General features: G+C 41.5%; 45 protein-coding genes, 1 pseudogene and 1 other annotated feature. Of the genes and pseudogenes, 41 read left to right on the top strand and 5 right to left on the bottom strand.

The genetic code is table 11. From position 1 onward, the window contains the following. Positions 1-135: 135 nt before the first annotated feature. The 14 genes from ilvC to PBF_RS21120 all read left to right on the top strand — a co-directional run bounded on the left by ilvC (position 136) and on the right by PBF_RS21120 (position 18158). Positions 136-1158 carry a ketol-acid reductoisomerase gene (gene ilvC / locus PBF_RS21185; protein WP_035332639.1) on the top strand — a complete coding sequence of 341 codons (1023 nt, stop codon included), beginning with the start codon at positions 136-138 and terminating at the stop codon, positions 1156-1158. Further along, entirely contained in the window at positions 1145-2683 is a 1539-nt protein-coding gene (locus PBF_RS21180; protein ID WP_035332638.1) for a 2-isopropylmalate synthase, read from the top strand. Before ilvC ends, PBF_RS21180 begins: the two co-directional genes overlap by 14 nt. A gap of 130 nt (positions 2684-2813) precedes the next feature. Next, a complete protein-coding gene (gene leuB / locus PBF_RS21175) occupies positions 2814-3926 on the top strand; it encodes a 3-isopropylmalate dehydrogenase (protein WP_035332637.1) in 1113 nt (370 codons plus the stop codon). 97 nt (positions 3927-4023) lie between these two features. Then, a complete protein-coding gene (leuC, locus tag PBF_RS21170; RefSeq protein WP_035332636.1) occupies positions 4024-5439 on the top strand; it encodes a 3-isopropylmalate dehydratase large subunit in 1416 nt (471 codons plus the stop codon). A 17-nt stretch (positions 5440-5456) separates the two neighbouring features. Beyond that, positions 5457-6050: a 3-isopropylmalate dehydratase small subunit gene (gene leuD, locus PBF_RS21165; RefSeq protein WP_035332635.1), complete on the top strand. Its 594-nt coding sequence runs from the start codon at positions 5457-5459 to the stop codon at positions 6048-6050. A 101-nt stretch (positions 6051-6151) separates the two neighbouring features. Continuing rightward, positions 6152-7180 carry a tetratricopeptide repeat protein gene (locus PBF_RS21160; RefSeq protein WP_035332634.1) on the top strand — a complete coding sequence of 343 codons (1029 nt, stop codon included), beginning with the start codon at positions 6152-6154 and terminating at the stop codon, positions 7178-7180. A gap of 162 nt (positions 7181-7342) precedes the next feature. After that, positions 7343-8629 carry a trigger factor gene (gene tig, locus PBF_RS21155; RefSeq protein ID WP_035332633.1) on the top strand — a complete coding sequence of 429 codons (1287 nt, stop codon included), beginning with the start codon at positions 7343-7345 and terminating at the stop codon, positions 8627-8629. A gap of 671 nt (positions 8630-9300) precedes the next feature. Further along, a complete protein-coding gene (gene clpX, locus PBF_RS21150) occupies positions 9301-10566 on the top strand; it encodes an ATP-dependent protease ATP-binding subunit ClpX (RefSeq protein WP_035332632.1) in 1266 nt (421 codons plus the stop codon). Between the two features lie 157 nt (positions 10567-10723). Beyond that, complete coding sequence (gene lonB, locus PBF_RS21145) at positions 10724-12391, top strand: ATP-dependent protease LonB (RefSeq protein WP_035332631.1); 1668 nt, start codon at positions 10724-10726, stop codon at positions 12389-12391. A gap of 268 nt (positions 12392-12659) precedes the next feature. After that, positions 12660-14987: an endopeptidase La gene (lon, locus tag PBF_RS21140; protein ID WP_035332630.1), complete on the top strand. Its 2328-nt coding sequence runs from the start codon at positions 12660-12662 to the stop codon at positions 14985-14987. Beyond that, positions 14984-15565, top strand: a complete 582-nt coding sequence (gene yihA, locus PBF_RS21135; protein ID WP_035332629.1) for a ribosome biogenesis GTP-binding protein YihA/YsxC — start codon at positions 14984-14986, stop codon at positions 15563-15565. Before lon ends, yihA begins: the two co-directional genes overlap by 4 nt. A gap of 328 nt (positions 15566-15893) precedes the next feature. Beyond that, the gene (locus PBF_RS21130) at positions 15894-16676 is read left to right on the top strand and encodes a transporter substrate-binding domain-containing protein (protein ID WP_035332628.1); all 783 of its coding nucleotides are present in this window, start codon (positions 15894-15896) and stop codon (positions 16674-16676) included. An 82-nt stretch (positions 16677-16758) separates the two neighbouring features. Then, complete coding sequence (locus tag PBF_RS21125; protein WP_035332627.1) at positions 16759-17406, top strand: amino acid ABC transporter permease; 648 nt, start codon at positions 16759-16761, stop codon at positions 17404-17406. A 14-nt stretch (positions 17407-17420) separates the two neighbouring features. After that, positions 17421-18158 (top strand): amino acid ABC transporter ATP-binding protein, encoded by a 738-nt coding sequence (locus PBF_RS21120; RefSeq protein WP_009333161.1) that lies wholly within the window; start codon positions 17421-17423, stop codon positions 18156-18158. 294 nt (positions 18159-18452) lie between these two features. On the opposite strand, the gene PBF_RS21115 is transcribed toward PBF_RS21120, so the two are convergent. Next, on the bottom strand, positions 18453-18938 hold the full coding sequence (locus tag PBF_RS21115) for a LiaI-LiaF-like domain-containing protein (protein WP_035332626.1): 486 nt from the start codon (positions 18936-18938) through the stop codon (positions 18453-18455). A 227-nt stretch (positions 18939-19165) separates the two neighbouring features. Between PBF_RS21115 and hemA the strand changes: the two genes are divergently transcribed. From hemA to ysxE, 8 genes are all read left to right on the top strand, one after another. Further along, positions 19166-20515: a glutamyl-tRNA reductase gene (hemA, locus tag PBF_RS21110; protein ID WP_035332625.1), complete on the top strand. Its 1350-nt coding sequence runs from the start codon at positions 19166-19168 to the stop codon at positions 20513-20515. A 14-nt stretch (positions 20516-20529) separates the two neighbouring features. After that, positions 20530-21363, top strand: a complete 834-nt coding sequence (locus tag PBF_RS21105; protein ID WP_035332624.1) for a cytochrome c biogenesis protein — start codon at positions 20530-20532, stop codon at positions 21361-21363. Positions 21364-21534: 171 nt separating this feature from the next. Continuing rightward, positions 21535-22470, top strand: a complete 936-nt coding sequence (gene hemC, locus PBF_RS21100; RefSeq protein WP_035332623.1) for a hydroxymethylbilane synthase — start codon at positions 21535-21537, stop codon at positions 22468-22470. Next, entirely contained in the window at positions 22467-23261 is a 795-nt protein-coding gene (locus PBF_RS21095; RefSeq protein WP_035332622.1) for a uroporphyrinogen-III synthase, read from the top strand. Before hemC ends, PBF_RS21095 begins: the two co-directional genes overlap by 4 nt. After that, positions 23245-24225 carry a porphobilinogen synthase gene (gene hemB / locus PBF_RS21090; RefSeq protein WP_035332621.1) on the top strand — a complete coding sequence of 327 codons (981 nt, stop codon included), beginning with the start codon at positions 23245-23247 and terminating at the stop codon, positions 24223-24225. Before PBF_RS21095 ends, hemB begins: the two co-directional genes overlap by 17 nt. Positions 24226-24280: 55 nt before the next feature. Continuing rightward, positions 24281-25567 (top strand): glutamate-1-semialdehyde 2,1-aminomutase, encoded by a 1287-nt coding sequence (gene hemL, locus PBF_RS21085; RefSeq protein ID WP_035332620.1) that lies wholly within the window; start codon positions 24281-24283, stop codon positions 25565-25567. A 337-nt stretch (positions 25568-25904) separates the two neighbouring features. After that, a complete protein-coding gene (gene spoVID, locus PBF_RS21080) occupies positions 25905-27170 on the top strand; it encodes a stage VI sporulation protein D (protein WP_035332619.1) in 1266 nt (421 codons plus the stop codon). A gap of 94 nt (positions 27171-27264) precedes the next feature. Then, positions 27265-28323 (top strand): spore coat protein YsxE, encoded by a 1059-nt coding sequence (gene ysxE / locus PBF_RS21075; protein ID WP_035332618.1) that lies wholly within the window; start codon positions 27265-27267, stop codon positions 28321-28323. Positions 28324-28336: 13 nt separating this feature from the next. On the opposite strand, the gene PBF_RS21070 is transcribed toward ysxE, so the two are convergent. After that, a complete protein-coding gene (locus PBF_RS21070) occupies positions 28337-28528 on the bottom strand; it encodes a hypothetical protein (RefSeq protein WP_019380294.1) in 192 nt (63 codons plus the stop codon). A 227-nt stretch (positions 28529-28755) separates the two neighbouring features. Continuing rightward, positions 28756-29012, top strand: a binding site (T-box leader). A 56-nt stretch (positions 29013-29068) separates the two neighbouring features. Here PBF_RS21070 and PBF_RS21065 point away from each other — a divergent pair. From PBF_RS21065 to PBF_RS21050, 4 genes are all read left to right on the top strand, one after another. Next, the gene (locus PBF_RS21065; RefSeq protein ID WP_035332615.1) at positions 29069-31714 is read left to right on the top strand and encodes a valine--tRNA ligase; all 2646 of its coding nucleotides are present in this window, start codon (positions 29069-29071) and stop codon (positions 31712-31714) included. Between the two features lie 70 nt (positions 31715-31784). Next, positions 31785-33098, top strand: coding sequence for a bifunctional folylpolyglutamate synthase/dihydrofolate synthase (locus PBF_RS21060; RefSeq protein WP_035332613.1), 1314 nt, complete (start codon positions 31785-31787; stop codon positions 33096-33098). A gap of 150 nt (positions 33099-33248) precedes the next feature. Continuing rightward, complete coding sequence (locus PBF_RS21055; protein ID WP_035332612.1) at positions 33249-34898, top strand: sensor domain-containing diguanylate cyclase; 1650 nt, start codon at positions 33249-33251, stop codon at positions 34896-34898. Positions 34899-35030: 132 nt separating this feature from the next. Further along, positions 35031-37898: a VWA domain-containing protein gene (locus PBF_RS21050; RefSeq protein WP_051488969.1), complete on the top strand. Its 2868-nt coding sequence runs from the start codon at positions 35031-35033 to the stop codon at positions 37896-37898. 27 nt (positions 37899-37925) lie between these two features. Here the strand turns inward: PBF_RS21050 and PBF_RS21045 are convergent, their stop codons facing one another. From PBF_RS21045 to PBF_RS21035, 3 genes are read right to left on the bottom strand one after another with little or no spacing between them, the layout of a single operon-like run. Continuing rightward, positions 37926-39917: a hypothetical protein gene (locus tag PBF_RS21045; RefSeq protein ID WP_035332609.1), complete on the bottom strand. Its 1992-nt coding sequence runs from the start codon at positions 39915-39917 to the stop codon at positions 37926-37928. Positions 39918-39928: 11 nt separating this feature from the next. Beyond that, the gene (locus PBF_RS21040) at positions 39929-40507 is read right to left on the bottom strand and encodes a hypothetical protein (protein WP_035332608.1); all 579 of its coding nucleotides are present in this window, start codon (positions 40505-40507) and stop codon (positions 39929-39931) included. Continuing rightward, a complete protein-coding gene (locus PBF_RS21035) occupies positions 40491-41015 on the bottom strand; it encodes a type IV pilus modification PilV family protein (protein ID WP_035332605.1) in 525 nt (174 codons plus the stop codon). Before PBF_RS21035 ends, PBF_RS21040 begins: the two co-directional genes overlap by 17 nt. Before the next feature lie 131 nt (positions 41016-41146). Here PBF_RS21035 and PBF_RS21030 point away from each other — a divergent pair, with 131 nt between their 5' ends. From PBF_RS21030 to radC, 15 genes and pseudogenes are all read left to right on the top strand, one after another. After that, complete coding sequence (locus PBF_RS21030; RefSeq protein ID WP_035332603.1) at positions 41147-42430, top strand: hypothetical protein; 1284 nt, start codon at positions 41147-41149, stop codon at positions 42428-42430. 12 nt (positions 42431-42442) lie between these two features. Next, entirely contained in the window at positions 42443-43177 is a 735-nt protein-coding gene (locus PBF_RS21025; RefSeq protein WP_035332601.1) for a PRC-barrel domain-containing protein, read from the top strand. A 19-nt stretch (positions 43178-43196) separates the two neighbouring features. Next, entirely contained in the window at positions 43197-44576 is a 1380-nt protein-coding gene (locus PBF_RS21020) for a VanW family protein (RefSeq protein ID WP_035332599.1), read from the top strand. Positions 44577-44597: 21 nt separating this feature from the next. Continuing rightward, positions 44598-46259, top strand: a complete 1662-nt coding sequence (locus PBF_RS21015) for a GspE/PulE family protein (RefSeq protein WP_035332597.1) — start codon at positions 44598-44600, stop codon at positions 46257-46259. Positions 46260-46268: 9 nt separating this feature from the next. After that, positions 46269-47324 carry a type IV pilus twitching motility protein PilT gene (locus tag PBF_RS21010; protein ID WP_035332596.1) on the top strand — a complete coding sequence of 352 codons (1056 nt, stop codon included), beginning with the start codon at positions 46269-46271 and terminating at the stop codon, positions 47322-47324. Beyond that, positions 47311-48516 carry a type II secretion system F family protein gene (locus PBF_RS21005; RefSeq protein WP_035332594.1) on the top strand — a complete coding sequence of 402 codons (1206 nt, stop codon included), beginning with the start codon at positions 47311-47313 and terminating at the stop codon, positions 48514-48516. Before PBF_RS21010 ends, PBF_RS21005 begins: the two co-directional genes overlap by 14 nt. Before the next feature lie 104 nt (positions 48517-48620). After that, a complete protein-coding gene (locus PBF_RS21000) occupies positions 48621-49031 on the top strand; it encodes a type II secretion system protein (protein ID WP_035332592.1) in 411 nt (136 codons plus the stop codon). 9 nt (positions 49032-49040) lie between these two features. Further along, the gene (locus tag PBF_RS20995) at positions 49041-49793 is read left to right on the top strand and encodes a prepilin peptidase (protein WP_035332590.1); all 753 of its coding nucleotides are present in this window, start codon (positions 49041-49043) and stop codon (positions 49791-49793) included. A gap of 88 nt (positions 49794-49881) precedes the next feature. Continuing rightward, positions 49882-50877 (top strand): type IV pilus biogenesis protein PilM, encoded by a 996-nt coding sequence (gene pilM, locus PBF_RS20990; protein WP_035332589.1) that lies wholly within the window; start codon positions 49882-49884, stop codon positions 50875-50877. A gap of 3 nt (positions 50878-50880) precedes the next feature. Next, entirely contained in the window at positions 50881-51540 is a 660-nt protein-coding gene (locus PBF_RS20985; RefSeq protein WP_035332587.1) for a PilN domain-containing protein, read from the top strand. Beyond that, positions 51537-52328: a hypothetical protein gene (locus PBF_RS20980; protein WP_035332585.1), complete on the top strand. Its 792-nt coding sequence runs from the start codon at positions 51537-51539 to the stop codon at positions 52326-52328. Before PBF_RS20985 ends, PBF_RS20980 begins: the two co-directional genes overlap by 4 nt. 26 nt (positions 52329-52354) lie before the next feature. Then, complete coding sequence (locus PBF_RS20975; protein WP_035332583.1) at positions 52355-52801, top strand: type II secretion system protein; 447 nt, start codon at positions 52355-52357, stop codon at positions 52799-52801. A gap of 128 nt (positions 52802-52929) precedes the next feature. Beyond that, a complete protein-coding gene (locus PBF_RS20970; protein ID WP_035332581.1) occupies positions 52930-54009 on the top strand; it encodes a hypothetical protein in 1080 nt (359 codons plus the stop codon). A gap of 484 nt (positions 54010-54493) precedes the next feature. Next, entirely contained in the window at positions 54494-55066 is a 573-nt protein-coding gene (locus tag PBF_RS20965; protein ID WP_035332579.1) for a Maf family protein, read from the top strand. Positions 55067-55118: 52 nt separating this feature from the next. Next, positions 55119-55670: pseudogene (gene radC / locus PBF_RS20960) on the top strand (RadC family protein); the annotation flags it as partial. Positions 55671-55698: the final 28 nt, after the last annotated feature.

Below are 55698 nucleotides of genomic sequence, written 5' to 3'. Positions count from 1 at the left end.
GCCCCGCGGAAAGCGAGCAGCCTGGAGCGGAAATCAACGGACAGCATTGATAGACGAAACACTACGATATATACGAATAGAGCCAAAAATTAATTATAAAAAATAATAAATTTTAATCGGAGAGGGAGATAAAACATGGCGAAAATGTATTATAACGGAGATGCAAATGCAGCGTATTTAAACGGGAAGAAGGTAGCTGTCATCGGATATGGTTCCCAGGGGCATGCACATGCGTTAAACATGAGGGACAGCGGGGTTGAAGTCGTAATCGGCCTTCGCAAAGGGAAGTCCTGGGAAAAAGCAGAAGAAGACGGTTTCCAGGTATACTCAGTCGGTGAGGCAGCAGCACAGTCAGATGTAGTGATGATCCTATTGCCGGATGAACTCCAGCCAAAAGTATACAAGGAAGAAATCGAACCGAATCTATCAAGCCAGGCATTAATGTTTGCCCATGGATTTAATATTCATTTTAATCAGATCGTACCTCCAAAAGAGTGTGATGTACTGCTTGTAGCACCAAAAGGACCAGGCCATTTAGTCAGAAGAACATATGAACAGGATGCAGGTGTCCCGGCATTGTTTGCAGTCCATCAGGACGTAACGGGGGAAGCAAAGGAACTGGCTCTTGCTTATGCTAAAGCCATTGGATCTCTTCGTGCAGGTGCATTGGAAACAACCTTTAAAGAAGAAACCGAGACAGATCTGTTTGGCGAACAGGCAGTGCTGTGCGGAGGGCTGACTTCATTGGTGAAAGCAGGGTTTGAGACTCTTACAGAAGCAGGTTATCAGCCGGAACTGGCATACTTCGAATGCTTACATGAACTAAAACTCATTGTTGACCTTATGTATGAGGGCGGTCTTGAAGGAATGCGCTATTCCATCTCAGATACAGCTCAATGGGGAGATTTTGTCAGCGGCCCGCGAGTAGTGGATGCAAGAGTGAAAGAAGAAATGAAGGCAGTATTGAAAGACATCCAGGAAGGCAATTTTGCTAAAGGCTGGATTTTGGAAAACCAGGCAAATAGACCGGTGTTCAATGCCGTAAATCAGAGAGAAAATGAGCACCCGATCGAGCAGGTGGGAAGAGAACTCCGTAAAATGATGCCGTTTGTAAATAGCAGCAAGAAGAAAGAAGTGGTCGTAAGTGGCAACAATTAAGATATTTGATACAACACTAAGAGATGGCGAACAATCTGCCGGTGTAAACCTTAATTTTTCGGAAAAATTAGAAATCGCCAGGCAGCTGGAGCGTTTGAACGTTGATATTATTGAGGCAGGCTTCCCTGCAGCTTCGAAAGGGGATTTTGCATCAGTACAGAATATTGCTCAGACGATTAAAAATTGCTCGGTCACAGGATTGGCAAGAGCAGTTATCTCTGATATAGATGCTGCATGGGGAGCATTGAAGGACGGGGCTGAGCCCAGGATACATACATTCCTGGCAACTTCTCCGATTCACAGACAATATAAGTTAAAGAAAACAAAAGAAGAAGTGGTTGAAACAGCAGTTGAAACTGTAAGATATGCTGCTTCCAAATTCCCGATCGTCCAATGGTCTGCAGAGGATGCTTCCAGGACAGAACTGCCTTTCCTTGCAGAGATCATTGAAAAGGTCATCCAGGCCGGTGCGCGAATCATCAACATACCGGATACAGTTGGATACACAACTCCACAGGAGTACGGTGAAATTTTTCAATATTTAAGAAATCATGTTCCTTCTATTGATAAAGTATCCTTGTCAGCTCATTGCCATGATGATTTGGGAATGGCAATAGCCAATTCGCTGTCAGCTATAGAAAATGGAGCAACACAGATTGAGGGCACGATTAATGGAATTGGTGAAAGAGCAGGGAATGCGGCACTTGAGGAGCTGGCAGTAGCCCTATACATCCGGAATGATCATTACCAGGCTTCAACACGTCTTAATCTTCAGGAAATCAGCAGAACGAGCAGTTTGATCAGCAAGCTGACAGGTATGGTGGTGCCAGCCAACAAAGCAATTGTTGGCAGGAATGCTTTTGCACATGAATCAGGCATACATCAGGATGGGGTATTGAAGGAAAAAACAACGTATGAAATTATTTCCCCTGACCTAGTCGGATTTCAATCCAATTCCATGGTGCTTGGAAAACATTCTGGACGCCATGCCTTTAAAAATCGCCTGAGTGAACTGGGGCTTGAAGTAGCAGATGAAGAAGCAAACCGGCTGTTCACAGTTTTCAAAGATTTGGCCGACCGCAAAAAAGAGATGACAGACGACGACCTTGCAGCAATCGTACTTGAAGAGAAGCTCTCAAAGGAGCAGCGGTTCTATGATTTGATCGGAATCCAAATTCAGTATGGCACGAACTCTGTGCCGACGGCAACTGTTACCCTTTCAGGATCAAACAACGAAGTGATTCAGGAAGCAGGTACTGGAGCAGGGAGTATAGAGGCGCTTTATAACACATTGGAAAAATGCCTGAATGGAACAGCTAACCTTCTTGATTACCGCATTCAATCAGTTGGGGCAGGAAGGGACGCTTTAGCCCAGGTTTATGTAAAGCTGAACTACGAAGGAATGGAAACCAGCGGACGCGGATTGGCCCAGGATGTGCTTGAGGCTTCCTCAAAAGCTTACTTGAATGCTGTTAATAGAGTTATATATATGAGAGAAAAAGCTCAGGCGGTAGAGGCAAATTGATCGGGGAAGCGGGAGATTCCGCAGGTGAAGGCGGAAAATCTCCTGTTCCTTCCCCCGAAAAGCAAATGCGCAGCAGAAATAAAATATGAAATAAATCTATAAAACAATAAATCAGACGGAGGGATTAAAAATGAAAAAACGTATCGCAGTACTTCCAGGAGACGGGATCGGCAAAGAAGTGGTGAAGGGTGCAATTGAAGTCCTGCAGGCTGTTGGTGAACGGTTCGGACATCAATTCCAATTTTCATATGGCAAAATCGGCGGTTCTGCTATTGATGCAGCCGGAACACCGCTGCCAAATGAAACGCTTGAGCTTTGCAAAGAAAGCGATGCGGTCATGCTGGGAGCGGTTGGCGGGCCTAAATGGGACCGGCAGCCTCCCCACCTTCGTCCTGAAAAGGGTCTTTTGAAGATCCGCAAGGAATTAAATCTATATGCCAATTTGCGGCCAACTCAATATTATTCAAGCCTTTCCGATACTTCCCCATTAAAAAATGAGGTAATTGAAGGCGTGGATATGCTGATGGTCAGAGAATTAACCGGCGGACTTTATTTTGGAAAGCCAAGCGAAAGGACACAGCAAAACGGAAAAGATGCTGTCGTGGACACTTTGTTTTATCAAAAAGAAGAAATGCGCCGTGTCATTAAACTGGCATTTGAACTTGCAGGAAGCCGGCGTGGCAAGGTGACTTCAGTTGACAAGGCCAATGTCCTGGAATCCAGCCGAATGTGGAGAGAAGTTGCAGAGGACATCTCAAAGCAATATCCGGATGTCGTGCTTGAACATATGCTTGTTGACAATGCCGCTATGCAAATGATTAAAAATCCGAAGCAATTCGATGTTGTAGTAACTGAAAATATGTTTGGCGATATTCTGAGCGATGAAGCCTCTGTATTGACCGGTTCTCTAGGGATGCTTCCTTCTGCCAGCATTTCGGAAAACGGGCCTTACTTATATGAACCAATTCATGGTTCTGCACCGGATATTCAAGGGAAGAATGCAGCTAATCCTATTGCCATGATTTTATCAGCAGCCATGATGCTTCGTTTATCTTTCGGAATGGAAGAGGAAGCTGAAGCGGTTGAAAATGCTGTTAATCAAGTTCTTGAAGCCGGCTATCGTACGAGGGATATTGTTTCATTTGGAAAAAAGGTGGTTACTACTTCTGAAATGATTGAAGAGGTAAAGGCTACCCTTTTGGATAACGAGGCTATTCTTAATATTATGGGGGCTTATGCATAGCAGCTGAGAGATGACTGCTGGACACTGGTTCAGCTGATTTTAAACTTGAGACACGGCCATCAGCGGCCGTGTTTCTTTTAAAAAGGAGTGGAGCAGAATGGGAAAATCAATAATAGATAAGATTTGGGAAAAGCATGTAGTCCACAGGGAAGAGGGAAAGCCGGATTTGATGTATATAGACCTCCACTTGGTACATGAAGTTACATCCCCTCAGGCATTTTCCGGTTTAAGAATGAAAAACAGGAAAGTGAGAAGGCCTGATAAAACGTTTGCTACAGTAGACCACAATATTCCTACTGATAACCGAAAAGTCATCAATGATCCTGTTGCATTAAACCAAATGACCACTTTGGAAAAAAACTGTCTGGAATTCGGCATCCCTCTTGCCGGGCTGGATAGTCCTGAACAGGGGATAGTACATGTGATCGGGCCGGAGCTGGGGCTTACCCAGCCAGGCATGACGATTGTTTGCGGGGACAGTCATACATCCACCCATGGAGCTTTTGGATCAATAGCCTTTGGCATTGGAACAAGTGAAGTTGAGCATGTCCTGGCTACCCAGACTTTATGGCAGAGTAAGCCTAAAACATTAAAATTGGAGATAAACGGCGAGCTGAAAAAAGGTGTTACTGCTAAAGATGTCATCCTTTATATAATAGCCAAGAATGGAATTGGCTTTGGTACAGGCCATATTATTGAATATTGCGGGGAGACTATTGCAAAAATGTCAATGGAAGAAAGAATGACGATTTGCAATATGTCCATTGAAGGAGGCGCAAAAGCGGGACTGGTCAGTCCTGATGAAACAACATTTGCGTATCTGCAAGGACGGAAGTATGCACCAGATGGAGCTGAATTCGCGCATGCGGTCAAGAATTGGAAGGAGCTTGTATCCGATTCTGATGCACAATACGATAAAACCATCCAGATTGATGCCGCAGATATTGCGCCAATGGTCAGCTGGGGCACGAATCCATCTATGACTTCCAAGGTGAATGAACAAATTCCAAAACTTGATGAATGCAAAAACGAGCTTGAACAAAAATCACTATCAAGAGCTTTAGAATATATGGGATTGCAGGAAGGCCAAAAGATTGAAGACATTCAAATTCAGCATGTTTTTATCGGGTCCTGCACAAATTCCCGGCTGGAAGACCTAAAACAGGCAGCTGAAATTATTAGAGGAAAGAAGGTTCATCCTCATGTCCGTGCACTTGTTGTTCCAGGTTCACAGCAGGTCAAGAAGCAGGCAGAGGCAGATGGTCTGGACCTTATCTTTAAGCAGGCAGGGTTTGAATGGAGGGAATCAGGCTGCAGCATGTGTTTGAGCATGAATAATGATATTGTGCCAAACGGCGAGCATTGTGCGTCGACATCAAACCGTAATTTTGAAGGACGCCAGGGATCTGGGGCCAGAACACACCTTGTCAGCCCTTTAATGGCGGCAGCCGCCGCTATATACGGACACTTTGTGGACGTAGGTGCTTTACTAAGTGCAGAGACTGTCCATTAAGAAGAGGAGGAGAACGAATGAGCGGATTTAAAACACTTCAGGGAAAAGCAGCTGCAATGGATAGAGCCAATGTGGATACTGATCAGATTATCCCCAAGCAATTTCTAAAAAGAATTGAGAAAACGGGGTTTGGGCAATATCTGTTTTATGACTGGAGATTTACGAAAGAAGGACTGCCTAACCAGGAGTTTGAGCTAAATAAGGCGGAAAATCAGGGTGCTTCCATCCTCATTGCAAATGAGAATTTCGGCTGCGGATCTTCAAGGGAACATGCGCCATGGGCTTTAGGGGATTATGGCTTCAAAGTAATTATTGCACCTTCGTTTGCGGATATTTTTCATCAAAATTGCTTAAAAAATGGACTTTTACCAATCACCCTGCCGGCAGAAACAGTCGATTATTTGCTCCAGCGTGCCAAAAATCAGCCGTATGATTTGAAGGTTGATTTACAGAATGGAATAATTGAAGATGAATATAATTTTTCAGCATCATTCACAATTAATGAATACTGGAAAAAAATGCTGATTAACGGCTGGGATGAAATAGAGATTACTCTTCAATTGGAAACCAGCATTTCAAATTTTGAAGAAAAACGGTTTGCGGTACAGTAGGTACCTATGAAAGATTCATGGCATGAAACCATGAATCTTTTTGTTTTTGTGCTATTTCATGCTACACTAACTTCAAAAATACTAGTTGAGGCGGTTTTAGCATGGGTAAGCGGGAACAGAGAAAACAAAACAATAAAATCATTCTATTTCCCGGCCTTGAGAAACGGCTGCTCGAAAAGGGGCTTGAATCCTTTCAGCAGAAAAGGTATAAGGAATCGATCGGGTTCTTTGAAGAAGCACTGGAGATGGAGCCTGAGAATACGGATGTCCATATTGGGCTTGTGCTGGCATATTATGAAGCCGGATCCTTGGAAAAGGCAAAGGAACTGGCTAATAAAATGCTCCAGACAGGCATAGGGGATTACATACAAGTAATGGACCTTTATTTAATGATCCTTGTGCAGCTGCATCAATACAGTGAGATTGCAGCAACGATTGAGGTTTTGCTTGAAGAAAGGGAGATCCCGAAGGAGAAATTTGAGCATTTTAGCAGAATGCTTGAGTTCAGCAGAAAGATGGCTGCTTCACCTTCTGAAACTGAGATCGAAGCACCTGATCTGGAGGAATTTAATAGCAGGAAGCTCAATCTGTTTTCCTATCAGGATCAGCATGAACAAATGCAGATTGCTGCACAGCTGGCTGAACATAACATCAGGCCTTATGTCGAAGATATTAAAGCCTATTTGGAAGCACAGGAAGGAAATCCTTTTTTTAAAACGATGCTGTTAAATGTGCTTTCTGAGCATGGGTATGAAAAATATGTAACGATTCGGAAGTTTGATAAAGGCATTCGGGTGAATCCTGCTGAGCTGCCCCCGGTTCATCAGCAGCCGATGCTGTTAAAAATAGTCAATAAACTGGAGAATCAGCTCGAGCAGGAAGACCCGGTATTATTCGAAAATACAAAGAGCATTGCAGAAAGGCAATTTTTCCTGCTTTATCCGCTTGAAGCCCCGCCGGACAATGCTGCGTCCTGGGCAGCGGCATACCATATGCTCTCATATGAATATCATGGCTTAAACAGTTCGCTGACCGATCTTGGTGATATTTATGATGCTCCTGAAGAGGAAATAGCGGAGGCTCTTGCCTTTATAAGAAAGATAGAAGAAATTTCTTATCCCAATATTTAACCTTCAATGTTGAAAGACAGGGAGTGTATGTTATAATATAATGGTTGTATTATGTGTATATATACATTTTTATTAAATGGATATGCCTTGAAAAAACAAGAGATATTCATAACATTCTGTCATGAATGAAATGATAATAGATTTTTGGAGGGAAATGATTGTATGTCTGCTAAATTTGAAAAGTTAGAAGGGAACCGCGGGGTTCTTACAATTGAAGTAGATGCAGAGAAAGTAACCGAAGGTTTAGACGCTGCATTCAAAAAAGTAGTTAAGCAAGTAAATGTACCTGGGTTCCGTAAAGGAAAAATGCCTCGCGGAATGTTTGAAAAGCGTTTCGGAGTTGAATCTTTATACCAGGATGCAGTGGATTATCTTCTTCCAGAAGCTTATGCTAATGCAATTGATGAAACCGGTATTGAGCCTGTGGATCGCCCTGAAATCGATGTTGAGCAAATCGAAAAAGGAAAAAGCCTTATTTTCAAAGCTACAGTAACTGTTAAGCCTGAAGTAAAGCTTGGCGAATATAAAGGCCTTGAAGTAAAGCCTCTTGAAACAGATGTAACGGATGAAGATGTGAACAGCGAGCTGACTTCACTTCAGGAAAGACAAGCTGAACTTGCAGTTAAAGAAGAAGGAAAAGCTGAAAATGGCGATACAGTTGTTATGGACTTTGAAGGATTCGTTGATGGCGAAGCTTTCGAAGGCGGAAAAGCTGAGAACTACTCTTTAGAACTTGGTTCAGGACAATTCATCCCTGGATTTGAAGAGCAGCTGATTGGTACTGCTGCTGGAGAATCTAAGGATGTTGAAGTTTCTTTCCCAGAGGAATACCATGCAGCTGAGCTGGCTGGTAAGCCTGCAACATTCAAAGTAACTGTTCATGAAATCAAAACAAAACAGCTTCCTGAGCTGGATGATGAGTTTGCTAAGGATGCAGACGAAGAAGTGGAAACTTTGGATGCATTAAAAGAAAAAATCAAAACTCGCTTAGAAGAAAGCAAGAAGCATGAAGCTGAGCACCATGTCCGCGACACTGTTGTCGAAGCAGCAGCGGCTAATGCAGAAATGGAAATCCCGGCTGCAATGGTTGACACTGAAGTTAACCGCATGATGCAGGAGTTCGAACAGCGCCTTCAAATGCAAGGCATGAACCTTGAACTATACTTCCAGTTCTCCGGACAGGATGAAGCTGCACTGCGCGAGCAGATGAAAGAGGAAGCTGAAAAGCGCGTACGCGTTAACCTGACTCTTGAAGCAATTGCAAAAGCTGAAAACATCGAAGTAAGCGATGAAGAAGTTACAGAAGAACTTAACAAAATGGCAGAAATGTACAACATGTCTGCTGACCAGATCACACAAGCTCTTGGAAGCCTTGAAGGCCTAAAAGCAGATCTTCAAATTAAAAAAGCAGTAGATTTCCTTGTGGAAAATAGCAAGACTGTTGCATAATAAAAGAAAAGCGGAGCCGACTGCACTGCCCCGACAAGCATAAGACGAATTACGGAGGAGGTTGTAAAATCTCAGTAGTAATTTGGCTTATGACCTCGAGGGGCAAGGAGGCGGAGCTAGACAGTAATCCAGCTTCGAAAACATAAAATTTTCTCCCTTTTAATAGTAAACAAGGCGCGAGTTTATCGTGCCTTGTTTTATACCATCAAGACCATACATAATGAAAATCTCCCTTGTATCTTTTGCCTGGTGAAAAGTTTTACGGCATATTGCACATGGACAGGAATACAAATACATATAAATAGATAATTTAATTATCGGTCCAGGGGGCCGACTTAATTTAGCCATTTTTGGTTAAGCTTATGAAAGTACATATAATATTCAGCCTGTTTTTCTTTGCGGAATTCCATCACATGCAAGCATACATAATTGAAATGTTTTAAGAGTTATCATTTCCTGTCCACTGTAAAAATGTGTTACAATGCAATACATAACTGCTGAAGGTTTTGATTTTTACGAAAGTGTGAATGATTAAAGAGGCCTGTGCGCAAGGTCAATGACACAGTGTCCGCTTTAATTCCCAACCTTTCTATGGCTGAATAAAGAACTATTTGCATGTGATTTCGCAAGCTTTATATATCGTTTTGAAGTTTTTTCAAGGGGTGAAGGATTTGTTTAAATTTAATGACGAAAAAGGGCAATTGAAGTGTTCTTTCTGTGGCAAGACACAGGATCAGGTCCGCAAACTTGTTGCTGGCCCTGGAGTATATATATGTGATGAATGCATTGAGCTTTGCACTGAAATTGTGGAAGAAGAACTGGGAACAGAAGAAGAAGTAGAGTTCAAAGATGTGCCAAAGCCGGCTGAAATCCGCGATATTCTGGATGAATATGTAATTGGACAGGAGCAGGCGAAGAAATCGCTGTCTGTTGCTGTATATAATCACTATAAGCGCATCAATTCCAACAGCAAGATTGATGAAGTTGAACTATCAAAAAGTAATATTGCCATGATCGGTCCGACTGGAAGCGGTAAAACCTTACTGGCTCAGACATTGGCCCGTATTCTTAATGTTCCATTTGCAATTGCAGATGCAACATCATTGACTGAAGCCGGTTATGTCGGGGAAGATGTTGAAAATATCCTCCTAAAGCTTATTCAGGCAGCAGATTATGATGTGGAAAAGGCAGAAAAAGGAATCATTTATATTGATGAGATTGATAAAGTTGCGCGTAAGTCGGAAAATCCGTCCATCACCCGTGATGTATCAGGTGAAGGTGTGCAGCAGGCACTGTTGAAAATCCTTGAAGGAACAGTTGCAAGCGTACCGCCACAAGGCGGCCGCAAGCATCCTCATCAGGAATTTATCCAGATTGACACGACAAATATCCTGTTTATCTGCGGCGGTGCCTTCGATGGCATTGAGCAAATTATTAAACGCCGTTTAGGCCAAAAGGTAATTGGCTTTGGTTCTGACCAGAATCAAAAAGAAATCGAACCAAAGGATCTTCTTGCAAAAGTGCTTCCTGAAGACCTGCTGAAATTCGGATTAATTCCTGAATTTATTGGACGTCTTCCAGTTATTGCAAGCCTTTCCCAGCTTGATGAAGCGGCATTGATTGAGATTTTAACTAAACCTAAAAATGCACTTGTCAAACAATACCAGAAAATGCTTGAACTCGATGATGTTGAGCTTGAGTTTGAAGAAGGCGCACTTGAGGAAATTGCTAAAAAAGCAATTGAAAGAAAAACAGGTGCACGCGGACTGCGCTCCATTATTGAAGGAATTATGCTGGATGTAATGTTTGATCTTCCATCGCGCGAAGATATTAAAAAATGCATTATCACGAAAGAAACGGTTGTTGATAACGGTTCTCCTAAGCTTGTTTTGGAGGACGGTACTGTCGTAGAAGAAGAGCGCAAGACTTCAGCGTAAATGAAAAATGGCCAGTCCCTGTGGGGCCTGGCCATTTTTTTGCGCCTTTCTGCCCCTTTTTCTTACCGTACTTTTAAATGAATTCCTTGTTTATTCCAACTCAGTCAGGGAGATACTAGCATTATTAACGAGAACAAATAATGCAGGAGGGAACACGATGAGTTGGACGGGGATCGCTTTATTTATCCAATTGTTTTTTGGAATCGTCATTGGGCTTTACTTTTGGAATTTACTTAGGAGCCAGCGGACACAGAAAGTTTCTATCGACCGTGAATCAAGGAAGGAAATGGATGTTTTAAAAAAGATGCGTTCCATTTCATTGACTGAACCTTTATCAGAAAAAGTGCGTCCATCCAGCTTTGCTGACATTGTGGGGCAGGAAGATGGAATTAAGTCTCTGAAAGCAGCATTGTGCGGACCCAATCCTCAGCATGTAATTATTTATGGTCCACCGGGTGTGGGAAAAACGGCTGCGGCCAGATTGGTTCTGGAAGAAGCCAAGAAAAATGCAAAATCACCCTTTAAGGCAGCTTCTGTTTTTATCGAACTCGATGCCACTACTGCGAGATTTGATGAGCGGGGTATTGCGGATCCTCTAATAGGTTCTGTTCATGATCCTATCTATCAGGGAGCAGGGGCAATGGGACAGGCGGGAATTCCTCAGCCTAAACAGGGTGCAGTTACAAATGCACATGGAGGCGTGCTTTTTATTGATGAAATCGGTGAGCTTCATCCCATTCAGATGAACAAGCTTCTAAAAGTGCTTGAAGACCGGAAAGTATTTCTGGAAAGCGCCTATTATAATGAAGAAAACACTCAAATACCAACCCATATACATGATATTTTTAAAAATGGCCTGCCGGCGGACTTCCGCCTTGTCGGAGCAACTACAAGAACTCCTAATGAAATTCCGCCTGCCATTCGTTCCAGATGTATGGAGGTGTTTTTCAGGGAGTTAGCTGAAGAAGAGATAATAGCTGTAGCTGGAAAGGCTGCGGAAAAGGTCAACCTCGCTGTTAGTGAAAAAGGGCTTGGCATTCTTGCAAATTATGCGAGAAACGGACGCGAAGCGGTAAATATGATTCAAATCTCTGCGGGTTTAGCAATTACTGAGGACCGTGATTACATAAAAGATGAAGATATTGAGTGGGTTGTCCAGTCGAGTCAGCTTTCACCGAGAATGGAGAGGAAAATCAATTCCCATTCTGCTGTTGGCCTTGTCAACGGGCTGGCGGTATATGGGCCGAACACAGGTGCTCTGCTTGATATTGAAGTTACTGTGATTCCTGCAAAAGAGAAGGGCAGCATTAATATTACAGGCATAGTGGAAGAAGAAAGCATTGGAGGCCAAGGAAAGTCAATCCGGAGAAAAAGTATGGCCAGAGGTTCAATTGAAAATGTTATCACCGTTCTGAGATCGATGGGCGTCCCGGCTGACGAATATGATATTCATGTCAACTTCCCTGGAGGGGTTCCAATCGACGGTCCTTCTGCCGGCATCGCCATGGCGACAGGGATTTATTCAGCCATTTATAAACGGCCAGTTGACAATACTGTAGCAATGACCGGAGAAATCAGCATTCATGGGTATGTCAAGCCAATTGGAGGCGTATATCCAAAGGTGAAAGCCGCCAAAAAAGCAGGAGCACAGACAGTAATTATCCCAAAAGAAAATATGCAATCCATTTTAAAGGAGATAACAGGAATTAAGATCATTCCGGTATCCCATTTGAATGAGGTATTTGAGTCAGCGCTGCAAAAAGAGTATCTCAAAGAGCAGGCTATAACCGCTTCAATTGAATTAAAGAAAAAAGAAAGCATATGATGTGTGGCCCGGTTTGCAGTTGCTGAAAGCCCGCTGTATAAACGCCTCCGCTAATCGCGGTCAGAAACTTCGGTTTGCAGTTTAGGCTACAAACCGAAGTTTTATTTGCGTAAAGAAGGATAAAGTGTAATTATAAATGAATATCATTGAAATACGGCTTTCAGCTATTTCTCTTTAATAGACACTGCTATTTAAATACGATAGAATTGTACAAAGAAATTATTAGCAATAATGGGGTTAAAAAGATGCATTTTGGAGGTGCAATGGAATGGCGAAAAAGAAAGAAATCATCGTCCCCCTCCTGCCGCTTCGGGGCTTGCTTGTTTATCCGACCATGGTTCTGCATTTGGATGTAGGCCGTGAGAAATCGGTTCAGGCTCTTGAAAAAGCAATGGTAGATGACCATTTAATTTTCTTGACAACACAAAAGGATATATCTATAGATGAACCATCAGAAGATGATCTATATGGAATGGGCACGCTCACACGTGTCAAGCAGATGCTCAAGCTCCCAAACGGTACAATCCGTGTTCTTGTTGAAGGGCTTAAGAGAGCGGAAATCATTGATTTTCAGGACGAAACTGAACATTATTCCGTTAGTGTGAAGGTTTTTGAGGATCCTGAGACAAAGGACGTAGAAGATCAGGCATTGATGAGGACTATGCTTGAATATTTTGAGCAATACATAAAGGTATCGAAGAAAATATCAGCCGAAACGTACTCTTCTGTAGCAGATATAGAAGAGCCGGGGCGTATGGCGGATATCATTTCTTCCCACTTGCCTTTAAAGCTGAAGGAAAAACAGGAAATTCTTGAAACCATTGATGTAAAAGAGCGAATGAATCAGGTTATTGAAATCATCCATAATGAAAAAGAAGTTCTGAACCTTGAGAAAAAGATTGGCCAGCGTGTAAAAAAATCAATGGAACGGACGCAGAAGGAATATTATCTGCGTGAACAGATGAAGGCAATTCAAAAAGAACTTGGGGATAAGGAAGGCAAGACAGGAGAAATCGCTGAGCTGACGGAAAAGATTGAAAATGCCGGCATGCCTGAGCATGTCCAGCTTACTGCTTTAAAAGAACTGGATCGCTATGAAAAGGTTCCATCCAGTTCAGCCGAAAGCGCGGTTATCCGCAATTATATTGAGTGGCTTGTCACATTGCCATGGTCGAAGTCAACGGAAGATGACCTGGATATTCAGAGGGCTGAGAGGATCCTTAATGAAGATCATTATGGCCTGGAAAAAGTAAAAGAAAGGGTTTTGGAATACCTCGCAGTGCAAAAGCTGACTAACTCCCTTAAAGGCCCAATCCTATGCCTTGCAGGGCCTCCAGGTGTCGGTAAAACAAGTCTTGCACGTTCTATTGCAACGTCGCTAAACCGCAATTTCGTCCGTGTATCCCTCGGCGGTGTCCGGGATGAGTCTGAAATTCGCGGACATAGAAGAACTTATGTTGGTGCCATGCCTGGGCGCATCATTCAGGGCATGAAAAAGGCAGGGACGATCAACCCTGTATTCCTGCTTGATGAAATCGACAAAATGTCCTCGGATTTCCGAGGGGATCCTTCATCTGCGATGCTGGAGGTTTTAGACCCTGAGCAGAACCATAATTTTAGTGATCATTACATTGAAGAAACATATGATCTGTCAAAGGTCATGTTTATAGCCACAGCCAATAATCTTGGCACGATCCCTGGCCCGCTGCTGGACAGAATGGAAGTTATCACGATTGCAGGCTATACAGAGCAGGAGAAGATTCACATAGCTAAGGACCATCTGCTGCCTAAGCAAATTAAAGAACATGGTCTTTCCAAAGCACAGCTTCAGATTCGCGAGGATGGCCTCCAGAAGGTAGTCCGCTATTATACACGGGAAGCTGGAGTCCGCGGATTGGAGCGGCAGCTGGCTACAATCTGCAGAAAAACAGCTAAAATTATCGTATCCGGCGAAAAGAAGAAAGTGATTGTGAACTCAAAAAATGCTGAAGAGTTTCTTGGAAAGCCAAAATACCGCTACGGTCAGGCTGAGCTTGAAGACCAGGTTGGCGTTGCGACAGGGCTTGCTTATACAACAGTGGGCGGCGATACCCTTCAAATTGAAGTATCCCTTTCACCAGGAAAAGGAAAGCTCGTTCTTACAGGCAAACTGGGAGATGTCATGAAAGAGTCTGCTCAAGCGGCATTCAGTTATGTTCGTTCAAAAGCAAAAGAACTGGGCATTGATGAGAATTTCCATGAAAAGCATGACATTCATATCCATGTTCCAGAAGGTGCTGTCCCGAAAGACGGCCCATCTGCCGGAATAACAATTACAACCGCTCTGGTTTCTGCTCTGTCAGGAAAACCAATCCGTAAAGAAGTGGGAATGACAGGGGAAATTACTTTAAGAGGCCGGGTGCTTCCTATTGGCGGCTTGAAAGAAAAATCTTTGAGCGCCCATCGAGCAGGATTGACGAAGATCATCCTCCCTAAAGATAATGAGAAAGACATTGAAGATATCCCTGAAAGCATCAGGGAAGAGCTTGATTTCGTTTTGGTATCACATGTGGACGAAGTCTTGAAACATGCCCTGAATGGCGGTGCTCAAGTATGAAAGTAACCAGCTCAGAAATAGTCATCAGTGCTGTTAAGCCTGATCAATATCCTGAAAGTGAATTGCCGGAATTTGCCCTTGCCGGCCGTTCGAACGTCGGTAAATCTTCTTTCATTAATAAAATGCTTAATCGAAGGGGACTTGCCAGAATATCCTCTAAGCCTGGGAAGACACAAACCCTGAACTTTTACCTTATTAACGAAATTCTTCACTTTGTTGATGTTCCGGGCTATGGGTATGCAAAGGTATCCAAACAGGAACGTGCAGCATGGGGAAAGATGATAGAAACATATTTAACAAGCAGAGAGCAGTTAAAAGCAGTGGTGCTGATTGTTGATTTGCGCCATCCTCCTACAAGTGACGATGTCATGATGTACGACTTTTTAAAGCATTATGAAATTCCCTGTGTAGTGATTGCCACAAAAGCGGATAAAATACCGAAATCCAAGTGGCAAAAACATATGAAAATCACGAAAGAAACATTGGATATGGATCCGAATGACCAGATCATTATGTTTTCCTCTGAAACAGGTTATGGGAAAGACCAGGCCTGGTCGGCATTAAAAAGCTATATGTAAATAAAAAATCCCGCAGCATTTGCAGCGGGATTTTTTTGTATTCTCCATTCAGGTCTTTTGTCCTGGAAATGGATATTTTCGATATCCTGCAGTTCATTATACATTATGGTATTAACTGGATATAATTTTGTCGAAAGGTAAGGAATCTAAAGGATACGGGAGGATATGGAGTTATGTTAGAGTTTAAAGACGATCAGTTAATGAGAACAGCTGATATACTTTTATATCATAAATAATCATAAAATATGAATTTTGAGAATATTCATAAATAATGATAGAGTTAAAGGGCACATAAAAAAGAGAGATAATGAAGGGGGAATTTAGACTAGTGAGACATTGGTTAAAAGGAATCATAGCAGCTACTTTTGTATTGGTCCTGGCGGCATGCGGATCAGAGGAAGCGTCTAAAAGCGGAATGGACCTTGTAGACGAAGACAAATTTACGTACGCGGCTTCAGGAGAGTTCAAACCTTTTAGTTATACAAATGATGATGGAAGCATGAGCGGCTTTGATATTGATGTAGCCGAGGCTGTAGCAAAAGAACTCGGGCTTGAGCCGGTTCAGAATAAATTTAAGTTCGGCGGTATTGTGGAGGGAGTTAAGTCAGGCCGCTTTGATGCAGCGGTGGCCAGCCACACCATTACGGAAGAACGTTTGAAAGCAGTCAATTTTTCAACTCCATATTACTATTCAGGCCCGCAAATATATGTGCGTCCGGATAGCACGATTGAGACACTGTCTGATCTCGAAGGCAAGGAGATAGCAGTATCCAAAGGATCTACATACACGGCAAATGCAGAGGAAGTGACAGATAACATTCAGTTTTATGACAGTGATGTTGTCGCCCTGGAAGCATTGAGCAAGGGAAAACATGATGCTGTTATCACTGATTTTGTTACAGGCAAAGAAGCAATTGGCGCCGGCATGAAAATTGAAGGCAAAGAGCTCCTTGGCCGCAGTGAGCAGGCAATTGCAGTTGCAAAGGATAATAAAGAGCTGCTCGAAAAAGTGAATGAAGCTCTTGAAACACTTCGCGAGAATGGAACACTCACAGAAATCAGCAAAAAATATATCGGTGAAGATATAACAGTTGATCCTGAGAAGGAATAACATTGCGGGCGGATGTGTATCAGGCATTCGCCTGTTTTGTTTTTTTACACAAAATGAAATTGCCATCTGAAGGGGGATTTTTGTGGATTTATTTACAAAGTTTATTGATACCTATCCCGTATTTTTAAAGGGGATGCTCTTAACCTTTCAATTAACCATTGTATCGGTGTTTATTGCCATTTTTATCGGGTTGTTTTTTGCCTTTTTAAAGATATCAAGAGTGAAAGTTCTGGAATGGATTGCGGACATCTATATTTTCCTTGTAAGGGGAACGCCGCTTGTTGTTCAGATTTTCATCTTCTATTTCGGTTTGACAGCATTGGATATTTCACAGTTTTGGTCAGTTGTCCTTGGACTTGCTTTTCACAATGGTGCCTATATAGCCGAAATTTTCAGGGGCTCCATTCAATCCATCGACAAAGGACAAATGGAAGCAGGGCGTTCACTGGGTATGACTGCTGGCCTTGCAATGAGAAGGATCATTCTGCCTCAGGCCTTCCGCAGGGCTATGCCGCCTCTTGGCAATCAATTTATCATTGCTTTGAAGGATTCATCACTTGCTTCCTTTATCGGCATGTACGAGCTCTTTAATGTGGCCACGACTTACGGTTCCAATGAATATGACTACATGAGCTATCTGCTGATCGTAGCTGTTTACTATTTAGTACTTGTACTTATTTTCTCTATCCTTGTAAATATGATTGAGAAAAGAATGGCAAGCAGTGATTAAGGGGGAATGAAGGCATGAGTGAATCGTATATGATCAAAGTAGAAAAATTGAACAAATCATTCGGGGATCTGCACGTACTAAAGGACATTGACATAACAGTAAAAGAAAGTGATGTTGTTTGCCTGATCGGTGCAAGCGGGTCAGGTAAAAGTACACTTCTCCGCTGCTTGAACTTTCTAGAATTAAAGGACAGCGGCAATATCATTTTTGAGGGCGAAAAGGTTGAAAAAGAAACACATGATCTAAATAAAGTAAGAGAAAAAGTAGGAATGGTTTTTCAGCATTTTCATTTATTTCCTCATATGACTGTTCTCGAAAATGTGATGGAAGCACCATTACATGTGAAAAAGCTTCCAAAGGATCAAGTAAAAAAAGATGCCCAGGACCTATTAAAAAAAGTAGGGCTTTCTGATAAGGAGAATGTATATCCATCAAAACTTTCGGGCGGACAAAAACAGCGTGTAGCCATTGCTAGAGCGCTGGCAATGAAGCCCGATATCATGCTTTTTGATGAGCCGACATCGGCACTTGATCCCGAGCTTGTGGGGGAAGTGCTTTCCACAATGAAAGAGCTCGCCCTTGAAGGGATGACAATGGTCGTCGTCACCCATGAAATGGGCTTTGCAAGAGAAGTAGCAGACTGGGCAGTTTATATGCATGACGGAAGAATTGTAGAAGTGGGGCATCCGGAGGATTTGTTTAACAATCCAAAAGAGCAGAGAACCAAAAATTTCTTGGATTCGGTTCTCTAGACAGTTTGAATGGTAAAAGACAGGGAAAAGCTAAATATCCCTGTCTTTTATTTTTTGGCTGGTTTTTATCTTATTTGCTGAGTTGTTTGTAGCGGAAGGTGCGAGATCCTCGAAAATGCATTCGCATTTTCTTCGTCTCCGTATACTCTAGGAAGCTTAATCAACGTCCTGGGGGAGTAGCGGGACAGGTGAGACCCCGCAGACGCGCTGCGTTGAGGAGGCTCACCGCCAGCCCCGCGGAAAGCAACGGACAACATTTATAGGCCAAAAACAGCAATATATACGAAAAGAGCCTTATTTTTTCTTTGATAATAAAAAATATAATCCAATTAACATTAAAAGGATTGGCCAAAACTGCCAAACATCAGAGACGCCGTTATCAAGAAGTCCCATCCACTCAGCTACTCTGTCATAAAACAGGAGCAATGCGGCAAGAATTAAGAATAAGATGCCCTGAAATAATCCTGCTCCTGTTTTCTGGTGCCGAAGAAGGAAGCCTAGAGCAATAATAAGAATGAATGTACCAATATGATCCGGCCAAATTTCGAGGCGGTTCACCACATGAAAATGCAGGCCAAATCCGGTTAAAATAACCCCTGGCAATATGGAGTCGTAATCCCTTGCGCCATATCCCTGAATTAAAAAGGCTGCTCCGACGATAATTAGAAGAGTCGGCCAGGAATAAAAAGACTGTAAGGCAGTAAATCCGCTCTGCTGGAGAAAAAAGTAGGCTCCAAATCCGAGTAAAATAATTCCTGGGAAAACACGCTGATTTTTCATGAAAAACACCACTTCCAATAAGGTTCACTTGAATCCGGCAAGTTTTTTTGTTACTGTACATAAGGGAGTATTTGTCTATTTTAAGATTACCTTATACAAGGCTCCCGTTTAAAATATAGTATCATATGTGTTCATTATCTGTTCACATTTAAGCATTAATTGAAAAAATAGAAATGATATAATTAATATTAATGAACTAGGCAATAATTCTGGGGGTGTCAATTTCAATGCATATCTTAGTCGTCGGTCTTAACTATAAAACTGCCCCTGTTGAAATCCGTGAACGTCTAACCTTTAATCCTTCACAATTGGGCGAGGCAATGAAGACTTTAAATGACAAAAAAAGCATTTTAGAGAATGTCATTCTGTCTACTTGCAATCGGACCGAAATTTATGCAGTTGTGGACCAGCTTCATACTGGCCGCTATTATATAAAGGAATTTTTGGCAGAACATTTCAATATGGATCAGAATGAATTTTCTCCATTCCTATTTATTTATGAAGGGGATGGGGCAATAGAGCATCTATTCAAAGTAGCATGCGGCCTAAACTCCATGATCCTTGGCGAGACACAGATTTTAGGACAGGTAAGGTCTAGTTTCCTGGGAGCTCAATCGGAAAATTCAACCGGTACCGTCTTTAACCACTTGTTTAAGCAGGCAGTAACGCTTGCTAAGCGTGCACACTCCGAAACGGATATAGGAGCAAATGCAGTATCTGTCAGCTATGCAGCAGTGGAACTGGCTAAGAAGATTTTTGGATCACTCGAAAATAAACATGTTCTAATATTAGGAGCCGGTAAAATGGGTGAGCTGGCAATCCAAAATCTTCATGCCAACGGAGCCAGCAAAGTAACAGTAATTAACCGTACATTTGAAAAAGCACAGAATCTTGCAAGCCGCTATGCGGGCCAGGCAAAAACGCTGCATGAGCTTCAGTGTGCTCTTGTTGAAGCTGATATTTTAATCAGTTCTACAGGGGCCAAAGAATTTGTTGTCACAAAGGATATGATGGCTTACGCAGAAAGAATGCGTAAAGGCAAGCCTCTATTTATGGTTGATATTGCTGTTCCAAGAGACCTGGATCCGAAACTGGCAGACCTGGACAGTGTTTTCCTATATGATATTGATGATCTTGAAGGCATTGTTGAAGCAAACCTTCAGGAGCGTAAAAAGGCAGCCGAAAAGATTCAGCTTATGATTGAAGGAGAGATTGTTGAATTCAAGCAGTGGCTGAACCTGCTTGGTGTTGTTCCGGTCATTTCTGCCTTGCGTGAGAAAGCACTGGCTATACAGAGTGAAACCATGACAAGCATTGAAAGAAAGCTGCCGCATTTGAGTGATCGTGATAAAAAAGTGCTGAACAAGCATACAAAGAGCATTATCAATCAGCTATTAAAGGATCCTATTTTACAAGCTAAAGAAATGGCTGGACAGAAAGATTCCGAACAGGCATTAGATTTGTTTGTAAAAATCTTTAATATAGAAGAACTTGTTTCAGATCAGCAGAACGTGCACGCAGCAGCTAAACCAAAGCACGCATTCGCTCAATCACAGCAGACTTCCTTTCAATCATAAAAGGGGTTCTGTCCATGTTTGACATCTATATGACACGGCTGCATGAATTCACGGTGGTTCTGTATGCCTTATGTGTCTTATTATATTTTATTGATTTTCTTCATCATAACCGGAAGGCGAATAGAATTGCCTTCTGGTTACTTGCATTTGTATGGGTGCTTCAAACGGTGTTCCTAATTCTTTATATGATTAATACAGGAAGATTTCCCGTATTGACCATTTTTGAGGGCCTGTATTTTTATGCCTGGGTGCTTATCACTCTTTCTTTGGGAATTAACAGGCTGCTTAGAGTTGATTTTATCGTCTTTTTTACAAATGTTCTTGGCTTTATCATAATGGCGATCCATACATTCGCACCTGTGCAGATTGATTCGGCTGTCAAAGCGCAGCAGCTCATATCAGAGCTGCTGCTGATTCATATAACAGTTGCGATTCTTTCATATGGGGCATTCTCGCTCTCCTTCGTTTTTTCATTGCTGTATCTTATACAATATGATTTGCTGAAAAGGAAAAAGTGGGGAACGAGGCTGCTCCGGATAACGGATTTGTCAAAGCTTGAACATATGTCCTATGTATTAAATGTAATCGGTGTACCTATGCTGATGATAAGTTTAATTTTAGGCATCCAGTGGGCATACATTAAACTGCCGCATATGGTCTGGTATGACTCCAAGGTAATCGGTTCATTCATTGTCCTGGCTTTATATAGTATTTATCTCTATATGAAAGTCGGAAAGGGCTTATATGGAAAATCTTTAGCACTCTGGAATTTAGCTTCATTTTTAATTGTATTAATTAACTTCTTTTTATTTGGCAAACTTTCATCTTTCCATTTTTGGTATTCATAGAAAAGCGGAGGCGACTGTTCGGCCCCGACAAGCATAAGATGGTCTGCGGCCGCGGCGCAGTTTGCCGCAGAGCAGAACAGCTTATGACCTCGAGGGGCCAGAGCCGGAGCTGGACAATAAAGAAAAGCGGAGGCGGCTGTTCGCTGCCAGACATAATTGCAGGAGGCTGTCATGAGAAAAATAATTGTAGGTTCAAGACGAAGCAAGCTGGCATTAACTCAGACCAACTGGGTGATCAGCCAATTGAAAAACATCGATCCATCCTTTGAATTTGAAGTGAAGGAAATTGTCACTAAAGGTGATAAAATTCTTGATGTTACCCTTTCAAAGGTCGGAGGAAAAGGTTTATTCGTAAAGGAAATTGAACAGGCCATGCTTGATGAGGAAATTGATATGGCTGTACATAGCATGAAGGATATGCCTGCTGTTCTTCCGAAAGGTCTGACAATTGGAAGCATTCCTGAAAGGGAAGACCATCGGGATGCACTCATTTCAAAAGGGCATATCAAACTGAATGTCTTAAAGCCGGGATCTACAATTGGAACAAGCAGCCTGCGCAGAGGGGCACAGCTACTGGCGCAGCGTCCGGATCTCGAGATTAAGTGGATCAGAGGAAACATAGATACCCGATTATCCAAACTGGAAACGGAAGAATATGATGCAATCATTCTTGCGGCAGCAGGTCTATCCAGGATGGGCTGGGCATCGGATGTTGTTACGGAATTCCTGGAGCCGGAGATCTGTGTGCCGGCTGTTGGCCAGGGAGCACTTTCCATAGAGTGCCGTGAAAGTGATAAGGAGCTTCGGGCATTGCTGGATAAATTCACATGCCCTGAGACGAACCAGACTGTGCGTGCTGAGCGTGCGTTCCTGCATAAGATGGAAGGCGGCTGCCAGGTTCCAATTGCAGGGTTTGCAACAATTAAGGAAACCGGGGTATTGGAGTTAACAGGCCTTGTAGGCTCTCCTGATGGAAAAGTGATTTATAAGGAGACATTAACAGGTTCAAACCCGGAAGAGCTTGGTGTTAAGGTGGCTGTTAAGTTAACCGAACAGGGAGCTAAAGAGCTTATCGACAGGGTAAAAGAGGAGCTTGACGGGCAATGAAACGAACTTCCCCTTTAGAAGGCATGAATGTTCTGGTGCCAAGAGGGAAAAAAGAGGCTCAGTCCTTTTCAGCACTTATCCGAAGCTATGGGGGGATGCCGTTTGAGATCCCCCTGATTGCTTTCGAGCCTTTGCGGGATATAGCTTTATTTCAGGCCCATAAGCAAATTCATACTTATGACTGGGTGATATTCACAAGCAAAACTGCTGTGGATGCTTTTTTTGAAAATTTTACTCTAAGCAGCCCCTTCCCTAAAATAGCGGTTATCGGCGAGAAAACTAAAAAATTGCTTGCCGACAAGGGATTAAAGGTGCAGTTTGTGCCCGGAAAATATGTTGCTGAAGAGTTTGTTGAGGATTTTTTGCCATTAGTAGAAAAAGGGATGAAGGTATTGATCCCTAAAGGAAATCTTGCACGTGACTATATCGCAGCATCTCTCTCTGAAAAGGGTGCAAATGTTGATGAAATTATTGTTTATAAAACTGTTTTTCCACGTGAAAGCATCAGTCTGTTAAAAGATCAGCTTTCAGGAAAAGGGTTAGACATTCTTCCTTTTACCAGTCCTTCCACAGTGGATCATTTTATGGGAGCTGTTAAGGAGCTTGGACTTATGAATGCTGTAAAAGACAGTGTGGTGGGCTGCATCGGCCCAGTGACTAAAGAACGTGCAGAGTCATATGGCCTGCAGGTACATGCGGTTCCGGAAGAATATACAGTACATAGCATGCTAAATAGCATTATTAGATACTTAACAGAAACCAGGAGGAAAAGTAATGGAACTTCAATTTAACAGGCATAGACGCCTTCGTAAAAGTCCGAATATGAGAGCGCTTATCCGTGAAAACTTCTTGCGTACAGAGGATTTAATTTATCCGATTTTCGTGGCAGAAGGAGAAGGCATTAAAAGAGAAATACCTTCAATGCCGGGCATCTTCAACTTATCGCTGGATCATCTGGAAGAGGAGATGAATGAAGTTGTTTCTCTTGGAATAAAGTCCGTTCTCTTATTTGGAATTCCTAAAGAGAAAGATGCATGCGGGCAGCAGGCTTATCATGATCATGGAATCGTACAGGAAGCTACAAGATTTATTAAAGCTAAATATCCGGAAATCATTATTATCGCTGATACTTGCCTTTGCGAGTATACGGACCATGGCCATTGCGGTTTGATTGAAAATGGAGAAGTGCTGAATGATGCATCTCTGGAACTGCTTGTGCAGACGGCTGTAAGCCAGGCTAAAGCAGGAGCAGACATTATTGCCCCTTCAAATATGATGGATGGGTTTACAGCAGCCATCCGGGCAGGTCTTGATGAAGCCGGATTTGAAGATATCCCGGTTATGTCTTATGCAGTTAAATACTCATCTGCATTCTATGGTCCTTTCCGAGATGCAGCTGACAGCACACCGCAATTTGGCGACCGGAAAGCATATCAGATGGATCCAGCCAACCGCATGGAAGCCATGCGCGAAGCTGAATCTGATTTAATGGAAGGCGCTGACTTCCTGATTGTTAAGCCGGGAATGCCTTATTTGGACATTGTACGGGACGTTAAGAACAACATCAATCTGCCAATTGTGATTTATAATGTGAGCGGTGAATATTCAATGGTTAAAGCTGCGGCACAGAACGGCTGGATTGATGAACAGAAAATAGTTATGGAAATGCTTACAGGCATGAAGCGTGCAGGAAGTGATTTAATTATTACTTACCATGCAAAAGATGCGGCAAGGTGGATTAAGGAACAAGGCTAAAACTATAGACCGTTAGCTATTGAAAACTTCTTATTAAATAGAAAAGAGGGATGACATGCGCTCTTATGAAAAATCTAACAAGGCTTTTAAAGAGGCAAGCGAATTGATGCCTGGAGGAGTAAACTCTCCTGTGCGTGCCTTTAAATCAGTTAATATGGATCCCATTTTTATGGAACGCGGACGCGGCTCTAAAATCTACGATATCGATGGCAATGAATATATCGATTATGTATTGTCCTGGGGCCCGTTAATTCTGGGCCATACGAATGAACGTGTGGTCGAGGGTATTAAAAAAGTAGCTGAAATGGGGACAAGCTTCGGTGCTCCTACTGAAATTGAAAACGAGCTTGCTAAGCTTGTTATTGAGCGCGTCCCTTCAATCGAAGTGGTGCGTATGGTTTCTTCCGGAACTGAAGCTACCATGAGTGCTTTAAGACTTGCCAGAGGATATACCGGCCGAAATAAAATCATGAAATTTGAAGGCTGTTATCATGGCCACGGCGATTCCCTATTAATCAAAGCCGGCTCCGGTGTAGCAACATTAGGGCTGCCTGACAGTCCGGGAGTTCCTGAAGGTGTTGCTAAAAACACAATTACAGTTCCTTATAATGACCTTGAAAGCGTAAGATATGCCTTTGAGCAATTCGGAGATGATATTGCAGGTGTAATTGTGGAGCCGGTAGCTGGAAATATGGGAGTCGTTCCTCCACAGCCGGGTTTCCTTGAAGGCTTAAGAGAAATTACTGAGCAAAACGGATCCCTGCTTATTTTTGATGAAGTAATGACCGGATTCCGTGTAGGCTACAATTGCGCGCAGGGCTATTTTGGAGTGACACCGGACATTACATGTCTTGGAAAAGTAATTGGCGGCGGTCTCCCAGTCGGTGCATATGGCGGAAAAGCTGAAATAATGAAGCAGATTGCACCAAGCGGCCCAATTTACCAGGCAGGAACATTATCAGGAAATCCTCTTGCCATGACAGCCGGTTTCGAGACTTTAAGCCAGCTGACACCTGAGTCCTACAAAGAATTTGAAAGAAAAGCAGACAGACTGGAAGAAGGGCTTAAAGCAGCTGCTGAAAAATATGATATCCCGCACACCATCAACCGTGCCGGATCCATGATCGGCATCTTCTTTACAAATGAAGACGTTATTAACTATGAAAAAGCCAAAACATCCAACCTGGAATTCTTTGCAGAATACTACAGGGAAATGGCAAACCAGGGAGTCTTCCTGCCGCCATCCCAATTCGAAGGACTGTTCCTCTCAACTGCACACACAGATGAGGATATCGAAAAAACAATCTTGGCTGCTGAACAGGCATTCTCCAAATTAAAATAAGCAAAACCTGACACTCATCATATTTGATGAGTGTTTTTCATATTTATCTTGTCATTAGCTTGTTCTGTCTGAAGGCACACGAACTTCGGACATACAAACTCGGATTTCTGCTTTCTTTGTCCGAAGGTGCACCAACTTCGGACTCACAAACTCAGATCTCAGCTTTTCTTGTCTGAAGGCACACCAACCTCAGACTCACCCACTCTGTATATTTCAAGGACCTTTTTACAATTATTCCCTTTAAGCGCTATTTTTCTAATCATAAAGTATCCTCATCCCTCATAGGATTGTTAATGACATAGTGATTAAACGCAAAGATTCGAAGGGAGGAGTCGCTTTGTCTCAGGGGAATCCATCGTGCTTACGATTTTCTTTAGAAGAATCAGTATGGTTTCAAAAAGGACAGGAAGTGTCAGACCTGATTTCCATCTCGTTAGACCCCAATATAACAATTCAGGAAAGCGATCAATATGTAACAATCCAGGGAGCACTGGAACTGGCAGGAGAGTATAGACGCAGCGATGAAGAAACAACCGATGAAGAACAAGAGGATTTTTCAGTTACCAAATTCGTTCAGACAATTGAAGAACGGGGCGAAGGAATTTGTGAATTCAAACACTATTTTCCAGTTGATATCACCATTCCGAATAATAGAATCCAAAGCATTTACGATATTGACGTTGCAGTAGAGTCATTCGATTATGTTCTGCCGGAAAGAAGCTGTATGAAGCTGACAGCTAATTTAACCATAACAGGATTATATGGTGATCAGCAGCATGTGCCTGTTCAAGTATGGGAGGAAGAAACTGAACCTGAAACTGAAACTGAAGAATTAGAGCCTCTGTACAGATCTCCTGAAGCGGTGGAGGAGACAGAGGAAGAAGAGCCGATTCTGCAGGAATGGCCTTCTTATAAGCAGGAAGAACAGGACCAGGAGGAAGAAAGGGAGGAACAAGTATCCGCTGAACAGGTATTTGCTGGCGCCGAGGAAAATATTCGGGACGAGAAACAGCAGGAAGAGCAGCCGGAGACAGTCGAGGTATATATTCCATTTGAGGCAGAAGCAAGAAAGCGGCCTGAAACGGAAGATCAGGAAGTCATTAAACCTGCAGTGCCGACAGCGCTTGAAGTAACACAAGAGCAGCGACAAGAAGAACAGACGCCAAAAACTGCGCCGGAAATATCTTTCTCTTCTCAGCGCAGTGAAGAGGAAGCACCGCCATCTGCACAGGAAATTTATCAAATGACGGAAGCGTCCGAATCAGATAGCCCCTCTTTTGAAAAGAAACCTGTCCAGGCAGCTGCACAGCAGACCCCTGAGGAAACAGAGGAATCTTCATCCTCTTCAGAACAGGAAGCTAAGAAAAAGAAACTCTCCAAAAAGAAAAGCATGTCGTTAACGGAGTTTTTTGCCCGTAAGGAAGAGTCAGAAGAACATGTTAAACTCAAGGTTTGCATTGTGCAGAACGGCGATACAATTGATGGCATTGCTGAAAGGTATGAAATACCGGCGCAGCAGCTATTAAGGGTGAATCATCTGGAAATTAATCAGGATATTTATGAAGGGCAAGTGCTGTACATTCCTGTTGCGGTAGCCCATTAAAAGGTTAAAAGGCTGAGCAGGTATTGATAACCCGCTCAGCTATTTTCTTTTAACCAATATATATTTTTTTCATTCTGGAAAGTGAGTGGTTAAGGTGGAAGAAAAAAATCGGCTGCAGAAAGTCTCTCCCATTTTAAATCATTATTCATTAGAGCCGCATTTTGTAGAGTATTTTGGGAGAGTTCAGAAGATTTACAGCAGCAAAGGCGTGTTTGCTTTGAAGAAAATAAAGCCTCAGCGTGGAGCGGATTTTATAAGGCATGTACAAACACTCTTTCAAAAAGGCTATAACAGAATAGTTCCTATATACCCAACGGTGGACGGAAGATATGCTGTGCTCCATCAAAATGAATTATTTTATTTAATGCCCTGGATGTCCAATGAAGAAAAGGAGGACAGATTTGAGCGGCATCAGCAGATGCTGAGGGAATTGGCAAGACTGCACACATTATCCTCGCGGGAGGTTCCTATAAAAAAAGAAGACCGTACCGAACATTACGAAAATACCTTACAGGAATGGGAGAAGGAAAAGGAGTTTTTGGAGGGATTCATCGAAGCCTGCGAAAGAAAAGAGTATATGTCTCCTTTTGAGCTAATGTTTTCTCTATATTACCATGATGTCAGCCAGGCACTAAAATTCTCCACAAATAAATTTAAAGATTGGTATGAAAAGACAAAGGAAAGTGAAAAAGCACGTACGGTCATCATTCATGGAAAAGTTTCAACCGAACATTTTCTATACGATGATAGGGGGTATGGCTACTTCACAAATTTCGAAAATGCAAGACAGGGGTCGCCGCTCCATGATGTATTGCCGTTTTTATCAAGAACACTGAAAACATACCCAAAAAGATCGGAAGAATGTGTAGAATGGATTTACACTTATATGAAGTACTTTCCCTTCAGGGACGACGAGATGCTGCTGTTTCAAAGCTACTTTGCTCATCCGGGTCCTATTATCAAAGCTTGCGAACAATATTATAAAGGGGAAGGAAAGAGAGGAGAAAGAAAGGCTGTCCAGCATCTGCAGAGGCAGTATTGGCTTTTGAAAAATATTGAATATGCCGTTATGAGAATCGATGAGATTGAGAGGCAAAAACAGGAAGCAAAAGCGGCAGCAGAAGCTCAAGCACAGGAAGGAGCCCAAAGCTGAAGGATGCGGGCTCCTAAACCAATTGAAGATGAAAGGCGATAGCAATCAGGATGAACAGCGAAAGCAGCAGTACATCGAAGGTAGTAGGCAGTAAAATTGTTCTTATGCCTTGAAAAACACAGAACGGGATAATGAATTGTGCACATACATTCCTGAAAGTTCTTAACCAGGGAGGCAGTGTGTAGGGATTATATTTTCTTCTCATTTGAGCATACCCCTTTCCCCAATGTTCTTATATATATCCTATGATTCATTTTTCCGTAAAGTGCCTATTTTCATTTTTTCCCCTATAACGTTCACGCACACGGCAATGAATAAGGGCAAATATATCGGCACTTCAAATGGAGACAGTGAATAATATATAAAAATTTGGGGAATCATTATTGACTATAACAGTATTTTTTCGGTAGTATATTTTATATATAACTTTATATCGATGCTAAGACAGGGAAGAGTACAATGGCCATTTGCCTTTTAGAGAGGAAAACCAGCAGCTGAAAGGTTATCCAGGCAGAACCGTTGGAAGGTCGCCCTAGAGCATCTTTTGCGAAAGGCAGCAGCCAAGTAGTAAAAGACGGGAAATCCGTTATCTGCTTAAGTGTCAGCCACTATAAGAACTTCTTTCCCGGATTTTCTTTATTGGTTGAAAAAAAGGTGGTACCGCGAAACAAACTCCATTCGTCCTTTTATGGCGAGTGGAGTTTTTTTATTTTTGCTGATTGCTTTTAGAAAGGAAGAATGACATATGGAGAACAATGAATTATCAATGCCTACTAAATATGATCCGCAGGCGATTGAAAAAGGAAGATATGATTGGTGGCTGGAAGGGAAGTTCTTTGAAGCGAAAGATGACGAAGCGAAGCAGCCGTATACTATTGTGATTCCGCCTCCGAACGTAACAGGAAAGCTTCATCTCGGCCATGCATGGGATACGACGCTGCAGGATATCCTCACCCGAATGAAGCGTATGCAGGGATACGATGTTTTATGGCTTCCTGGTATGGACCATGCGGGTATCGCCACTCAGGCAAAGGTGGAAGAAAAGCTGCGCAATGATGGCAAAAGCCGCTATGATTTAGGCCGTGAAAAATTTGTGGAAGAAACATGGAAATGGAAAGAGGAATATGCCAGCCATATCCGCCAGCAATGGTCAAAGCTTGGATTAGGGCTTGATTACAGCCGTGAACGCTTTACCCTTGATGAAGGCTTATCAAAAGCTGTCAGAGAGGTTTTCGTTTCACTTTATAAAAAAGGATTGATTTACCGCGGCGAGTACATCATCAACTGGGATCCGTCCACGAAAACAGCGCTTTCTGATATCGAAGTTATTTATAAGGATGTTCAAGGTGCTTTCTACCATATGAGATATCCGCTTACAGACGGTTCGGGACATATCGAGATTGCCACTACACGCCCTGAAACGATGCTTGGCGATACAGCTGTAGCAGTACACCCGGAAGATGAGCGCTATAAGCATTTAATCGGCAAGACGGTTAAACTGCCGATCACAGGACGGGAAATTCCAATTGTTGCTGATGATTATGTAGAAATGGATTTCGGGTCAGGTGCAGTAAAAATTACACCGGCTCATGACCCAAATGATTTCGAGATCGGAAACCGCCACAATCTTGAAAGAATCCTTGTAATGAATGAAGACGGCACGATGAACATGAGAGCCGGTAAATACCAGGGTATGGACCGCTTTGAATGCCGCAAGCAGATCGTAAAGGACCTTCAGGAAGAAGGAGTCCTTTTCAAAATTGAAGAGCATATGCATTCTGTGGGCCATTCAGAGCGCAGCGGTGCAGTAGTTGAACCATACCTTTCAACCCAATGGTTTGTAAAAATGCAGCCTCTTGCGGATGAAGCCATAGCGCTTCAAAATAAAGAGGAAAAAGTGAACTTTGTTCCGGAGCGATTTGAAAAAACGTATCTGCGCTGGATGGAAAATATCCGCGACTGGTGTATTTCACGCCAGCTTTGGTGGGGTCACCGCATCCCGGCCTGGTATCACAAGGAGACTGGTGTGGTTTACGTTGGTCATGAAGCTCCTGAAGATAGTGAAAACTGGGAACAGGATAAAGATGTATTAGATACATGGTTCAGTTCAGCATTATGGCCGTTTTCAACGATGGGCTGGCCGGATACTGACTCTGCTGACTTTAAGAGATATTATCCGACTGCGGCCCTTGTAACAGGCTATGATATTATTTTCTTCTGGGTATCACGAATGATTTTCCAGGGTCTCGAATTTACAGGAGAGCGTCCATTCCAGGATGTATTAATTCATGGTCTTGTTCGTGACTCACAGGGACGCAAGATGAGTAAGTCACTTGGAAATGGCGTTGATCCGATGGATGTAATCGACCAGTATGGTGCCGATTCACTCCGTTACTTCCTTTCAACAGGAAGCTCGCCGGGACAGGATCTTCGCTTCAGCATGGAAAAGGTTGAGGCAACCTGGAACTTTGCCAATAAAATCTGGAACGCATCCCGCTTTGCCTTAATGAATATGGATGGATTAAAATTCGAAGAAATTGATTTAAGCGGTGAAAAGTCAGTTGCTGATAAATGGATATTAACCCGTTTGAATGAAACAATCGAGACTGTTACAAGATTGTCTGACCGCTATGAGTTTGGAGAGGTTGGCCGAGTCCTGTACAACTTCATCTGGGATGATTTCTGCGACTGGTATATCGAAATGGCGAAGCTTCCGCTGTATGGAGAAGATGAAGCTGCCAAGAAAACAACGCGCTCCATCCTGGCATATGTTCTGGATAACACAATGCGCCTGCTCCATCCATTTATGCCATTTATCACAGAGGAAATCTGGCAGAACCTTCCTCATTCAGGCGAATCCATTACGGTTGCCCAGTGGCCGGCTGTAAACGATGAATACACAGACAACCAGGCTGCAAATGAGATGAAGCTGCTTGTTGAAATCATCCGTTCTGTCCGCAACAGCCGAGCTGAAGTGAACACGCCGATGAGCAAGAAGATTAAAATGATGGTAAGGGCTAAGGACCAGGAAATTCTTGTAACACTGGAAAATAATCGTGCCTATATTGAACGCTTCTGTAATCCTGAGGAACTGGTATTGGCTCTAGAGGTTGAGACTCCCGATAAGGCGATGACAGCTGTTGTGACTGGAGCAGAAATCATCCTGCCGCTTGAAGGCCTGATTAACATTGAAGAAGAAGTTGCCCGTCTTCAGAAGGAATGGGATAAATTAAATAAAGAAGTTGAAAGAGTCCAGAAAAAACTTTCAAACGAAGGCTTTATTAAAAAAGCGCCTGAAAAGGTAATTGAGGAAGAAAAAGCAAAAGAACAAGACTACAGTGAGAAGAGAGCAGCTGTAGAAGCTCGCATCAGAGAGCTAAAAGGCGAATAATTAATAGTTGCGGAAGGCGGGTCCACATCATGGATTCGTCTTCCTTCCTGTATAACGGAGGTGCATGGATATGTTTTCTACTTATGAGGAAGCATTGGAATGGATCCATTCTAGGCTAAGACTGGGGATGAAGCCGGGTCTGCAGAGAATGAACTGGATGATGGAAAAACTCGGGCATCCCGAGAGAAGAATTAAGTCTGTTCATATTGGCGGAACGAATGGAAAAGGCTCAACAGTTACATTTTTAAGATCCATTCTTCAAGAGGCGGGTTATTCCGTCGGGACCTTTACATCACCATATTTTGAGAAATTTAATGAACGTATTTCTCTTAACGGAACTCCAATCGGGGATGAAGATCTTGTTCAGCTTGCCAATGATATATACCCGCTTGCTGTTGAATTGGAACAGACGGAACTTGGCGGTCCAACCGAGTTTGAAATCATTACCGCCATGGCTTTTCAATATTTTGGCCATGTAAGACCGGTGGATCTTGTGTTGTTTGAAGTGGGGCTTGGCGGCAGATATGACTCCACTAACATCATCTATCCCGTGTTATCAATCATTACAAGCATCGGGCTGGATCATACAGCCATACTTGGGGATACATATGAGAAAATCGCTTTTGAAAAAGCGGGAATAATTAAACCTGGAATCAGTGTTATTACAGCTGTTAAACAGGAAGAAGCACTCGCTGTTATTCAAGATAAAGCTTTAGGCTTAAAGTCCCCGGTGTATCAGCTGGGAAATGAATTTACTATTTCGGATCATCAATCCCTGGACCAGGGTGAGTTATTCTCCCTTGAGACAGTCTTTCAGGATTTCCGTGATCTTGAGACAGGAATGAGCGGGAAACACCAGACAGAAAATGCTTCCCTGGCTGTAATGGCAGCAGAGCTATTAAATAAGTTTTATTCTTTCTTAATAGAAGAAAAACACATACGAGCCGGATTGAAAATAGCATACTGGCCCGGCAGATTTGAAATTGTATCTCTTGACCCGCTGGTGGTATTAGATGGAGCCCATAATGAAGAAGGTATATCTGCTTTAACTGCAGAGCTGGAAAAGCGTTTTGGAGATAGAAGCAAAAAGATTGTATTTGCAGCGCTGGCTGATAAAAAGCTTGATAAAATGATCAGTAAGCTTGATTCTGCTGCAGACTGCATCATGTTTACAGAATTTAACTTTCCAAGAGCAGCATCTGCTGAAGATTTATTTAATCTCAGCAAAAACGGCAGAAAACAATTTCATTCAGATTGGAAAGAGCTATTGGAAACTGAACTGTGTGACTTAGGAAAAAACAGCGTCCTTGTTATAACCGGATCCCTTTACTTCCTATCAGAAGTGAAGCCTGAACTTTTGAACCTTTTGGAAAACAATCAATGAAAATATGACAAAAGTTAGAAAATTTGATAAAATGTTGTTATTATCCGACTATTTTCCTGAATAAAATGGAGGAGGGGAAAAAAGATAGTTAGTTCACGAGCCAAAAAAATAATATGGTTGCTATGGATACTGTTATTTCCCGCAGGTTTCATGCTAACCTATCATTTTTACCCTCCCGATCTTTCAGGACAGGGAATCAGTTTATTTGCCTTTTTTATCTTAATGTTTCTCGTTTCTTCCATGCCTATGGTTGTCAATAATACACCAATCTTCTTGATTCAATGGGTTTCCATGGCAGTCTTCTTAACCTTTGGTCTTCTTGCGGAAATAATCATGGTCCAGATGGGTGTCCTGGTACTTCTTTTAAGACTCAAAATACAAAAAGATCAGCTGTTTCGTCTGCCGCTTAACTCACTTTTGTTCTTTACAGTCTCTTTATTGAGCGGACTGGCTTACTTTGCAATGGGAGGCAAAACAGGCATAGATCTAATAGCCAATCCCCAGTATTTCTGGGTTGCAGCCGCCTACCCGGTCATTCACTTTACACTAAATCAGATATTAATCAGCGTAATTCAGGCTGCATTGTACGGCAGGAAAATATCCTTTTTGGAAAAAGACCTTATATGGGAAACAGTTACTTCTCTCATAACATTCCCAATTGGCCTTATCCTTTACATTCTTTATTCTGAAGTGGGAATTCTTGCACTCCTGTTTGTAGGTGTACCATTTGTAAGTCTTTCAATCATACTTCATCTTTATTACTCGAGTGAAAAGGTGATAGATTACCTTCAAAAAGCCTCAGAAATAAGTCATCAGATGGCCGAGCGCCTTGATGTTGATGAGGTTATGGAGCTTTTCATTTTGAAATTGAGCGAAATGATACCTGTTGATTATGCCTATATCCTAGATATTAAGAATAATGATGAACTTCATTCCATTTACCGGATAGAACATGGCCAAATTAAGCCGAATGATCTAATGCCTACCAAAAAAAATGAGGGAATCAGCGGATTGGTTTTAGACACCAGAAAATCTGTCCTATTTCATTCAAAAAAGAAATGGAAAAGCATTGCTAAGGAATTCGTGCCAGAAGATGCTGAGAGCATCATTTGTGTTCCTATAATCAGAAGTAATGAAATATTGGGGATTCTGCTGCTTTCCTCCACCAAAAAGAGGGCATATGAAAAGTCGCTGCTCATGATTGTCGATATTTTGTGTTCGCATTTTGCAATAGCCATTGAGAATACCAGGCACTATGAAGAAACAAAAGCCAAAAGCGAGCGCTGTGCGTTAACGAAGCTATACAATTACCGCTATATAGAGGCGAAACTAAATGAAGAATTCAGCAGATTGCAAAATGGTTCAAGGGATCTCCTCTCACTCATCATACTTGATATCGATCATTTTAAGAAAGTGAACGATACTTACGGTCATCAGAGCGGAAATGAAATTCTCTGCGAACTGGCGGATCGGCTGACAAATTTAATTGATACGGCTGGAATTGCTGCCCGATATGGCGGAGAGGAATTTATTGTTCTAATGCCTGATACCAGCAAGGAAGATGCAATAGGCTGGGCTGAGCTTATCAGGCAGACCATTGCCAATCGTCCATTCATACTTAAGCAGAACATCGATGGAAGAAGCAGCAGCACAAAAGTTTATATAACCGCTTCTTTTGGGGTAGCTGCTGCACCTGAAGATGCCGATGATTCACTGGCCCTAATACGCCATGCTGACAGAGCATTATATGTTGGAGCTAAGCGGGCTGGCAGGAATAGGGTTGCGGAATATGTGAAGTAAAATCCTTTTGCCTGTCAAAAGGATTTTTTTATGAATAAACAAATCTTTGGACCTATTAAATATATTGTTTTTATAGGTAAATTGGTATAATTAGAGTAATGCATAATACTGGTAAAGGAGGGATTTTACTATATGGCCAAAAAAATACTGCTTAGTTTATTAACCGCTCTTATTATATGCTCCCTATCTGTTGAATCTTCAATGGCATCTGGATTAAATGATGCCAAATTAAACTTCACTGTTCAGCCTTCCCAGAATATTATCGTGAAACCAGCTGGCAAGCCAGCAGCAGCAAATCTGGATTTCAGAGTAAAGCAGAGCGGAACTGCATCTGATAGTAATAGAGAACCAATGGATGTTGTCTTTATTATGGATATTTCCGGTTCTATGAATGATGCCGGTAAACTTGACAGCGCTAAAACAGCAATGAAAAATGCTCTTGACCATTTTTTAGAAACTGCAAATTCCAAAGACAGATACTATTTAATCCCATTCAATAAAAAAATCAGTGAGCAAGAGGGATTCTTTTATCCGACGGGAAATGCACTAAATGATCTTGGAATGATAAAAGAAAAAGTCAGGACGCTGTCAGCAATCAATGGAACAAATTATAAGGACCCGATAAAAAAGGCTGAAGAGCTGTTAAAAGGCGGGAATACGAATAATAATATTATTTTTTTAACGGACGGTGTCCCTACCTTTTCTGAGAGTGTGAAAAAAAGAACTTTTAATAAGGTTGTAGATGAAGAGTGCAGCTGGTGGGGATTGAATTGCCGATATATATACAAATCGGTTACTGAGAATGTTACATATACTGAAGAGCTCCTAACAGCGCGGGATTGGTACGGCAATTCTTATTTTGTGGCAGATGAATATTTTAAGGATAACAACAATCGTACCTATTCAGTAAAAAACAATAGCAAAGATTATTTACCTACTCAATCCTCCATTCGCAGTTCAATATTAGAAGAAGTGAAAAAGCTGGTCACAAATAATATAAAGCTATTTTCTATAGGGTTTGGGACTGATAAAGATATCGATATGAACTTTCTAAACGAGATGTCCAACTATACTGGAGAAACAGCCATTCAGGCAGGAACAGGAAATATTGGAGATATACTGGAACGAATTTCAAGCAGTGTGCTGAAGCCATCAATCACTGCTGAGATTCAAATTGACTTAAATCCTTTTAATGGAAAGGTATCTCTGGCAGAAGGATCAAATGCCATCCAAACTGAAGATAATATTATAACCAAACAGGTCAATTTCAAATATGATGTTGGGAAAGAAACAATAAGCGAACTGGATTTCAGTATTCCACTAAATTTTGCAGAAGAGGGAAAGTATCTTTTTAAAGATAATATAAAGTTAACATACAAGGATTTGAATAATAAAGAACAAATATTGGTCCATCCTGAACTGCAGATTGAAGTGAAAGATGATGCTCCTGCATCATTTAAAGGAACCATGCAGCTGGAAAAAGTGCAAAATAATTTACGTGATTTAGTCAAAGAAATGAATTCAAATACAAAATTAAATCATTTTAATATAAAGTATCATTTGGAGCCAATAGGCATTCCTGATAGCAGAGTGGAGGGAAGCCTTAAGAATATAGTGATTAAACAGCCGCTTCCTGAGGGAATACTCATTGCGGATCCTTCTGTGAAAGAAGAGATGATTAATGGACAAAGGCATGCAGTACTTATTCTGGCAAATCAGCAAACCAGCTATAAAAATGGTGCTTTCACACCGGATCATCTTTCTGCAAAAATAGCATTAAAAGCAGATAGAGCTTTTTATGGATTAACAATGCCGCGTGCACAAGTGTTTTACACTGACAGCAGATTCCCGGACAAACCTCAATCAACCAGCATAGCTGCTTCCAGCCAAGTACTTGATGCAAAGGTGAGATTATATAGCTTTAATAACATTGCTTATGATGGAGATGCGTCAGGCATCATTTCAAAAATTGATTTAAATAATAACGGTAAAAAACTGACGCAGACGGAGTTTCCGAATAATTATGGTCTGAAAAATAAGCCTGTAAAGAATTTGTATTTTCTTACAGAAACTCAGGCATCAGGCCTCAAAATTGAATACAGCGATGATAGTATCGCAATGCTTTATTTTGAACCGGATTTTGAGATGAAAGGCCAGGTTACAGGGAAGATCCTGTCTGATAGGGATGTTGTTTACGATCCCATTACTTTCAATCTAACTAAACTGGTTGCAGGTAAAGATATAAATTATTACTACAAAATTGAGAAAGACGGGGTCAATGAAGACTGGAAGCCTTTTGCCGCTACGGACAGTGTGCTTTTAGATGCTCCAGGGACATATATAATTAAGGTTAAAGCCACCGGTGGATTCGCGTTTGGAAATGATATCTCAAAGAGAATTACCATTATTAAAAGAATTGAAAGCATATCAGTAGCTCCAGATCCAATTGAATTGGATGTCGAAAAGTCAATATCCTTTAACGTGGAAATTTCACCAGCTGATGCATCCAATAAAGAACTCGAGGTGTTCATTGAAGATACATCTATAGCTGCTTTAACCGATAATTATTCAGTTTTTGGTAAATCTGCGGGTGAAACGTATTTAATTGTCAGAACAAAGGATGGCTCCGATATTGAAAAGAAAATTAAAGTGATCGTAACCGATCCATACATTGCTTTAGATGAAATAAAGTTTAATAAAGCTGTATATAAAATTGCCAGGGGAAACAGGCTCGCGTTAAAAGAATTACTGATCTTCAATCCTCTTAATGCCACCGATCAGGAAATTGTTGAAGTACTCTCTGAGATGCCTGATAAAGTCCGTGCAATCAAGAGGGGGACTGAGTGGTACATTGAGGGTGTGGAAATAGGATACGCCAAGGTAACCGCAGCTGCTGAAAAGCAAAAAGACGGGAAGCAGCCGAAAGCTTCAGCTCTATTTGAAGTAGTGAATGATGATGATCAACCGGACGATGGTCCTGCAGGGGAAGGTAAATGGTAAAAGAAAAAGGTGCTCAGCACCTTTTTCTTATTCTATTAATAGTTCATCAGAAAAAATTTGAAGATGTTTTACAATTGGAAGAGTATCTATTCGCTGCAGAAGTACATTTTGATCGTAGTTCACAATAAAACGGGAATACTTATCGAGTTGTGATGATCTTGAGGGCAGCTCTTCGATGGATTTTACTTCACCGCGAATAGCGTTAATTATCAGCTTCTCTTTGGCAAAAATGCCTCCATTGATATAAAAAAGTGAACCTACTCCATATAATTCTGCATCTTTTTCTGTATAGAAAAATCCTTTTAAAGGTTTTATCGTTTCATCTTCAGGGACATATGGCATTCCAGCTTCATCATCAGGATCGAAATTGCCGAATTCATTTATGCGTGTGAGCAGTAAATCATCTTTTGCCATCAGAACAAGCTGCTTTGTATTGTTTTCCGATCCTAAAATATTTACATTCGATATATTTGCACGTTTGCCTGCGTACACAACAGAATCAAAGATTACCTGATCATTCTCAGAAGGCTCTCCGGTTTCATCACCATTTATAGTAAAGGATCCATTGGAGATTATGGTTCCTGTCATTTCAATCGAAGTATTAAGGGCATTAATAGCAGTGTTTCTGCCTGACAATATATCACCGTTGACCTTAATGCCTTTACTGGATAGTTCGTCCTTGTTATGAGCATAGGATTCTATAATTATATCATTTGCCGAAATAATATTTTCATTCACCTCAAGCTTGCCGTTAAAATTAACAAGGTGAGTTCTCCCGGTTACTAATATATCTTCATATATTGTTAAATCTTCAAAATTCACGAGATAAAGGTCACCATCAACAATCAGTTTTTCATTCAATTCAAGAGAAGTATCCTCTGCCATAATCACCACATCGCCCTGGATAAGGCCGTTAAGCAGGGACGCATCTTCCGGTGTGTTTATAAGGTAACTTTTAATATCTGATTCATTGTTATTCCCTAATTCCTGCAGGATTTCGGGAAGTCCGGATTGCTTTTTTTGTTCCTTAATCAGAGTATTTATGGCGAAAGAAGAAAGAATTCCGGATTTTACCTCTTCTGAAAACGTACTGCCATTTCCGGCTCTGACAGCAGGAATCCCATTTAATGATAATAATTCATTGGCCTGTTCATTCATCGTTCTGTCAAAATCAATATTGATAAATTGGCTGTCATGCTTAAGCTCGGGGACATGTTCCTTATAAAAATTCTCTTTTATGAGCAGCGGAAGAAGGTTCGCTGTTGAACTATATAAATCCCCACTTATCGAAGACATGTTCGTATCAGTTTTCTCTTTACTTCCATCTCTTAATTCGTATTCAGCATCTTCATTTATTGTTAATCGGTTAGCATACACATTCCCGGAAAAGTTTGCTGACCCATTTAAAATTAGACCCGAATCATTTTCATCAGAAAAAGAGCCGGCAGCATATTTCAAGAAACTTGGAAGGGGAGACAGGATAATCCTTTTCCTGAGGGTCCGTGTAATTTTACCTTCTGTTTCAACAGGATTTTTAGTAACTATAATGATGTCTAATACTCTTGTGAAATCATTTTCCCGTTCAATATTAAAGGTATCATAATTTGATATGTCATCCATGCAAGGTGCAGAGGAATCTATAAAGCCAGCACTGCTTCCTGACAGGTCAATGATATTCAAACAGCTTATATTATCCTCTGTTTTGTAAGGCGCGATTAAGTCATCTTTCAGCTTATTCTTCAGGTCTATATCAAAATCACTCCGCACATAAAGTTTTCCTTCAATGTTCTTCCTCCGGTAATCTTCTAGTGGAAGGCTCGGCAGAATTCCTGCCAATTCGGAGGTCATTTGGTCGATTACCTTTACAGAATTATATGTAATGGAGATATCACTCTCCCTCGTTTCCGTTCTTTTGGCACCGCCCAGAGAAGCTGCCAGGATACTCATTCCCAAAACGGTAAATACAAGCGACATTAATAACACAGTAATAAGGGTATTGCCCCGCTCATTTTTCAGCAAATGATCACCTCTTAAAATCCAAACTTACTATCAAGCTCTAATTTTTCTTCAAGCCTTTCATGATCGAGCTTAAGCATTAATTCAATCATTCCCTTTGTACATGCTTCCTCATTTTTATTATTAAATTCAGAACAGGAAACTTCTAGTGCGGATTCGCTGAAATCAGCTGCAGAAGTAATCTCTGCGCTATCAATTGAGATTGTTTTCCGGGTGCTGTCATTTTCAGAATCAGTTATTTCAATCCTGACCACCTGCTCCTCTTCATTCGCAGCGTTTTGATTTATGGTATAAAAAATCTGCTGTTCCTTTTCTTGTTTAGTTAGAGATGTACTTGATGAATTTACCAGCTCAATACAATTTTTTTCACCGCATTCTCTGACATAGTCAAAAGGAAAAGAATAAAATGTGTTCATGATCATTGTTGCTGTATAATCGGCATCATCCCGCAGCTGTCCCTCAATGCCGATCTTATTGTAGAGCTTATACCCCGAAGTGAATACTCCATAAATAATCGGAAGAATAATACTGCTGATTACCAGAACGGCAAGCAATTCATAAAGAGTGGCACCGCGCTCATCGAAGATCTTCACTTTTTATTTCTCCTTCTATTTCTGTAGATTCTTCTTTTCCGTTTATCTCCCAGATCACAGTAGCTTTAAGAGGCACAAAAAAGGAAGAGTATTCCCCTTTGGCAGGTTTTGTATCTGAATTCTTCTCATCAGGCAAGCTGATGGTCACATTGTATTCAATATTATTTACCTTAATTGGACTGCAGTCCGATTCAGGAGATTCCCCATTCCAAAAATTCTTATATATAGATTTACCTTCGCTATTTTTACAGATATATATTTTTAAAAATTCACTCTCTTTCTGGAATTTCTCTCTTACTTCTATAAAATTTTCTTTCTCAATATGCATTAAAGCATTTCTTGCAACATTGACAGCTGCCGTTTTCTTTTCATTCATATTGGTATAAGTGTAAGCCTGAGAAAAAAACTTCATGGTTCCCATTAAAACAATCCCTAAAATCGTTAGTGAAACAAGTACTTCCACAAGGGTTAAGCCTTTAGAACTAGCAAGCGATTTTTTAAATTTCATAGCCCACTCCTTCTTTCAAAATACCTATTTGTATTATACAATATTTAATAGCAAGATTTGTATTTATAGGTCGAATTATGTATTTTATGATAAGTTTAGCTGATAAGTCTTAAAAAGAAAGGAGAGATAGAATGATCACCCTTGCTTTTGCATTGGCATCTCTAGTTTTCATAATTCCTGCTGTTTATTTCATTCCTTCAGGCTTAACTAAAAAAGGAAAAATGTATGTCATTGTGGTTTCCATTTTGCTGGGGATGCTTGGGCTGACAGCAAAAGAATTGTTTTCTGAATGGCAGGCAGCACTTATTCTTTTCCTGCTTTTATTGACGGGTACCTATCTGGCCAATAATAAAATCACAGGATTATTTCATGCAGGTGAAGAAGCAGGTGCTTTCTCCACAGTAATCATGGAAACAGGAATTGGGAATGAGAATTTAAATGAAAAGAATGCAGCAGATCAGGAGACTTCTGAACCGGCTTTGCCTATACTGGTTCAGCAGGAATCAGAAGAAGACCGAGCAGAATTAGACTTAATAGATTTTAGCAGCGAAGAGAATACGAATAGTCAAATTGACTTACTAATAGAAAATATTATGGCAGATCCTTCAGAAGAAAAAAGTCATCAGGATGATCTCAATTTGGAAGAAATTGAAATTTTGCTTTCAGAAGGAGAAAATGAGGAAAATGCTCCGGAAACAGATGAAAAAGATACATTGGAGAACACAATGGATTCAGTCATTCCGGAGATCGATTATCTCGCAGAACTGGAAGATATGATGAATGAAGAAATGGGAAGTTCCGTTCATTCTGGTTTAGTAATTAATGGAACAGGGGATCCGGCTATTCAAGATAAGATAATGGTTTCCGATAATGTACTTGAAGAATATTTTGAAAGTCCTAATCCTATGGAGGATTCTGATGATCCCAGCGCTGTTAATCCGGCTGAAGAGAATCAATTCGCTGTGGAGGATTCAAGTGAATATGACGCTTCCTTATATATTGATGAAGCGGCGTCTGCTGCTGAAACTGACATCGGAGTAGACGATGAACATGAACAGGAAACGGCACTGAAAGAGAAAATGCAGCCTGCCGATCAGGAAAGCAAAGCTGAATTTCAGAGTCAGATGTTCCAGCTGATTGCACCACAGCTTGAGCTGGCCCGGAATAACCTTGATAAAGATAGTTACGAAGTGTTAGTGATTGGCTGTATGAATCCTAATATGCAGCCCTCTGATTATTACACATTTGCGAGATTACTATTTGATCACTATATCATTCATAAAGAGTTTGATAAATTACTTGAATTTGCCGAGAGTCTTGAAGCCAGATTTTCTGCTTATCCTGTCCTTGTTGAGGAAATCAGGTTTATCCAGAAGTCCTATGCTGCTGCAGCCAAGAGAAAAAACTATAAATAAGGTGATGTTAAGATGAAAAAAAGTACAGAAATTACAGGTCTTCCTATTATCTCTATTCTGGAAGGCCAGGAAATTGGAACAGTGAAAACATTAGTCATAAACCCTGAAAAAGGTTCAATCGATTTCTTAACAATCGAGCACGAAGATTGGCAAGTCAGTGTAAAGGCCATACCATTCAAAAAAATTATTGGTATTGGAGAATACGCGGTAACAGTGGAAAGTGACCGTGCGGTAATTGATTTAAATGAAATCCCAATTGCAAATCAGCTGGTAAACAAAAAGATTCGCATTACCCAAACTAAGGTAATGACACGAAAAGGCCAATTATTGGGGGAAACAGCGGAGTTTTACACAGATGAAGATACAGGAAATATTCTGGGTGTAGAAATTCAGCTTTCAGATGCTTCTGCAGTATTAGCTGCTGAAGAAATCTTAACATACGGTAAGGATATTCTTATTGTAAAAGAAGACGCATCTGAAAGGTTTTTAAACAGTGTATCATTGCTGAACCCTATAATGAGCAATGAAGAGGTTCCAAGTGAAGGAGAAAATACGGATCAGCTTCAATCATTGAAAAACAAACAAATGGAATTATTAGTCGGGAAAGAATTAGAAGCGGATATCTATGACTTAAATGGAAACATATTGTTCCCGTCCGGGCGGATTTTATCCGAACAGGATGTACAGATTGCTCAAGAAGAAGGCCCCAATGTGGTTGTAAACCTGTCAATGAATGTGAATGCATAATTGAAGGAGGAAGCTCAATGTGAGGAATCCTCAGATTATAAAGCTGTTTTTGATTACGGCGCTCTGCACCTTATTTATATTCGGCTTTTCATATTTTGGAACTGCAGCTTACGGAATGATTTTTTCTGATCAAGACAAATTTGCTTCCGGAACCTTAATCGGAAACGAAGATGTAACAGGTATGGATAAGTCCCGGGCAATATCCTATATAACTGAAAAACAGGATCAATGGGTTAATGAAACGGTTTTGTCAATGCAATTTCAGGAAGTAACTAAAGAAGTCGAGGACATCCCTGCTTTTTATCAGTTTGATATAGAACAAAGTATTTCTCGGGCATTGTCAGGCAAAAAAAATCAGCTTATCGCAAAAATAGATGAAAAAAAACTCAATGCAATTCTGGAAGAAATACTGCCGGAGTTGTATGCCGAGGGCATTGACCGCGAGACACTTATAGCTGACCTTCTGATGTATGCGTCCCTGCTTGAAAGCGGAAAGCATACGATAAAACTGCAAAACTATTTACCCGGAGACCTTTTTGAGGATGAGGTGATTGCTGAATCATCAACTAAAATCACCGGAAAAGAAAGTGTTGTCAATATGTGGGCTGGCAATGAGTCCAGCATCGAAGTTGATCCGCATTCGCAGGTTTCTTTTCTTGATCTGGCTGAAGAAAGAGGAAGTCTTCAGTTCGAGGCAGACGAAATGAGCATCATCTCATCTGCTCTATACAAAGCCCTGCTGAACACCAACTTTATGATTACAGAAAGGCATATTGGAAGACTGCTTCCGGGATATATTGAACCGGGTTTTGAGGCCAGAGTTGACTCAGAGAAACAAATGGATTTCATTTTTACTAACCCAAATGATCATAAATATGTGATTAATTTTCAGCAGCTTGATAAGCTTCTGTATGTTTCTGTTAAAGGGCCAAAGACGATCTACACCTATCAGCCTTCTCTTAAAGATAAACAGACATTTAAGCCAAAAACGATTATTCAAATAGATGCCAAGCTGCCATTTGGACAAAAACGAATCGGAACTGAAGGCAAAGAGGGAATCCTGGTAAATGTATATCGTGATCAGATGGATGAGTCTGGAAAAATAATAAGCTCTGAGAAAATAGCGGAAGACTTCTATCCGCCAGTACATGAAGTCCTTATATACAGTCTGGCTTTTAAAAAGGATCAAACGGACGATTCAGCTGATTCGGCGGAAAATGTGCCTGAAGACAGTGTAAGCAGTGAGGATGAGAAATCAGAATCAGATGCTGAAAAATCGTCAGATGAACAGAAACCTGACAATAAGCTAAATGAAACAGGCAGCAATAAAGGAACCAGCCGGAATGCAAATGAAAATGATGAAGATCTTTGGGGATTAGAAAATGAAGCCGTCAAATAATAAGTTAAGGCAGTGATGGATATGAAGCAGATACGCAAGAGACTGGGAGATTTGCTGGTTGACGCCGGCCTTATCACCGAGGAACAGCTTCAAACATCTCTTAGAGAAAAGGATTCTAATCAAAAGCTCGGTGATGTTTTGCTTCAAAAAGGATTTATTACAGAACAGCAGCTGATTGAGGTTCTTGAATTTCAGCTTGGGATTCCCCATGTCAGCTTGTATCGCTACCCTTTTGATACGAAGCTTTTCAGCATTGTGCCAAAAGATGTGGCGAAGCGGAATCTCCTTATTCCATTAAAGAAAGACGGAGAGAAGTTATTTGTCGCTATGGCAGATCCTATGGACTTTTACACAATTGATGATTTGCGGTTATCAACAGGCTTTCAAATTGAAGCAGCCATTGCCACAAAAGATGATATTCTCCGGGCAATCAATAAATATTACGATATGAATGAAGGGTTTGAGGAACTGCTGGGAACAGCAGGGAGTCCTGAAGCAGCTGATGATAAACAGATGATTGATGAGGATTCGCCTGTTGTCCGGCTTGTTAATCAGATCATTGCCAGTGCAGCTTCTTTAAAGGCAAGTGATATCCACTTGGATCCCCAGGAAACAAAGGTGCTGATCAGATACAGGATTGATGGCGTTTTAAGAACGGAGCGTGTTCTTCCAAAGCATATGCAAAGTGTGCTTTCAGCCCGCATTAAAATCATGTCCAATCTGGATATTACTGAACACAGAATTCCCCAGGATGGAAGAATAAAGATTAATATTGATTTTCATCCTGTAGACTTAAGGGTTTCCACATTGCCCACGGTGTACGGCGAAAAAATTGTGCTGCGTTTGCTGGATTTAAGCAGTGCTTTGAATGACATCCATAAACTTGGCTTCAATAAATTAAATCTTCAGAGATTCATAGAAATGATTGAAAAACCCACAGGCATTGTTTTAATAACAGGTCCTACCGGTTCCGGGAAATCTTCTACTTTATATGCTGCTTTAAATCGCCTGAACAGTGAAGAAGTAAATATTATCACGGTCGAAGATCCGGTTGAGTATCAGCTTGAAGGAATCAATCAGATTCAAGTAAATTCCAATGTCGGGATGACGTTTGCAAAAGGTTTACGGGCCATTCTGCGTCAGGATCCCAATATTATTATGGTAGGGGAAATCCGGGATAGGGAAACGGCGGAAGTTTCAATCAGAGCATCCTTAACGGGGCACTTGGTGCTTAGTACATTGCATACAAATGATTCATTAGGCTCCATCACCCGCCTGCTAGATATGGGTGTTGAACCATTTCTTGTTGCATCGTCTTTGAGCGGAATTGTTGCGCAGCGGCTGGTAAGGAAGGTCTGCCGGGATTGTTCAGAGGAACTGCAGCCGGCTAAGCGGGAAATTGAAATTTTTGCAAAAAGAGGCATAAAACTTGAGAAGGTTGTGCGGGGGAAAGGCTGTTCCTCCTGCAATATGACTGGATATAAAGGAAGAATCGCCATTCACGAAGTGCTGGTTATTAATGATGAGATGCGAAAAATCATTATGAACGGTGAATCATTTTCAAAGCTTAGGGATTACGCAATAAGAAACAAAACAGTATTTCTTATTGATGATGGACTGCTAAAAGTAAAACAGGGCATTACAACTACCGAAGAAGTATTACGGGTAGCTATACCTGATTAGGAGTACAGTATGAAGACAAAAATAGACTATCTGTTGAGGGCTGCGTATGAGCTGAAGGCTTCAGATCTGCATTTGACCGTTGGGGTTCCACCTGTCATACGGATTAATGGTGATTTAAAAAAATATGGGAAAGAAAGCTTGCGTCCAGAAGATACCGAGGGTATGGCTCAAGCCATTATTCCTCCGAACATATGGAAAAAATTTGAGGATAATGGCGAGCTGGATTTCTCTTATGGAATACCCGGGCTGTCCCGTTTCAGAGTCAATGCTTATTTTCAGCGGTCATGCATCTCACTGGCCATCCGTGTTGTTCCTACAAGAATTCCTGCTTTAGAAGAACTTGGGCTCCCTCCTGTCTTAAAGAAAGTGGCGGAAAAGCCTCAGGGGCTAGTCCTCGTGACAGGGCCGACGGGAAGCGGAAAATCAACGACATTAGCTTCAATGATCCATTACATGAACGAGACGATGAGAAAGCATATTATTACGCTCGAGGACCCGATTGAATATCTTCATAAGCATGGAAATTGCATTATTGACCAGCGGGAAGTTGGGTTTGATACAAAGCATTTTGCAAATGGATTAAGAGCAGCTTTGCGTCAGGACCCGGATGTGATTCTTGTAGGGGAAATGCGTGACCTGGAAACCATCCAAACAGCCATAACAGCGGCCGAAACTGGCCATTTAGTGCTTGGCACACTGCACACCTCAAGTGCCCCAGCTACGATTAATCGAATTATCGATGTATTCCCGCCTTCCCAGCAGGCGCAAATCAGAATACAGCTTGCCTCTGTATTAGTGTCGATTATATCGCAGCGCCTTTTTCTCACATCAGACAGGAAGGGCCGTCATGCAGCTACAGAAGTGCTTATGAATAATTCGGCTGTGGCAAACCTGATCAGAAATGAAAAGATCTATCAGATTATTAATGTGATGCAAACGTCACGCGCCCAGGGAATGCATACACTCGAGACAAGTATTACTTCTCTATTGGAGAGCGGAAAAATCGCCAAAGAATCAGCACTGCCGTACATACAGGAAAAGGTGAATGATCATGCCCCGCTATAAATACAGCGGGCGTGACCGCAAAGGAAAGAAGTCTGGAATTGTAACAGCTGTTTCTAAAAGGGAAGCCATGCTTCAGCTTAAGGAAAGCGGAATAAGAGTTCAGGATATTCAGGAAGTGCCTGAGACGTTCTTAACGAAAGAAATAACAATTGGCAATCCGGTCAAGCTCCAGGATTTTGTCATCTATCTGCGCCAGTTCGCCACTTTGCTGAAAGCGGGCGTAACAGTTGTAGAATCAACCGCTATACTTGCGAAGCAAACAGAAAGCAAAGCACTCAAGAGGGCATTAATGGCAGTTGAACAGGATTTGCGAGATGGACTTCCGCTATCAGATGCTGCATCAAGGCATAAAAAAATCTTCAGCGGTATGTTCGTCAATATGATCAAAGCAGGAGAAGCAGGAGGAAATATGGACGAAACGCTCGAAAGGCTTGCGGTCCATTTTGAAAAGCAGCATTACACAAAGCAGAAAATCATATCAGCACTTGCCTATCCGATAACTGTCGGCATAATAGCTATTGCAGTAGTTATCTTTCTGCTTGTTTCTGTTGTGCCTACTTTTGTGGAAATGTTTAAGGATTTCGGAGGAGAACTCCCTGCCATTACACAATTTGTTCTGAGTTCCAGTGAGTTTATGCAGCAATACTGGTGGGTTGTCATCATCTTATTTTTAGCGGTCTTTACGGGCATTGTGTTAATTCGCAACAATAAAACCAGTAAATATTATCTTGATTATTTTCTGCTGAGAATGCCGATCTTCGGGAAGATCCTTCAGAAAGCAGCTATAGCAAGAATGACAAGGACCCTAAGTTCCCTGTTTTCGAGCTCGGTGCCGATTCTGCAGGCCCTGAGCATTGTGGAAAGTATTGTAGAAAATGAAGTAATGGCAAAGGTGATTGCAAAATCAAGAGATTCACTGGAGCAGGGGAAGTCTCTGACAGAACCTATGAAAAAACACTGGGTTTTCCCGCCGCTGGTGTCACAAATGATTGCAATCGGGGAAGAATCAGGATCGCTGGATGCGATGCTTGGTAAGGTAGCTGACTTTTACGAAAAAGAAGTAGAAAGCGCCACAGACAGATTAAAATCACTCATTGAACCGCTCATGATCGTCTTTCTGGCCAGCATAGTCGGGACTATAGTCACCTCTATTATGGTACCGATGTTTGAAATATTCCAGCACGTTGGCTAATATTTACAAAATAGTAAAAAATTCGACTGTTATTAGAAATTGGTTTTAGTATAATAGTACCATAATAAGTAAAATAAACTAATAGTTTGAAAGGGAGAGAAAAAATGCTTAAGAATTTAAGGAAAAGACTTAAAGATCAAAAAGGTTTGACGTTAATTGAATTGCTTGCTGTTATTGTTATTTTGGGGATTATTGCGGCGATTGCGGTGCCGAGTATTGGTGGGTTGATTAATAAGACAAAGAAAGATGCTCAAGTTGCAGAAGCAGTCCAAATTGTGAATGCTGCTAAATTATATATTACAACTAATCCAGCTACTCAGAATTTGACTCATGATAATCTAAAATCATATTTAGAAAAAGTGGATGACACTTCTTATATTGTAACTGTAGGAAAAGACTCAGAGGGAAAATTCACATACACCCTTAAGAACCACAATGGTGGAAATATTGCCGCAAAAAGTGATGAGGATACTTCTATAACGGAAGACGATCTTCTAAAGTTTAGTGGGAATTAATCTTAGATAATGTTACTATTTTACACCCAGGTTTTTTTACTTGGAACAATCCTAGGCTCCTTCTACAACGTAGCAGGCCTAAGAATTCCACAAAACCAGTCAATCGCAGCACCGCGGTCCCATTGCCCGCACTGTAAGCATACTCTATCACCTCTGGAACTTGTTCCGGTCTTATCGTATATGTTTCTTGGCGGAAAGTGCCGGCGCTGCAAGGCGCCGGTTTCAGCCTTATATCCGGCTGTTGAGCTTTCCACGGGAATCTTGTTTGCCGCAGCTCCGCTGATTATGGGCTGGACTGCTGAATTGTTTGTTGCCTGGACGGTAATTTCTCTTGTAATCATTGTGTTTGTTTCTGATGTCAAATATATGATCATTCCGGATCAGGTTTTGCTGTTTTTTGCTGCTGTCTTAATAGCAGAACGCATTTTCCTACCGCTCTCCCCATGGTGGGACAGCTTAGCAGGTGCAGCACTCGGTTTCTTCCTCCTCTTGCTGATAGCAGTAATCAGCAAAGGCGGAATGGGCGGTGGAGATATCAAGCTGTATGCCGTCATCGGCATTGCTTTGGGTGTAAAGCTTGTTTTACTTTCATTTTTTCTGGCAACTTTGTTCGGGGCAGCCCTTGGCGGCCTTGGCATGATTCTAGGAATTGTTCAAAAAGGCAAGCCTATCCCTTTTGGCCCATTCATAGGGATTGGGACTTTACTGGCTTATTTTTACGGCAGAGAAATAATTGAGTGGTATTTTCATTCATTCCTATAAAGGGCATGACATTTTGAAATAAGAGCTGGACTATTCCGGCTCTTATTTTTCCCTAGGCAAATCTAACATAAATAAGGAGTTTTTCATCATGGCAATGCGATTTCTTCCCGGAAAAAAAAAGCATGTAAGTTTAATTATCAAAGACCATGTTATTCGTTATGCAGAACTGAAAAATCAGCGTGATTTGGATCTGGCAAAATGGGATGAACGGTTTCTGCCGCCGGGGATTATTAAGGATGGGAAGATCCTGGATTATGATACACTTGCCCTTATCCTTGAAGAATGCGTCAATGAGTGGAAAATAAAAAACAGGCAGGTATATTTTACTGTACCTGATCCCTTTATTGTTTTGAGAAAGCTGACCATACCGGGGGATGTCCAGGAAGATGAGATTAAAGGGTATTTATATATGGAACTCGGCACCAGCATACATCTGCCTTTTGAAGAGCCTGTTTTTGATTATCATGTTCTCAGTTCTAATCAGAAGGATTCATCCGAAATTCTGCTGTTCGCTGCTCCTGAAGAAATTGTCATGGAATATACCGAACTATTCGAGGATGCCAAACTTCGTCCTGCAGCTGCAGATATCTCTTCTCTCGCACTGTATCGTCTTTATTCCAGCTATTTTGAAGAACAGCAATCAGAAGCTATCATGCTCATTCAGATTGACCTGAATTCTGCAGTGTGCAGCATTTTCGAATCAGAAATACCGGTATTTATGAGAAACATTGCGATTGAAACAGATCTCAGCAAGTGGGGAACAGCAGCAGCGCCTAATGGAGAAAAGAAGATAGAATACAGCGGCAAAGAAGAAGAAGTGCTGCATCCCCTATTGGATATTTATAATGATTTTGAAAAAGTAATGAATTTTTTCCGGTATTCATTAAATCAGGGGCAGCGCCAAATTAGCAGAATCATCGTAACCGGTGACCACCCATGGCTTGAAAAAATTCATTGGGATATAAAAAACAGAATGGAAGTGCCAGTTGTTTCTTTCCGGGACTGCCTGAACAGCGGACAGTATGAGCTGCTGAAGCATTCGGCTTTCCATGTGAATATTGGACTTGGCTTAAAAGAGGGATAGCTCATGCAGGTTGACATTAATCTTCTTCCTCAAAGGGAAAAAAGGTCTAAAAACATCTATATTGCTTTAGGTATTATTGTTGTCTTGCTTATTGCTGCATTCTTGTTTGTGTTTTTAACAGTCGAAAAGAAAAATACTGAGCTTCTTCAAATTGAGAAAAGAATAACCCAGACAAATGAAATTCTTGAAGCTCAGCAGGCTAAGCTTACAGAATATCAATCTTCCGATGCGGCAGATGAGCTGAAAATTGCCATTGAATGGGCAGAAAGGCAGCCTTTCGAATTAGTCTTCCTTATGGAACAGATAACCAGACTTCTTCCTGAACGCGGGTTCGTGATTGAGTTTGAGCTGGATGAAGAAAATAGAGTCAAACAGATTGTTCAATTTGACGCGAAAAGCGAGGCCGCCTATTATTTGCATAATCTGACAGAATTGCCGTGGATTGATGAAGCGATTATAAGCGAAGCTAAAACTGCAGACATCTTAAAAGACGAAGCAGCAGAACTTAGAAAACAGGCAAACATACAGCCAAGATATTATGCAGAATATGAATTAAGAGTTAACCCGGCATTACTTAATGAAGCCGCCGAAATGGATGAAGCCAAAGGTACAGAGGATAAGGATTCCTCCGCACGGCAAGGGGAAGGAGCTGATTCTCCGTGAACCGGGAAATTTCCAAAAAGCAGCTTGTATTTGTTTTGCTTGCATTGGTTTTAATAGCGGGAATAGCTTTTGGAAGTTATTATCTCTTTATTAAACCGGTGAACGAAAAAATCGACAGGAAGCAGTCTGAGCTGAAAATGGCCACTCAGCAATTAACCATAATTGAGAATAATCTTCAGCAGCTGAATGAGCAGACCGTATTGAGTACGGTTGAACTTCAAAAGCAGGTTCCTGTTAAAAGGCTTCTCGATCAGCTTCTTTTAGGTATCGAAAAATCTGAAATTATTTCAGACGTTAATATCATAGAAATGAAGATGAATGGCACCGAAAGTGATGAAGAAATCGACCTTTCTGAAGAGGAAGAAAGTCAGCCTCAAGAAGAAAATTCTGAGAATGAGCCTGAAACGGAGGATTCGAAAGAAAACTCAGGAACAGATCCATTGATAGAAGAGAAGCTGCCGAACGGCATAAAAAAGGTTTCGATTGTCCTAAACGGGCAGGCAGATACTTATTTTGAGATGGAAAGTTTCATTAAGAATTTATTGGATTTAAAGAGGGTCCTTAAGGTGGAAAGTTTGAAATATACGGGCTTTGATGAAATTGTGAGTGTCATGCAGGAAGACCAGATGGTGGAATTTGAAATGGCGATTGAAGCCTATTACTACCCTGAATTGGCAGAGCTTCAGGAGGAGCTCCCGCCTTTGGATACTCCGAGAATATCCAATAAAAGAAATCCATTAAGCAGCTTCTCTGAACTGGAGGCTGAGGAGGATAATCAAACACCTTAAAAAGAAAACGAAGAGAGGTCTAGTATATGATAACTGCTGCTAGACTAAACCATAAGGGATTTACATTGATTGAAGTGCTGGCCGTCATAGTCATATTAGGCATCATTGCTTTAATTGCCGTCATTTCAGTTAATAATGTCGTTCAAAGAGTAAAAGACCAGGCTTTTGTGGGAAATGCTCTTGCATTAAAAGAATCAGCGGATCTTTATATAAGAAAAGAAATGATCAGCGGAAGTATCCTGCCGGAAAAAGTAACATATTTAATGCTCGCTGATGCTGACTTCATTGATCCCATCAGGGACCCTGATACAAAGAATCTTCTGCAGCCTTCGGAGAGTACCTATGCTGTTGTCAGCGGAAAATCGATAACGGCTGTTTGCTTTAAAGGAGAAAAACGGAGTTTATGCTATTCAAATGGCAATGAAGGTATTCCCATAAATAAACTGGATCCAGATTTCATTACTGAGAATTAGTCAAAAATCCGAATGAAAAATTTGACGAAATCCTTCCGTAACAAGACGACAAAAGTCTTGTTATTTTTTTTTTTCATTATGTTAGGATGAAAACAATTCAGGTAACGGTGCGGAAGGGAGGATGAGATGTGGACAAGCCTAAAAGTGAAAAAACAATCACGATTAAGATAAATGGCAAGGACCGTCCGTTTCAGGAGAAAAAGGAAGAAAAGAAGGGGAAATCATGGGATCTGAGACAGCTGGATAGCCAGAAAAAACAGGAACAAACTGAATTCTTCGCTTCCATACAAACAGCGGCCGGCAAAGAGGCGGATGACAGCTTTGACTGGATTCTGCCTGAGGAAACGGAAGATGTGGATATAAAGGAATATAAAATAGCAGCTCCTCCTAAATCAACAGCTAAGAATGGCCTGAGTACACTGGCCGGGAAATTTCGGGGCAGGAATAAGCAAGGAATCTTAACATCCATTTTTCTTGCTGTCTTTTTTGCTGTCCTGCTGGGGACCAGCTTCGGGTTCATCATGTTGAAGCTGGTATTTACAGATCAGGCAGCTGAAACTGCGGTTCCTCCAATTAATGAAAAACCGGCGGCAGCAAATCAGCAGACACCTTCGGCAGCAGCAGATTTAGAAACAATTACAACATACGTAGTTCAAGGCGGCGTTTTTTCAAACAGTGAAGCAGCACAGCAAATTGAGGAAGCAAATTCTCAAAAAGGGGTTTATAGCCAATCCATAAAAATGGGAGAACAAACTTTTCTTTTTTTAGGGGTATCAGGCAGCCTTGAGGAGGCCAAAGAAATAGGCGCCGATCTAAAAAGCGAAGGAATTGACGTATTTGCAAAAGAAGTTGCCTTTGAAGGTAAAGCAATTGAAGGGGTAAATGCCGAAGAGAAAAAATTGGCTGAAATTGCTCCAGCTTTATTTCAAAGCCTTTCAGAAGGTGCAGCCAGTGCCTCTCTCGGCAGCTCTATAACTCCAGAAACGGCTGAGAAAATAGAAAGCCGCATCAAGACAGTGAATGAACTGCAGGCGGGTCAAATTCAAAATGAAAGCCTGATTTCAGTTAGAGAAGAACTATTAAATGCTTCAAAGCAAATAGACACATACCAGCAGTCAGGTGATGCTGCAGCAGCTGGTAAAATTCAGGAGCACCTGCTGGGGTTTCTTGCAGCTTACCAGTCACTGCTTCAGTCAGGCGGGCAGTAAGGACCCGGCATATTGTGCCATAATGTTATCCGATTCGAATATTTTCTGGGAAATATCACATACTAAGCAGAGTCTGTTCGGGAAATTTAGACAGACTCTTTCTTTTTGTCATTATTCGATATTTTATGATAAATTGAAACTTCAATCAGTGGGGGTTTTCCTTATCCCCACTGATTGTTAGTCGCGTTCTAGGGTCGCTAAGATCTCCGCTAGCGCTTCGATCAATCGACACTACGAACCGGATTGGTTCAACTAAGCCTCTGCCTGCGCTCCGGCAAGTTTCACTGTATCTCACCATTTACGGGCAGTTTGACCCCCGCTTATCCTCTTTTGATTTCTCTGAGTCTTGAAGTGGGGGTCTTACTGACCGTTAGACTGCGATAAAAATATCGTAAATTACTGCTTTAAAATTGTTTGTATGGCATTTTTTTGATACGATTAACCTGTATCTCCCAATTTGATACAATAAAGGTAAGGTGATTATATGCAAAACCTCATTTTAGCCTCTTCTTCCCCGCGGCGAAAAGAACTTCTTGAAAATCTTCATTTGCAATTTAAAGTCTCCAGCAGTGATGTCGATGAAACTTTTGATCCAGTGCTGAAACCAGGAGAGATCGTGAAGGAGCTTGCCCATAGAAAGGCAAAGGCTGTATTTATTAAGCATCCTGATTCATATGTAATTGGATCAGATACAGTTGTTGTTAAGGACGGCAATGTTTTAGGAAAGCCAGAAAGCAGCAAGGAAGCATTCACTATGCTGAAAAGTCTGTCTGGAACCACCCATTCTGTTTACACAGGTGTATCCATCATGACACCTGAAAAAAAGGCAATTACATTTTATGAAAAAACCGATGTGGTGTTCTGGGAGTTAACAGATGAAGAAATTAACTCTTATATTGGCACCGGTGAACCCTTTGATAAGGCAGGGGCATATGGGATACAAGGCATTGGCAGCACGCTTGTGAAAAATATAAGCGGAGATTATTTCTCTGTTGTCGGCCTTCCTGTCTCCAGGACGGTTCGTGAACTGAGGAAAGCGGGATATTCGCTTCCTTAATATACTTCTTTCATCTTCAGCTCCCTGACCACTAGAGTTTAGGGAGGAAAGTATGCAAACAGATTCTCTTTTAATTAAAGATTTCCCTCAGGATGAGCGTCCTCGTGAGCGTTTTGTCCAAATTGGTCCGCAGGGCTTGTCCAATCACGAACTGATAGCGATATTACTCAGAACTGGCACGAAAGATGAATCAGTACTGCAATTAGCGAATAGGCTTCTTACCCATTTTGAAGGACTCCGTCTGTTAAAGGATGCATCCCTGGATGAAATAACGGCCATTAAAGGAATAGGATCGGCAAAGGCAATTCAAGTGCTGGCAGCAGTCGAGATTGGCCGGAGGATTTCAAATCTCACATATGATGACAGATATATTATCCGTTCGCCTGAGGATGGGGCAAATTATGTCATGCAAGAAATGCGATTTTTGTCTCAGGAACATTTTGTATGCCTTTATTTAAATACAAAGAATCAGGTGCTTCATAAGCAGACGATCTTTATTGGGAGCCTGAACGCTTCGATCGTCCATCCCAGAGAGGTCTTTAAAGAGGCATTTCGCAGGTCGGCTGCGTCCATCATCTGCATTCATAATCACCGGAGAAGGGATATGTTTCTTTTTTATTAATCATCTGATA

It is taken from the genome of Cytobacillus firmus DS1, assembly GCF_000565285.1.
Lineage (GTDB): Bacteria > Bacillota > Bacilli > Bacillales > Cytobacillaceae > Cytobacillus > Cytobacillus firmus_A.
Note: the sequence above shows the minus strand (reverse complement) of the source record. Positions and strands in the feature narration are given on the sequence as shown.

Coding starts and splice junctions, on each gene's coding strand:
- ilvC (WP_035332639.1), top strand. CDS start 136: ATGGCGAAAATGTATTATAACGGAGATGCAAATGCAGCGTATTTAAAC.
- leuB (WP_035332637.1), top strand. CDS start 2,814: ATGAAAAAACGTATCGCAGTACTTCCAGGAGACGGGATCGGCAAAGAA.
- leuC (WP_035332636.1), top strand. CDS start 4,024: ATGGGAAAATCAATAATAGATAAGATTTGGGAAAAGCATGTAGTCCAC.
- leuD (WP_035332635.1), top strand. CDS start 5,457: ATGAGCGGATTTAAAACACTTCAGGGAAAAGCAGCTGCAATGGATAGA.
- PBF_RS21160 (WP_035332634.1), top strand. CDS start 6,152: ATGGGTAAGCGGGAACAGAGAAAACAAAACAATAAAATCATTCTATTT.
- tig (WP_035332633.1), top strand. CDS start 7,343: ATGTCTGCTAAATTTGAAAAGTTAGAAGGGAACCGCGGGGTTCTTACA.
- lonB (WP_035332631.1), top strand. CDS start 10,724: ATGAGTTGGACGGGGATCGCTTTATTTATCCAATTGTTTTTTGGAATC.
- lon (WP_035332630.1), top strand. CDS start 12,660: ATGGCGAAAAAGAAAGAAATCATCGTCCCCCTCCTGCCGCTTCGGGGC.
- yihA (WP_035332629.1), top strand. CDS start 14,984: ATGAAAGTAACCAGCTCAGAAATAGTCATCAGTGCTGTTAAGCCTGAT.
- PBF_RS21120 (WP_009333161.1), top strand. CDS start 17,421: ATGAGTGAATCGTATATGATCAAAGTAGAAAAATTGAACAAATCATTC.
- PBF_RS21115 (WP_035332626.1), bottom strand. CDS start 18,938: ATGAAAAATCAGCGTGTTTTCCCAGGAATTATTTTACTCGGATTTGGA.
- hemA (WP_035332625.1), top strand. CDS start 19,166: ATGCATATCTTAGTCGTCGGTCTTAACTATAAAACTGCCCCTGTTGAA.
- PBF_RS21105 (WP_035332624.1), top strand. CDS start 20,530: ATGTTTGACATCTATATGACACGGCTGCATGAATTCACGGTGGTTCTG.
- hemC (WP_035332623.1), top strand. CDS start 21,535: ATGAGAAAAATAATTGTAGGTTCAAGACGAAGCAAGCTGGCATTAACT.
- PBF_RS21095 (WP_035332622.1), top strand. CDS start 22,467: ATGAAACGAACTTCCCCTTTAGAAGGCATGAATGTTCTGGTGCCAAGA.
- hemB (WP_035332621.1), top strand. CDS start 23,245: ATGGAACTTCAATTTAACAGGCATAGACGCCTTCGTAAAAGTCCGAAT.
- hemL (WP_035332620.1), top strand. CDS start 24,281: ATGCGCTCTTATGAAAAATCTAACAAGGCTTTTAAAGAGGCAAGCGAA.
- PBF_RS21070 (WP_019380294.1), bottom strand. CDS start 28,528: ATGAGAAGAAAATATAATCCCTACACACTGCCTCCCTGGTTAAGAACT.
- PBF_RS21065 (WP_035332615.1), top strand. CDS start 29,069: ATGGAGAACAATGAATTATCAATGCCTACTAAATATGATCCGCAGGCG.
- PBF_RS21060 (WP_035332613.1), top strand. CDS start 31,785: ATGTTTTCTACTTATGAGGAAGCATTGGAATGGATCCATTCTAGGCTA.
- PBF_RS21055 (WP_035332612.1), top strand. CDS start 33,249: ATGCTAACCTATCATTTTTACCCTCCCGATCTTTCAGGACAGGGAATC.
- PBF_RS21050 (WP_051488969.1), top strand. CDS start 35,031: ATGGCCAAAAAAATACTGCTTAGTTTATTAACCGCTCTTATTATATGC.
- PBF_RS21035 (WP_035332605.1), bottom strand. CDS start 41,015: ATGAAATTTAAAAAATCGCTTGCTAGTTCTAAAGGCTTAACCCTTGTG.
- PBF_RS21030 (WP_035332603.1), top strand. CDS start 41,147: ATGATCACCCTTGCTTTTGCATTGGCATCTCTAGTTTTCATAATTCCT.
- PBF_RS21025 (WP_035332601.1), top strand. CDS start 42,443: ATGAAAAAAAGTACAGAAATTACAGGTCTTCCTATTATCTCTATTCTG.
- PBF_RS21015 (WP_035332597.1), top strand. CDS start 44,598: ATGAAGCAGATACGCAAGAGACTGGGAGATTTGCTGGTTGACGCCGGC.
- PBF_RS21010 (WP_035332596.1), top strand. CDS start 46,269: ATGAAGACAAAAATAGACTATCTGTTGAGGGCTGCGTATGAGCTGAAG.
- PBF_RS21005 (WP_035332594.1), top strand. CDS start 47,311: ATGCCCCGCTATAAATACAGCGGGCGTGACCGCAAAGGAAAGAAGTCT.
- PBF_RS21000 (WP_035332592.1), top strand. CDS start 48,621: ATGCTTAAGAATTTAAGGAAAAGACTTAAAGATCAAAAAGGTTTGACG.
- PBF_RS20995 (WP_035332590.1), top strand. CDS start 49,041: ATGTTACTATTTTACACCCAGGTTTTTTTACTTGGAACAATCCTAGGC.
- pilM (WP_035332589.1), top strand. CDS start 49,882: ATGGCAATGCGATTTCTTCCCGGAAAAAAAAAGCATGTAAGTTTAATT.
- PBF_RS20985 (WP_035332587.1), top strand. CDS start 50,881: ATGCAGGTTGACATTAATCTTCTTCCTCAAAGGGAAAAAAGGTCTAAA.
- PBF_RS20975 (WP_035332583.1), top strand. CDS start 52,355: ATGATAACTGCTGCTAGACTAAACCATAAGGGATTTACATTGATTGAA.
- PBF_RS20965 (WP_035332579.1), top strand. CDS start 54,494: ATGCAAAACCTCATTTTAGCCTCTTCTTCCCCGCGGCGAAAAGAACTT.